At 60.3% G+C, this 55,529-nt stretch carries 56 protein-coding genes and 1 other RNA gene (2 of these 57 running past the window's edge); 25 read left to right on the top strand and 32 right to left on the bottom strand.

All coding sequences use genetic code 11. The annotated features are described in order from the left end of the window. The 5 genes in view from L8H52_RS15365 to L8H52_RS15345 are tightly spaced (at most 27 nt apart) and all read right to left on the bottom strand, a layout consistent with a single transcriptional unit that may run on beyond the window. Positions 1 to 887, bottom strand: partial view of a 2-octaprenyl-3-methyl-6-methoxy-1,4-benzoquinol hydroxylase gene (locus L8H52_RS15365; protein ID WP_242207810.1) — the 5' portion only. 331 nt of this gene lie to the left of the window's left edge; the window shows 887 of its 1,218 coding nt (coding positions 1–887); its start codon is at positions 885 to 887; its stop codon lies off the left edge, out of view. Positions 888 to 896: 9 nt separating this feature from the next. Then, the gene (locus L8H52_RS15360; protein WP_242207727.1) at positions 897 to 1,382 is read right to left on the bottom strand and encodes a DUF4442 domain-containing protein; all 486 of its coding nucleotides are present in this window, start codon (positions 1,380 to 1,382) and stop codon (positions 897 to 899) included. Next, complete coding sequence (gene ubiH / locus L8H52_RS15355; protein WP_242207726.1) at positions 1,375 to 2,562, bottom strand: 2-octaprenyl-6-methoxyphenyl hydroxylase; 1,188 nt, start codon at positions 2,560 to 2,562, stop codon at positions 1,375 to 1,377. The genes L8H52_RS15360 and ubiH overlap by 8 nt, the downstream gene beginning before the upstream one ends. Continuing rightward, positions 2,559 to 3,893 (bottom strand): Xaa-Pro aminopeptidase, encoded by a 1,335-nt coding sequence (gene pepP, locus L8H52_RS15350; protein ID WP_242207725.1) that lies wholly within the window; start codon positions 3,891 to 3,893, stop codon positions 2,559 to 2,561. Before pepP ends, ubiH begins: the two co-directional genes overlap by 4 nt. Positions 3,894 to 3,920: 27 nt before the next feature. Further along, positions 3,921 to 4,481 (bottom strand): YecA family protein, encoded by a 561-nt coding sequence (locus tag L8H52_RS15345; RefSeq protein ID WP_123532641.1) that lies wholly within the window; start codon positions 4,479 to 4,481, stop codon positions 3,921 to 3,923. Between the two features lie 125 nt (positions 4,482 to 4,606). Here L8H52_RS15345 and L8H52_RS15340 point away from each other — a divergent pair, with 125 nt between their 5' ends. From L8H52_RS15340 to L8H52_RS15325, 4 genes are all read left to right on the top strand, one after another. Beyond that, positions 4,607 to 4,816 carry a TIGR02449 family protein gene (locus L8H52_RS15340; protein ID WP_007911197.1) on the top strand — a complete coding sequence of 70 codons (210 nt, stop codon included), beginning with the start codon at positions 4,607 to 4,609 and terminating at the stop codon, positions 4,814 to 4,816. Beyond that, positions 4,813 to 5,130: a cell division protein ZapA gene (locus L8H52_RS15335; RefSeq protein WP_034151990.1), complete on the top strand. Its 318-nt coding sequence runs from the start codon at positions 4,813 to 4,815 to the stop codon at positions 5,128 to 5,130. Before L8H52_RS15340 ends, L8H52_RS15335 begins: the two co-directional genes overlap by 4 nt. A gap of 30 nt (positions 5,131 to 5,160) precedes the next feature. Then, positions 5,161 to 5,339: non-coding RNA, 6S RNA (gene ssrS / locus L8H52_RS15330), on the top strand. 79 nt (positions 5,340 to 5,418) lie between these two features. Further along, a complete protein-coding gene (locus L8H52_RS15325) occupies positions 5,419 to 6,024 on the top strand; it encodes a 5-formyltetrahydrofolate cyclo-ligase (protein WP_242207724.1) in 606 nt (201 codons plus the stop codon). Between the two features lie 36 nt (positions 6,025 to 6,060). On the opposite strand, the gene L8H52_RS15320 is transcribed toward L8H52_RS15325, so the two are convergent. Continuing rightward, complete coding sequence (locus L8H52_RS15320) at positions 6,061 to 6,216, bottom strand: hypothetical protein (protein WP_095186895.1); 156 nt, start codon at positions 6,214 to 6,216, stop codon at positions 6,061 to 6,063. 198 nt (positions 6,217 to 6,414) lie between these two features. Here L8H52_RS15320 and L8H52_RS15315 point away from each other — a divergent pair, with 198 nt between their 5' ends. After that, a complete protein-coding gene (locus tag L8H52_RS15315) occupies positions 6,415 to 6,867 on the top strand; it encodes an EVE domain-containing protein (protein WP_242207723.1) in 453 nt (150 codons plus the stop codon). Positions 6,868 to 7,009: 142 nt separating this feature from the next. Here the strand turns inward: L8H52_RS15315 and L8H52_RS15310 are convergent, their stop codons facing one another. Next, complete coding sequence (locus L8H52_RS15310) at positions 7,010 to 7,417, bottom strand: flagellar basal body-associated protein FliL (RefSeq protein ID WP_242207722.1); 408 nt, start codon at positions 7,415 to 7,417, stop codon at positions 7,010 to 7,012. A gap of 150 nt (positions 7,418 to 7,567) precedes the next feature. Here L8H52_RS15310 and L8H52_RS15305 point away from each other — a divergent pair, with 150 nt between their 5' ends. After that, the gene (locus tag L8H52_RS15305; RefSeq protein ID WP_242207721.1) at positions 7,568 to 8,545 is read left to right on the top strand and encodes an NADPH:quinone oxidoreductase family protein; all 978 of its coding nucleotides are present in this window, start codon (positions 7,568 to 7,570) and stop codon (positions 8,543 to 8,545) included. A gap of 6 nt (positions 8,546 to 8,551) precedes the next feature. Here the strand turns inward: L8H52_RS15305 and L8H52_RS15300 are convergent, their stop codons facing one another. Then, positions 8,552 to 9,181 (bottom strand): flagellar basal body-associated protein FliL, encoded by a 630-nt coding sequence (locus tag L8H52_RS15300; RefSeq protein ID WP_242207720.1) that lies wholly within the window; start codon positions 9,179 to 9,181, stop codon positions 8,552 to 8,554. A gap of 223 nt (positions 9,182 to 9,404) precedes the next feature. Here L8H52_RS15300 and glpT point away from each other — a divergent pair, with 223 nt between their 5' ends. After that, positions 9,405 to 10,754 (top strand): glycerol-3-phosphate transporter, encoded by a 1,350-nt coding sequence (gene glpT, locus L8H52_RS15295; protein ID WP_007911178.1) that lies wholly within the window; start codon positions 9,405 to 9,407, stop codon positions 10,752 to 10,754. On the opposite strand, the gene L8H52_RS15290 is transcribed toward glpT, so the two are convergent. The 7 genes from L8H52_RS15290 to L8H52_RS15260 form a co-directional block, all read right to left on the bottom strand. Then, positions 10,730 to 11,398 carry a gamma-glutamylcyclotransferase gene (locus tag L8H52_RS15290; RefSeq protein ID WP_242207719.1) on the bottom strand — a complete coding sequence of 223 codons (669 nt, stop codon included), beginning with the start codon at positions 11,396 to 11,398 and terminating at the stop codon, positions 10,730 to 10,732. The two genes, glpT and L8H52_RS15290, sit on opposite strands and share 25 nt — an antisense overlap. 196 nt (positions 11,399 to 11,594) lie before the next feature. Beyond that, a complete protein-coding gene (locus tag L8H52_RS15285) occupies positions 11,595 to 12,563 on the bottom strand; it encodes a CDP-6-deoxy-delta-3,4-glucoseen reductase (RefSeq protein ID WP_016985911.1) in 969 nt (322 codons plus the stop codon). Next, positions 12,563 to 14,029: a 4-hydroxy-3-polyprenylbenzoate decarboxylase gene (gene ubiD, locus L8H52_RS15280; protein WP_034151998.1), complete on the bottom strand. Its 1,467-nt coding sequence runs from the start codon at positions 14,027 to 14,029 to the stop codon at positions 12,563 to 12,565. The genes L8H52_RS15285 and ubiD overlap by 1 nt, the downstream gene beginning before the upstream one ends. 80 nt (positions 14,030 to 14,109) lie before the next feature. Next, positions 14,110 to 16,071 carry an acyltransferase family protein gene (locus tag L8H52_RS15275; RefSeq protein WP_242207718.1) on the bottom strand — a complete coding sequence of 654 codons (1,962 nt, stop codon included), beginning with the start codon at positions 16,069 to 16,071 and terminating at the stop codon, positions 14,110 to 14,112. A 127-nt stretch (positions 16,072 to 16,198) separates the two neighbouring features. Further along, positions 16,199 to 17,458: a transcription termination factor Rho gene (gene rho / locus L8H52_RS15270; RefSeq protein WP_003229334.1), complete on the bottom strand. Its 1,260-nt coding sequence runs from the start codon at positions 17,456 to 17,458 to the stop codon at positions 16,199 to 16,201. 249 nt (positions 17,459 to 17,707) lie between these two features. After that, on the bottom strand, positions 17,708 to 18,037 hold the full coding sequence (gene trxA, locus L8H52_RS15265) for a thioredoxin TrxA (protein ID WP_003206727.1): 330 nt from the start codon (positions 18,035 to 18,037) through the stop codon (positions 17,708 to 17,710). Positions 18,038 to 18,157: 120 nt separating this feature from the next. Next, positions 18,158 to 18,865, bottom strand: a complete 708-nt coding sequence (locus tag L8H52_RS15260) for a FadR/GntR family transcriptional regulator (RefSeq protein WP_242207717.1) — start codon at positions 18,863 to 18,865, stop codon at positions 18,158 to 18,160. A gap of 256 nt (positions 18,866 to 19,121) precedes the next feature. On the opposite strand from L8H52_RS15260, the gene L8H52_RS15255 reads away from it, so the two are divergent. From L8H52_RS15255 to ppx, 5 genes are all read left to right on the top strand, one after another. Then, a complete protein-coding gene (locus L8H52_RS15255) occupies positions 19,122 to 19,907 on the top strand; it encodes a transporter substrate-binding domain-containing protein (RefSeq protein ID WP_242207716.1) in 786 nt (261 codons plus the stop codon). 21 nt (positions 19,908 to 19,928) lie between these two features. Further along, positions 19,929 to 20,597 carry an amino acid ABC transporter permease gene (locus tag L8H52_RS15250; RefSeq protein ID WP_242207715.1) on the top strand — a complete coding sequence of 223 codons (669 nt, stop codon included), beginning with the start codon at positions 19,929 to 19,931 and terminating at the stop codon, positions 20,595 to 20,597. After that, complete coding sequence (locus L8H52_RS15245; protein WP_242207714.1) at positions 20,594 to 21,244, top strand: amino acid ABC transporter permease; 651 nt, start codon at positions 20,594 to 20,596, stop codon at positions 21,242 to 21,244. The genes L8H52_RS15250 and L8H52_RS15245 overlap by 4 nt, the downstream gene beginning before the upstream one ends. Beyond that, positions 21,231 to 21,968 (top strand): amino acid ABC transporter ATP-binding protein, encoded by a 738-nt coding sequence (locus L8H52_RS15240; RefSeq protein WP_007911148.1) that lies wholly within the window; start codon positions 21,231 to 21,233, stop codon positions 21,966 to 21,968. The genes L8H52_RS15245 and L8H52_RS15240 overlap by 14 nt, the downstream gene beginning before the upstream one ends. 207 nt (positions 21,969 to 22,175) lie before the next feature. Further along, entirely contained in the window at positions 22,176 to 23,678 is a 1,503-nt protein-coding gene (gene ppx, locus L8H52_RS15235; protein ID WP_242207713.1) for an exopolyphosphatase, read from the top strand. Positions 23,679 to 23,928: 250 nt separating this feature from the next. On the opposite strand, the gene ppk1 is transcribed toward ppx, so the two are convergent. Together ppk1 and hemB are read right to left on the bottom strand one after the other, a co-directional pair. Beyond that, entirely contained in the window at positions 23,929 to 26,154 is a 2,226-nt protein-coding gene (gene ppk1, locus L8H52_RS15230) for a polyphosphate kinase 1 (RefSeq protein WP_242207712.1), read from the bottom strand. Positions 26,155 to 26,172: 18 nt separating this feature from the next. Beyond that, positions 26,173 to 27,186 (bottom strand): porphobilinogen synthase, encoded by a 1,014-nt coding sequence (gene hemB, locus L8H52_RS15225; protein WP_242207711.1) that lies wholly within the window; start codon positions 27,184 to 27,186, stop codon positions 26,173 to 26,175. Positions 27,187 to 27,393: 207 nt separating this feature from the next. Here hemB and L8H52_RS15220 point away from each other — a divergent pair, with 207 nt between their 5' ends. Together L8H52_RS15220 and elbB are read left to right on the top strand one after the other, a co-directional pair. Continuing rightward, positions 27,394 to 28,044 carry a DedA family protein gene (locus L8H52_RS15220; protein ID WP_242207710.1) on the top strand — a complete coding sequence of 217 codons (651 nt, stop codon included), beginning with the start codon at positions 27,394 to 27,396 and terminating at the stop codon, positions 28,042 to 28,044. 291 nt (positions 28,045 to 28,335) lie between these two features. Continuing rightward, the gene (gene elbB, locus L8H52_RS15215; protein ID WP_242207709.1) at positions 28,336 to 29,004 is read left to right on the top strand and encodes an isoprenoid biosynthesis glyoxalase ElbB; all 669 of its coding nucleotides are present in this window, start codon (positions 28,336 to 28,338) and stop codon (positions 29,002 to 29,004) included. Between the two features lie 117 nt (positions 29,005 to 29,121). On the opposite strand, the gene L8H52_RS15210 is transcribed toward elbB, so the two are convergent. The 3 genes from L8H52_RS15210 to L8H52_RS15200 form a co-directional block, all read right to left on the bottom strand. Then, positions 29,122 to 29,577, bottom strand: a complete 456-nt coding sequence (locus L8H52_RS15210; RefSeq protein WP_007911138.1) for a YaiI/YqxD family protein — start codon at positions 29,575 to 29,577, stop codon at positions 29,122 to 29,124. Between the two features lie 120 nt (positions 29,578 to 29,697). Beyond that, positions 29,698 to 31,593, bottom strand: coding sequence for an FTR1 family protein (locus L8H52_RS15205; RefSeq protein ID WP_242207708.1), 1,896 nt, complete (start codon positions 31,591 to 31,593; stop codon positions 29,698 to 29,700). A gap of 75 nt (positions 31,594 to 31,668) precedes the next feature. After that, positions 31,669 to 32,568: a LysR family transcriptional regulator gene (locus L8H52_RS15200; protein WP_242207707.1), complete on the bottom strand. Its 900-nt coding sequence runs from the start codon at positions 32,566 to 32,568 to the stop codon at positions 31,669 to 31,671. Between the two features lie 129 nt (positions 32,569 to 32,697). On the opposite strand from L8H52_RS15200, the gene L8H52_RS15195 reads away from it, so the two are divergent. The 5 genes from L8H52_RS15195 to L8H52_RS15175 all read left to right on the top strand — a co-directional run bounded on the left by L8H52_RS15195 (position 32,698) and on the right by L8H52_RS15175 (position 37,467). Further along, on the top strand, positions 32,698 to 34,122 hold the full coding sequence (locus L8H52_RS15195) for a hypothetical protein (RefSeq protein WP_242207706.1): 1,425 nt from the start codon (positions 32,698 to 32,700) through the stop codon (positions 34,120 to 34,122). Between the two features lie 189 nt (positions 34,123 to 34,311). Then, positions 34,312 to 35,706 (top strand): hypothetical protein, encoded by a 1,395-nt coding sequence (locus tag L8H52_RS15190; RefSeq protein WP_141125890.1) that lies wholly within the window; start codon positions 34,312 to 34,314, stop codon positions 35,704 to 35,706. A gap of 15 nt (positions 35,707 to 35,721) precedes the next feature. Further along, positions 35,722 to 36,096, top strand: a complete 375-nt coding sequence (locus tag L8H52_RS15185; protein ID WP_242207705.1) for a YcfL family protein — start codon at positions 35,722 to 35,724, stop codon at positions 36,094 to 36,096. Between the two features lie 36 nt (positions 36,097 to 36,132). Further along, positions 36,133 to 36,720: a penicillin-binding protein activator LpoB gene (gene lpoB / locus L8H52_RS15180; protein WP_016772610.1), complete on the top strand. Its 588-nt coding sequence runs from the start codon at positions 36,133 to 36,135 to the stop codon at positions 36,718 to 36,720. A 3-nt stretch (positions 36,721 to 36,723) separates the two neighbouring features. Further along, positions 36,724 to 37,467, top strand: a complete 744-nt coding sequence (locus L8H52_RS15175; protein WP_242207704.1) for a penicillin-binding protein activator LpoB — start codon at positions 36,724 to 36,726, stop codon at positions 37,465 to 37,467. A 73-nt stretch (positions 37,468 to 37,540) separates the two neighbouring features. Here L8H52_RS15175 and rhtB read toward each other — a convergent pair whose 3' ends face one another. The 3 genes from rhtB to L8H52_RS15160 form a co-directional block, all read right to left on the bottom strand. Further along, positions 37,541 to 38,173, bottom strand: a complete 633-nt coding sequence (gene rhtB / locus L8H52_RS15170; RefSeq protein ID WP_034152015.1) for a homoserine/homoserine lactone efflux protein — start codon at positions 38,171 to 38,173, stop codon at positions 37,541 to 37,543. Positions 38,174 to 38,365: 192 nt separating this feature from the next. Further along, positions 38,366 to 38,947 carry a mechanosensitive ion channel family protein gene (locus tag L8H52_RS15165; protein ID WP_242207703.1) on the bottom strand — a complete coding sequence of 194 codons (582 nt, stop codon included), beginning with the start codon at positions 38,945 to 38,947 and terminating at the stop codon, positions 38,366 to 38,368. Next, entirely contained in the window at positions 38,947 to 40,857 is a 1,911-nt protein-coding gene (locus L8H52_RS15160; RefSeq protein WP_242207702.1) for an ATP-binding cassette domain-containing protein, read from the bottom strand. The genes L8H52_RS15165 and L8H52_RS15160 overlap by 1 nt, the downstream gene beginning before the upstream one ends. Before the next feature lie 50 nt (positions 40,858 to 40,907). Here L8H52_RS15160 and L8H52_RS15155 point away from each other — a divergent pair, with 50 nt between their 5' ends. Next, positions 40,908 to 41,369 carry a TIGR02444 family protein gene (locus tag L8H52_RS15155; RefSeq protein WP_242207701.1) on the top strand — a complete coding sequence of 154 codons (462 nt, stop codon included), beginning with the start codon at positions 40,908 to 40,910 and terminating at the stop codon, positions 41,367 to 41,369. Here L8H52_RS15155 and L8H52_RS15150 read toward each other — a convergent pair. Next, entirely contained in the window at positions 41,366 to 42,574 is a 1,209-nt protein-coding gene (locus L8H52_RS15150) for an AlgP family protein (protein WP_242207700.1), read from the bottom strand. The two genes, L8H52_RS15155 and L8H52_RS15150, sit on opposite strands and share 4 nt — an antisense overlap. A gap of 192 nt (positions 42,575 to 42,766) precedes the next feature. Here L8H52_RS15150 and L8H52_RS15145 point away from each other — a divergent pair, with 192 nt between their 5' ends. After that, the gene (locus L8H52_RS15145) at positions 42,767 to 43,432 is read left to right on the top strand and encodes an FKBP-type peptidyl-prolyl cis-trans isomerase (RefSeq protein ID WP_242207699.1); all 666 of its coding nucleotides are present in this window, start codon (positions 42,767 to 42,769) and stop codon (positions 43,430 to 43,432) included. Between the two features lie 60 nt (positions 43,433 to 43,492). On the opposite strand, the gene L8H52_RS15140 is transcribed toward L8H52_RS15145, so the two are convergent. The 7 genes from L8H52_RS15140 to L8H52_RS15110 form a co-directional block, all read right to left on the bottom strand. Then, positions 43,493 to 43,951, bottom strand: coding sequence for an Rsd/AlgQ family anti-sigma factor (locus tag L8H52_RS15140; protein WP_064116385.1), 459 nt, complete (start codon positions 43,949 to 43,951; stop codon positions 43,493 to 43,495). 183 nt (positions 43,952 to 44,134) lie between these two features. Continuing rightward, a complete protein-coding gene (locus L8H52_RS15135) occupies positions 44,135 to 44,686 on the bottom strand; it encodes a disulfide bond formation protein B (RefSeq protein WP_242207698.1) in 552 nt (183 codons plus the stop codon). Positions 44,687 to 44,904: 218 nt separating this feature from the next. Next, complete coding sequence (locus L8H52_RS15130; RefSeq protein WP_127930199.1) at positions 44,905 to 46,143, bottom strand: heme biosynthesis protein HemY; 1,239 nt, start codon at positions 46,141 to 46,143, stop codon at positions 44,905 to 44,907. Next, on the bottom strand, positions 46,140 to 47,282 hold the full coding sequence (locus L8H52_RS15125; protein WP_242207697.1) for a uroporphyrinogen-III C-methyltransferase: 1,143 nt from the start codon (positions 47,280 to 47,282) through the stop codon (positions 46,140 to 46,142). The genes L8H52_RS15130 and L8H52_RS15125 overlap by 4 nt, the downstream gene beginning before the upstream one ends. 16 nt (positions 47,283 to 47,298) lie before the next feature. Next, complete coding sequence (locus tag L8H52_RS15120) at positions 47,299 to 48,060, bottom strand: uroporphyrinogen-III synthase (protein WP_242207696.1); 762 nt, start codon at positions 48,058 to 48,060, stop codon at positions 47,299 to 47,301. After that, positions 48,057 to 48,998 carry a hydroxymethylbilane synthase gene (hemC, locus tag L8H52_RS15115; RefSeq protein ID WP_242207695.1) on the bottom strand — a complete coding sequence of 314 codons (942 nt, stop codon included), beginning with the start codon at positions 48,996 to 48,998 and terminating at the stop codon, positions 48,057 to 48,059. Before hemC ends, L8H52_RS15120 begins: the two co-directional genes overlap by 4 nt. 137 nt (positions 48,999 to 49,135) lie before the next feature. Then, a complete protein-coding gene (locus L8H52_RS15110; protein WP_242207694.1) occupies positions 49,136 to 49,882 on the bottom strand; it encodes a LytTR family DNA-binding domain-containing protein in 747 nt (248 codons plus the stop codon). 473 nt (positions 49,883 to 50,355) lie between these two features. Between L8H52_RS15110 and argH the strand changes: the two genes are divergently transcribed. Beyond that, positions 50,356 to 51,750 carry an argininosuccinate lyase gene (argH, locus tag L8H52_RS15105; protein WP_007911110.1) on the top strand — a complete coding sequence of 465 codons (1,395 nt, stop codon included), beginning with the start codon at positions 50,356 to 50,358 and terminating at the stop codon, positions 51,748 to 51,750. A 163-nt stretch (positions 51,751 to 51,913) separates the two neighbouring features. Here the strand turns inward: argH and L8H52_RS15100 are convergent, their stop codons facing one another. Continuing rightward, positions 51,914 to 52,573 (bottom strand): glutathione S-transferase, encoded by a 660-nt coding sequence (locus L8H52_RS15100; protein WP_242207693.1) that lies wholly within the window; start codon positions 52,571 to 52,573, stop codon positions 51,914 to 51,916. A 124-nt stretch (positions 52,574 to 52,697) separates the two neighbouring features. Between L8H52_RS15100 and L8H52_RS15095 the strand changes: the two genes are divergently transcribed. The 3 genes from L8H52_RS15095 to L8H52_RS15085 form a co-directional block, all read left to right on the top strand. Beyond that, a complete protein-coding gene (locus L8H52_RS15095; protein ID WP_242207692.1) occupies positions 52,698 to 52,988 on the top strand; it encodes a hypothetical protein in 291 nt (96 codons plus the stop codon). Positions 52,989 to 53,262: 274 nt separating this feature from the next. Next, positions 53,263 to 53,508 carry a TIGR02647 family protein gene (locus tag L8H52_RS15090; protein ID WP_008084565.1) on the top strand — a complete coding sequence of 82 codons (246 nt, stop codon included), beginning with the start codon at positions 53,263 to 53,265 and terminating at the stop codon, positions 53,506 to 53,508. A gap of 183 nt (positions 53,509 to 53,691) precedes the next feature. Then, positions 53,692 to 55,529: the 5' portion of a class I adenylate cyclase gene (locus tag L8H52_RS15085; protein ID WP_242207691.1), read on the top strand. It continues 1,006 nt past the right edge of the window; only the first 1,838 of its 2,844 coding nucleotides appear in the window; the start codon lies at positions 53,692 to 53,694; the stop codon falls past the right edge of the window.

The raw sequence follows: 55,529 nt of genomic DNA, 5'->3' as shown, positions 1-55,529 counted from the left end.
GTGTGCGCCGCATCGCCAATCAGCGCCAGACCTTCAGCCACATAACGCTTGGCGTGGCGCTGCCGCAGTGGCACACACAGTCGCGGATCAGCACTGATGACTTCGCCGAGACGCCCTTCAAAGGCACGTTCCAGCTCCCGGCAGAAATCCGCCTCATCCAGCGCCATCAAGCGTTCGGCCTCACTCGGCGTGGTCGACCAGACAATCGAGCACCAATCCTGCTGACCATGACGCTCCAACGGCAGAAATGCCAACGGCCCGTGATCGGTAAATCGCTGCCACGCGGTCATCTGGTGCGGCTTGCTGCTGCGCACACTGGTGACGATGGCGTGGTGCAGATAATCCCACTCGCGCGTCGCCACGCCGGTCAGGCGCCGCACTGCCGAGTTGGCACCGTCAGCGGCAATCACCAGCGGCGCACGCAACTGACGACCATCGGCCAGCGTCAGCAGCCAGTCATCGCCCGAACGACGCATCTGCTCCAGCCGCGCATTGGCGAGCATGCCCAGATCGCAATCGTGCAACCGGTCAAGCAAGGCGTCCTGCACCACGCGGTTTTCGACAATATGACCCAGCACTTCGGCATGCACGCTGCTCGCCGAAAAATGAATCTGCCCGGTGCCGCTGCCGTCCCAGACGTGCATGTCGGTGTACGGGCTGCTGCGCCGTGCGGCGATGCCGTCCCACACGCCGAGGCGTTCAAGGATTCGCTGGCTAGCCGCCGACAAGGCACTCACGCGCGGTTCAAACGCGGCTTCGGCGTCGAACGGTTTGACGCTCAGTGGGCTGCCGTCGAGCAGCAGGACTTCCAGCCCGCTGTCCTGCAACGCCAACGCCAGGGCGCTGCCGACCATTCCGGCTCCGACAATCAGCAGATCTGCGCGCATGTCCATGCTTTAAGCCTGTCTCGCTTGCGGCTTGAGCCGCACGTAAAGGGTTTTACCGACCCGCGCCACCAGATTGCCGGCGCCGTCATGAATGTCGACCTGCAACTGCGGCAGGTATTTCTCGCCATTGGCGGTTTGCCGGCGGATCTCGGCGAGCAAAGTCTCGTCGATCGTAAACCGGGCGAACACCGGGCCTTTGCCCGGCGCAATGAAATCGATGTCCGCAGCCTTGTCCCAGACGATGTACTTCGAGCCGAGGTTTTCCATGAGCATCAGCATGAAAAACGGGTCGACCATCGAATACAGGCTGCCGCCAAACTGGGTGCCGACGTAGTTGCGGTTGTACCAGCCAAGGCCCATCGATACCTGAACGTCGCGGAAGTCATCGCTGATGTGCCGAACTCGTACACCGGCGCCAAGATAAGGCGGGTAGAACGTCATCACCCAGCGCATCAACCGCGCCTTGCCGAATTTAGCGGTCAGCCACTTAAGCATCCGGACGCGTTCCCAAACCCATGGCCTGACGCGCAAACCAGCGCTTGGCCGGCGGCAGCAGATCGAGACCGAGCAAACCGATATTGCGACCCAGCGACACCAATGGCTGCGTGCTGCCGAACAGCCGCGTGACCTGATCGGAGAACCCGACGGTAAGGTCCTGATCCAGACGCTGACGCTCGCGATACGCCTGCAACGTGGCGAAGTCGCCCAGCGGCTTATCGCTGGCCAGCAACGCAGCGGCCAAGGCATCGGCGTCACGCAGCGACAGGTTGAAACCCTGCCCGGCTATCGGGTGCAGGCTATGCGCGGCATTCCCGAGCACGGCCAGATGCGAACGCACTTGTTCTTCGGCTTCGACCAGCGTCAACGGATACAAATGCCGCGCGCCAACCTGCTTCAGCGTGCCGAGGCGGTACCCGAACACGCCCTGCAACTCGCTGAGAAAATCACGCTCGCTCAAATCGGCCAGGCGCTGCGCGTCCATGCCCAGACGGGTCCAGACCAAAGCGCAGCGGTTTTCCGGCAGCGGCAGCAGCGCCATCGGCCCTTCGTCGGTGAAGCGCTCGAAAGCCATGCCGTTGTGCGCTTCGCTCGGGGTGATGTTGGCGATCAGCGCGCTCTGGTTGTATGGACGCTTGCGCACGTTGATGCCCAGTTGTTCGCGCAGCCCGGAGCGCCCGCCATCGGCAAGTACCGCGAGATCGCATTCCAGCGTGGTTTCATCGTTGAGGGTGAGGCGATAGCCGTCGGGCAACGGCTCCATGCGCGTGACTTCCGCCGGGCAGCGCCAGCTGATGACGTCTTTGTCGACGTGCTGCCACAGGCACTGGCCGAGCCAGGCGTTTTCCACAACATAACCGAGCGCTGGCACGCCCTCTTCCATCGCCGACAAACGCGCGGTGGAGAAACGACCACGATCAGAGACGTGAATCTGTTTGATCGGCTCGGCGCGGCGGGAGATTTCCCGCCATACACCGAGCCGTTGATAAATCTGCCGCGAGCCAAAGGACAGCGCCGACGAACGCGCGTCGTAGCTCGGCTGCCAGCTGTCGCCCGGAGCGAACGGCTCGATCAGGACGATCTTCCAGCCACGCGCCTTGGCCCCGGCCTGCAAGGCCAACGCCAGACTGGCGCCGACCAGACCACCACCGATGATTGCCAGATTGACTCGACTCATGCCGCGTGGGTCCTTGCTTGTGCCATCAGCGCTTCGATGTCGGCGACGGTTTTCGGCACGCCGCTGGTGAGGATTTCACAGCCCGTTTTAGTCACGACCACGTCGTCCTCGATGCGCACGCCAATGCCGCGCCATTTCTTCGCGACGGTCTGATTGTCCGGGGCGATGTAGATGCCCGGCTCGACGGTCAGCGCCATGCCGACTTCCAGCACGCGCCATTCGCCGCCGACCTTGTACTCGCCGACGTCATGTACATCCATGCCCAGCCAGTGACCGGCGCGGTGCATGTAAAAGGCTTTATAGGCTTCGCTGGCGATCAATTCGTCGACTTCGCCTTGCAACAATCCGAGCTTCACCAGCCCGCTGGTGATCACGCGCACCGTGGCTTCGTGCGCCTGATTCCAATGCTTGTTCGGCGCGATTTCAGCGAATGCGGCTTCCTGCGAGGCCAAGACCAATTCGTAAATCGCTTTCTGCTCGGGCGAAAACTTGCCGCTGACCGGCCAGGTGCGAGTGATGTCGCTGGCGTAGCAATCGATCTCGCAACCGGCGTCGATCAACACCAGATCGCCGTCCTTGAGCACCGCGTCATTCTGCTGGTAATGCAGGATGCAGCTGTTGCGCCCGGCGGCGACGATCGACCCGTAGGCCGGCATCTTCGCCCCGCCCTTGCGGAATTCGTAATCGAGCTCGGCTTCGAGACTGTATTCGTGGAGCCCGGCCCGACTGGCCTGCATCGCGCGGATGTGGGCTTGCGCCGAGATTCGTGCGGCTTCGCGCATCACCTTCACTTCTGCCGCTGATTTATACAGGCGCATGTCGTGCAGCAGATGATCCAGGGCAACGAATTCGTTCGGTGGCTGGGCGCCGAGGTGCGCCTTGGAGCGGATCACGTTGATCCAGTCCATCAGGTGACGATCAAATTCGGGGTTGCTGCCCATCGCCGAATACACCCGGTCGCGACCTTCGATCAGGCCCGGGAGGATGTCGTCGATGTCGGTAATCGGGAAGGCGTCGTCGGCACCGAAGTCGCGGATCGCGCCCTCCTGTCCTGCACGCAAGCCGTCCCACAATTCGCGTTCGGCGTTGCGTTCACGGCAGAACAACAGGTACTCGCCGTGCTCGCGGCCGGGCATCAGAACGATGACGGCTTGCGGCTCGGGAAAGCCGCTGAGGTACTGGAAATCGCTGTCCTGACGGTAGACATGCTCGACGTCGCGGTTGCGGATGGCCACTGCGGCGGCGGGCAGGATCGCGATGCTGTTGGGTTCCATCTGCGCCATCAGGGCCTTGCGGCGACGGCTGTATTCCGCTTTGGGGATATGGATCATGGGCAGATGGCTTTCCCTGGCACGCGATTAATGCAGCGACGGCTTGGCGGCTGGCGGTACGTCGGCTTTTTTGGTTTCCGAGAACAGCAGCAGCGGCGCGACGCGCAGGTACTCCATGACTTCCATGTAGTCGGTCTCGCCGTCTTCAGACTCTTCCAGCGCATCCTGCACCTGGGAAATGGCGGCCAGATCCTGCAGCACTTCGGTGGCTTCAGTGCTGAGCATGCTGCTGTCGCGGCAGTTCAGGCCGAACCCGCTGAGGAAGCCCTGGCACCACTCGCCCAGTGCAGCGGCGCGCTCGGCCAGCGGTGCGTCATCGGTCGGCAGCAGCAGGACGACAGTGACGTCGTCGCCGGTCAGCTCGCCTTTGACCATCTCTTGCAGGCCGATCAGGGCGTTGCGGACGTTGTCCTGAATGTCGCCTTCGAGCAGTTCGGCGGCATCGATCAGCCAGCCTTCGTTATCGAAGCCGGCACCGGCGCAACTGCGCCCGAGCAGCACACCGTGCAGTTCGGCAGGCGAGACGTTGTGGCCGCTGGAGGTCAGCAGGGTGGCAAAGGCTTGGTACGGGGAATTCGCAATGGTCATGGGCAGCTAGGCGCCAGACGGCGCTATGTCTAGAATGAAGGCCTTGTATCCTACATCGACAGACTCGCCAAGACTATTAAAGGCTGTCCGCCAGCTACCACCCATCAGACGAACACGTGGACACAATGGAAGACACCGACCTGCAAGCGCTGATGGCCAGACTCGAACTGCTGATTGGCCGAGTCGAGCAACTAAAGAGTCAAAATGCACTCTTACTAGCTCAGGAAAAGACCTGGCGCGAGGAACGCGCTCACCTCATTGAAAAAAACGAAATCGCCCGGCGTAAGGTCGAATCGATGATTTCGCGCCTCAAGGCCCTGGAGCAAGACTCATGAGTTCAAGCAATAGCGTTACCGTGCAGATCCTCGATAAAGAATATTCGATCATCTGCCCGCAGGAAGAACGCAGCAATCTGGTCAGTGCCGCCCGCTACCTCGATGGCAAGATGCGCGAAATCCGCAGCAGCGGCAAAGTCATTGGTGCCGACCGTATCGCCGTGATGGCCGCGCTGAACATCACCCACGACCTCTTGCACAAAGAAGAGCGTCCGGACATCCAGGCCAGCGGTTCGACCCGTGAACAGGTACGTGACTTGCTCGATCGTGTCGATCTGGTGCTCGCCGACGATCAGAACACCACCAAGGGCTGATTCGACTGGCCGCTTGCGGTATACTCGCGGCACTCCCTGGGGTGCTTGCCAGTTGACGATGTCCCTGAGCCGATTCGCACTACCCTGGAAGTTGCACGTTGGGCTGGTGTGCATGTCCGCTAGACGGAAAGCCTTAAAGTCTACTGCATCTTCCACCTTGAACTTTCGGGTTCAAGGGCTAAGTTGACAGCGGTTCATCCGGGGAGCCTGATTCGAATCCGATGTCGGTGAAAACCGCCATCGGATTTTTTATGCGTACGTTTTCGTCCAACCTGCCGAAGCCGAACCATGACCGAACCCGCGCTGCTGCCCCGCCCGCAACTCCGCCGCCTGCTGCGCAAGGCGCGCCGTTCGCTGAGCAAAAGCGAACAACGGCAAGCCGCCAAAGGCCTGTACCGGCAACTGGCACAAGACCCGCATTTTCGCCGGGCGAAACACATCTCTCTATATTTACCCACCGACGGTGAAATCGATCCGCGCCTGCTGCTGCGTGAAGCACAACGTCGGGGCAAATCGACCTACTTGCCGGTGCTCAGCGCCTGGCCGCGAACCAAGATGGTGTTTCAGCGCATCCGCCCCGGCGAGAAACTCAAACCCAACCGCTTCCGCATTCTCGAGCCACGGGCCAATCTGGCACAGCAACGCAAAGTCTGGGCGCTGGATCTGGTGTTGTTGCCTTTAGTCGGGTTTGACGATGTCGGTGGGCGGCTGGGGATGGGTGGCGGCTTTTATGATCGCAGCCTGGCGTATCTGGCCCGGCGCAAAAGCTGGCGCAAGCCGACGCTGCTGGGGCTGGCCCATGAATGTCAGAAGGTCGAACGTTTGGCGCAGGCAAGCTGGGATGTACCGTTACAAGGCACGGTCAGCGACAAGGCATGGTATTTCGCGGGATAGGACGCCGCGCAGAACAGCGGCGTCGAAGAAGCAGTTTCAGCGTTTGAAGGCTGTCGACTGTTGTACTTGTTGCGCGACTTCAATCGGCGCATCGGTCTTGTTCGACCACAGACTCTGCGCGTAACCGGTGGTCACGACGCCCAGGCCAAACAAAATTACCAAAGTCCATAGCAAATCCGGTTTGCGTTTCATCGATTGCCCCCCTCAAGGCACATCATCACGATGACAGCAGCGGTTTCCGTTCGTAGGCCGTGCAGCAGCGTCAAGCTTTAAAGGCCGGCATTTTGCGACAACGTGAACCTGCGCGCAAACGCTGACGTCAACCGACTGTCGGTTTGTCATAAAATTGCCCGACAACCTGCCCAATGACCGTTTCAGGAGCAAAAAACCATGGCCTATTGGCTGATGAAGTCCGAGCCCGACGAACTCTCGATCAAAGGTCTGGAAAAGCTCGGCAAAGCGCGCTGGGACGGGGTTCGCAACTATCAGGCGCGCAATTTCCTGCGGGCGATGGCGGTGGGCGATGAGTTCTTTTTCTACCATTCCAGTTGCCCGGAGCCGGGAATTGCCGGAATTGGCAGGATTATCGAGGCGGCGTACCCGGATCCCACCGCACTGGAGCCGGAGAGTCATTACTTCGATCCCAAGGCTACCCCGGAGAAAAATGCCTGGAGTGCGATCGATGTCGAACACGTCGAGACGTTTGCCCGGGTGTTGAAGCTGGACTATCTGAAGCAGCAGACCGAGTTGGCCGAGATGCCGTTGGTGCAGAAGGGATCGCGGTTGTCGGTGATGCCGGTGACGGCGGAGCAATGGGCGGCGGTGATTGCGCTCAAACCCTGAATTATCCTTCGCCTGACAAAATGCCTTCGCGAGCAGGCTCGCTCCCACAGGGATCTTCGCTGAACGCAAAAATGCGCATCATCACAAGTCCAGTATGGGAGCGAGCCTGCTCGCGAAGAGGCCCGCCCGGACAAAGAATGTCTTACTGAATGATCAGGTTGTTGAACAACAGATCTTCAACCACCGGCTTGCCGGTCTCGTCATTCATCACTTGCTGAGTCTGCTTCAACGCTTCCTGACGCAGCTTCTCTTTACCTTCGATGCTGCCCATCGCCTCGGTCGTCTGCTGAGTAAACAACGCTACCAGTTGATTGCGGATCAACGGTTCGTTGGCCTTGACCAGTTTCGCCGATTCCTCGCCGGTCACACGCAGCGCCACGTCGGCTTTGAAGACTTTCAGCTTCGGCGTGCCATCCAGGCCATAGTTGCCCACGAACGGCGGGCTCAGGGTGATGTAGCTTACCTTCGGCGCCTCGCCTTCTTTGGCTTCTTCGGCCAGCGCTGCCACAGGCAGAGACAGGGCCAGCAACAACATGATCCACGCTTTCACAATTCGCTCCTTATCCGGTTTGCGGCCTAGCATAACGACCCGCCGCGCAAGCACAAGCTTATGGCTGACTATCAGGGCCGGGCATGCTCGTTGACCCGTTGACTGACACACCTACACTTATCGGCCATCACTCCCAAAGGAATAGCCCTGATGAAAGCCGTGCTGTGCAAAGCCTTCGGCCCTGCCGAATCGCTGGTGCTGGAAGACGTCGCCAGTCCCGTCGCGAAGAAGAATGAAATCCTCCTGGACGTGCACGCCGCCGGGGTCAATTTCCCGGACACGCTGATCATCGAGGGCAAGTACCAGTTCAAGCCGCCCTTCCCGTTCTCGCCGGGTGGTGAAGCGGCGGGTGTGGTTCGCGAAGTCGGGGAAAAGGTCAGCCACCTCAAGGTCGGCGACCGGGTCATGGCCCTGACCGGTTGGGGCAGCTTCGCCGAACAGGTCGCGGTGCCGGGCTACAACGTGCTGCCGATCCCGCCGTCACTGGACTTCAACATCGCCGCCGCTTTCAGCATGACCTACGGCACCTCGATGCACGCCCTCAAGCAACGCGCCAACCTGCAACCGGGCGAAACCCTGCTGGTACTCGGTGCTTCCGGCGGGGTCGGTCTGGCCGCCGTGGAAATCGGTAAAGCCATGGGCGCTCGCGTCATCGCCGCCGCCAGCAGCGCCGAGAAACTCGCCGTGGCCAAGGCTGCCGGCGCCGACGAGCTGATCAACTACAGCGAAACCAGCCTCAAGGACGAAATAAAACGCCTCACTGATGGTCAGGGCGCTGACGTGATCTATGACCCGGTCGGTGGCGATCTGTTCGACCAGGCCATCCGCGCCATCGCCTGGAACGGCCGCCTGCTGGTAGTCGGCTTCGCCAGCGGTCGGATTCCGGAATTGCCGGTCAACCTTGCCCTGCTCAAGGGCGCGGCGGTGCTCGGCGTGTTCTGGGGCTCCTTCGCCCAGCGCCAGCCGCAGGACAACGCGGCGAACTTCCAGCAGTTATTCGGCTGGTTTGCCGAGGGCAAGTTGAAACCGCTGGTGTCGCAGGTGTATCCGCTGAGCAATGCGGCGCAGGCGATCAATGATCTTGGCCAGCGCAAGGCTGTCGGGAAGGTGGTGGTGAAGGTTCGCTGAGACTCTTCAACGACCGGGCGACGCCGCAATGTCGCCCGGCATCAGATGTTCCTGAACCTTTTCGCTCTGTGACCCAACCAGCTTTCCCTTGTCATCGAAGCGCAGAACGATCAGCCAGTCGTAAACATCCACCGGCCATTTCGGCTGGCCGATCAGTGCCGGACCATCGCCGCCGAAAGCGGCAATCAGTTTATTGATGTGGCCGTGATGCCAAGCGATCAACACGGTTTTCGCCTGATTGTTCTTGCGCAGCAGGCTGACCAGTTTGTCGACGTCGTTATTGGCGTAGGGCTGTTCGATGGGCAACTGCAGGCGCTGGGACAGTGGAATCAGTGTCTGACGCGGTCGGATGCTTTCCGGGCTGTCGGCGGTAGCGATCAGACGCTGGGGCGTGAGTGTCTGGTCGTCCAGCTGCAACGAGGTGAAATAGTCCGCGTAGGCAGCGGCGCGCTGTTCGCCCCGGGCATTGAGTTCACGGCCGACATCAGGCTTTTCCGCATGACGGACGATCAATACGGTGACATTGCGCAAGCCGGGCGCTGCAGAACCCTGTGCGAAGCTCAACACCAGTACTGAAGCAGTCACCGCAGCAACCATCAACAGTCTGGGCAATAGCCTGCGAACTTTCGGGGTCATCGTTTATCTCGCGAAATCAGTCGATCTGTAAATCGCGAGTCTAAGTCACAACGTCCCGAGCGCGACGAAAACGCCCTGTTCTTACAGCTGAGCGACAGGTTCATAAAGGAACGTGCGATTTCCAACATTTCCGCTGTTTTGCCAATGCGAACCGGTGCTATTTTCGGTAACGAAACTGTAACATTCGCATCCGCAGTCAAAACAAGAAATCTGGAGCTCTTGAATGTTTGCTTTCTTTCGTCCTGCCGCACATCAGGCTCCATTGCCTGAAGAAAAAATAGACAGCACGTACCGACGCCTGCGCTGGCAGATCTTCGCCGGTATTTTCTTTGGCTACGCCGGTTATTACCTGCTGCGCAAAAACTTTTCGCTGGCCATGCCGTACCTGATTGACGAGGGCTACAGCCGTGGTGATCTGGGTCTGGCGATGTCGGCGATCGCCATTGCCTATGGCTTGTCGAAATTCCTCATGGGCCTGGTGTCCGACCGTTCCAATCCGCGCTACTTCCTGCCGTTCGGCCTGCTGGTGTCGGCCGGGGTGATGTTCATTTTCGGTTTCGCGCCTTGGGCAACGTCCAGCGTGACCATGATGTTCATCCTGCTGTTCATCAACGGTTGGGCCCAGGGCATGGGCTGGCCGCCGAGTGGCCGGACCATGGTGCACTGGTGGTCGCAGAAGGAACGTGGCGGTGTGGTGTCCGTATGGAACGTGGCGCATAACGTCGGTGGCGGCCTGATCGGCCCGCTGTTCCTGCTCGGCATGGGTTTGTTCAACGACTGGCACGCGGCGTTTTACGTACCGGCAGCGGTGGCTCTGGGCGTGGCGGTGTTTGCCTTCATCACCATGCGCGACACCCCACAATCGGTCGGCCTGCCGCCGATCGAGAAGTACAAGAACGATTACCCGGAAGGCTACGACGCCAGCCATGAAGACGAATTCAGCGCGAAAGAGATCTTCGTCAAATACGTTCTGCGCAACAAAATGCTCTGGTACATCGCCATGGCCAACGTCTTCGTTTACTTGCTGCGCTACGGCGTGCTGGACTGGGCACCGACCTATCTGAAGGAAGCCAAGGGTTTCACCGTGGATAAAACCTCGTGGGCTTACTTTTTCTACGAGTGGGCAGGTATTCCGGGCACGCTGCTGTGCGGCTGGATGTCGGACAAGATCTTCCGTGGCAACCGTGGCCTGACCGGCATGGTGTTCATGGCATTGGTGACTGTGGCAACGCTGGTTTACTGGCTGAACCCGGCCGGCAACCCGACCGTCGACATGATCGCGCTGTTCTCGATCGGCTTCCTGATCTACGGCCCGGTGATGTTGATCGGCTTGCAGGCACTGGAACTGGCACCGAAGAAAGCCGCCGGCACGGCTGCAGGCTTCACCGGTCTGTTCGGTTATCTCGGTGGTTCGGTCGCGGCCAGTGCGGCGATGGGCTACACCGTGGACCATTTCGGCTGGGACGGTGGTTTTGTGCTGCTGGTGGGCGCTTGCCTGCTGTCGATGGCCTTCCTGGCCCCGACGCTGTGGCACAAGCAAGTCGCCAGTCAGAGCCGTGAAGCGGTCGCTTGATCGGCCTGTGATTGACAGCGTTTGAGCCGCGCCTCCAGATTGCGGTCTGGCATGGCGTGGCTGCGCAGGGCGTGGGCGGTCTGCTCGACATAATCGCGAGTGGTGCCGTAACGCCCGCTGGCGCTCTCGAACACCTGGCTCAGCACATGATCCGGCAAGTTGCCGGCATAGCTGGGCAGGTGTCGCTCCAACACGAATCCCAAGGCCTGCACCTGGCTACCGTCGGCGAGACGGCAATTGAGCCAGTGTGGCCGATAAGACGGCACCGGCATCTCGCGTTTCCACAGCGCATAGAGCGCCGCGTCAAGATTGTCCTCCGGCAAGCGATAAGCAAAGCCGCTGCAAGAACCGCCACGATCCAGACCAAACACCAGCCCCGGCATTTCCGGCGTACCACGGTGCTCGTGCGACCACAGGTACAAACCGCGATGGTAGCCATGCACGCGTCCGCGAACCCGCTCTACCGCCGAACACTCCGGGCGCCAGATCAGCGAACCGTAGGCGAACAGCCACACCGGCCCGCCCCTGTGGCGCGCCATGGTCGATTGCATGGAAGCGAGAAGTTGTTCGTGCGTCAGCTGCGGCCCAAGATCGAGCCGCGGAGGGTAATTCAAATTCAGAAAAGCGTTTTCAATGGCGCTCATGGCGAATAGCGTTCAGCTCCCCGCGGGTGAAGAATTACTTAATAGAACGCACCGTTGTAACAATAAGGCACATATGTTTTAAGGCAATTTGAGTGCCATGGCACAGTTCTTAATTGAATGCCTGATTGGTATATAACCTAGCGGTATTTATGCAATTACATAAATACCGATCGGCTATATAGCGAGTTATAAAAAATCAGGAGCGGGGGGCGTAAGCGAATACGTCCGCACGCATTTGATGGGCGTCCATCCCGGCTTCGACCAATGCGTCGAGCGTGCCGTAGACCATGGCCGGCGAGCCGCTGGCGTAGACGTGCAGCGGTTTCAGATCCGGGAAGTCTTCACAGACAGCCTCATGCAACATGCCGCAGCGCCCTTCCCAACCGCATTGATCGCTGACGACTTTGTGCAGGAACAGATTGGGTAATTTCAGCCATTCGTCCCAATGTTCGATCTCATAGAAATCTTCCGGACGGCGCACGCCCCAATACAGATGCACGGGGTGTTTGAAGCCGTTAGCGCGGCAGTGTTCGATCAGCGCGTGAATCTGGCCCATGCCGGTGCCGGCGGCGACCAACACCAGCGGCCCGTCCGGCAGCTCGGCCAGATGCGTATCACCGAATGGCAGCTCGACACGCACCATCGCGTTGCGTTGCAGCTGTTCGATCAGGCTCAGTGCACTGGCTTCGCGCGCCAGCACATGGATTTCCAGATCACGCCCGCCGTGCGGCGCCGAGGCCATGGAGAACGCTGATTTCTCACCATTCTCGCGCTCGATCATCAAATACTGCCCGGCGTGATAGCGCGGAGGCTTGCCGGCCGGCGCACGCAGGCGCACACGCCAAGTGTCGCCGCCGACGTCCCGGCATTCGATGACCTGACACGACAGGCTGCGCACCGGCAGTTCTCCCAGCGCGAGCACGCCATCCCACAGCAGGATGCAGTCTTCCAGCGGCTCGGCTATGCAAGTGTAGAACTCGCCATGGTCGTGCACTTTGCCATCCTGCGCGACGCGGCCTTCAACCAGCAACGCCGCACACACATGACAATTACCGTTGCGGCAGCTTTGCGGGCATTCGTAGCCCAAACGCCGAGCGCCGTCGAGAATCCGCTCACCGGGCTGTATCTCAAGCACTGCTCCGGAGGGCTGCAGGGTTACACGCATCAATCTATTCCTAACTGATTCCAGATGGCATCGATCCGTTGGGTGACGGCGTCGTCCTTGACGATCACGCGGCCCCACTCGCGAGTGGTTTCGCCCGGCCACTTGTGGGTGGCATCGAGGCCCATTTTCGAACCTAACCCTGAGATCGGCGAGGCGAAGTCGAGGTAGTCGATCGGCGTGTTATCGATCATCACCGTGTCGCGCTTGGGGTCCATGCGCGTAGTGATGGCCCAGATCACGTCGTTCCAGTCTCGGGCGTTGATATCGTCGTCAGTGACGATAACGAACTTGGTGTACATGAACTGTCGCAAAAACGACCAGACACCGAGCATCACGCGCTTGGCATGCCCCGGATACGACTTCTTCATGGTCACGATGGCCATGCGGTACGAGCAGCCTTCCGGCGGCAGGTAGAAGTCGGTGATTTCCGGGAACTGCTTCTGCAGGATCGGCACGAACACTTCGTTGAGCGCCACGCCGAGGATCGCCGGCTCATCCGGCGGACGGCCGGTGTAGGTGCTGTGATAGATCGGTTTGATCCGGTGGGTGATGCGCTCGACGGTGAACACCGGGAAGCTGTCGACTTCGTTGTAGTAACCGGTGTGGTCGCCGTACGGGCCTTCGTCGGCCATTTCGCCCGGATGGATCACGCCTTCGAGGATGATTTCGGCAGTGGCCGGCACTTGCAGGTCGTTGCCACGGCACTTGACCAGTTCGGTGCGATTACCGCGCAAGAGCCCGGCGAAAGCGTATTCGGAGAGGCTGTCCGGCACTGGCGTCACCGCGCCGAGGATGGTCGCCGGATCTGCGCCCAGCGCCACGGACACCGGGAACGGCTGACCGGGATGCTTCTCGCACCATTCGCGGTAGTCGAGCGCGCCGCCACGGTGGCTGAGCCAGCGCATGATCACCTTGTTGCGGCCGATCACTTGCTGACGGTAGATACCGAGGTTCTGGCGTTCCTTGTTCGGGCCTTTGGTGACGGTCAGGCCCCAGGTGATCAGCGGGCCGACGTCGCCGGGCCAGCAGGTCTGTACCGGCAGCATCGCGAGGTCGACGTCGTCGCCTTCGATGACCACTTCCTGGCACACCGCGTCTTTGACGACTTTCGGCGCCATCGAGATGATCTTGCGGAAAATCGGCAGCTTGGACCATGCGTCTTTCAAGCCCTTCGGCGGCTCGGGTTCCTTGAGGAACGCCAGCAGCTTGCCGATTTCGCGCAGCTCGCTGACCGACTCGGCGCCCATGCCCATCGCCACCCGCTCAGGGGTGCCGAACAGGTTGCCGAGCACCGGGATGTCGTAGCCGGTGGGCTTTTCGAACAGCAGCGCCGGGCCCTTGGCCCGCAGCGTGCGGTCGCATACCTCGGTCATTTCCAGCACCGGCGAGACGGGAATCTGGATGCGTTTCAACTCTCCGCGCTGCTCAAGCTGCTGCACGAAATCCCGAAGATCCTTGAATTTCATTGACGATGGCACCCTCAAAATAGGCGTACATCCTACCTGCTCTGACGGGCAAACAGCAGCCCGTCAGAGCCTGGCATCAATCAATTGTCGCTGGTACCCAGCATCAATGGCGCAAACAACGGGCTCAGTCTGGCGCTGCCAACGTCCGAAAGATGATCCGCATCCTTGTACTGCGAGTGGCCGTCGACATCGATGGCGCACAAGCCGTCCTTGCACATCAGCGGCGTCGGATCAATGACATGAATGCCGGAATCAGCGGCGCTCATCGAGCCGAACAATGAAGTGAAAAACTGCTGGCGAGCCAGGTGCTCGTTGAGCGGGCGACCGAGACCCTCTGCCGAACGGCCGATGCGTGCCAGACTGGTCAGACGGTCGATGAAGCTCTTGTGTTGCAGCGGCACTTCCTTGAACAGCCAGACTTGCACACCCGCTTCACGCAGTTCGGCCACTTGCGCCTTGAGCGCGGCAGCCATGCGCTGCTCTGCCTGGCGAGGGTTGTCCTTGCGATCAAGCAGGAACTGCAGATCGCCATCGCCGTCTTCACGACCATAAACGTACAGGCTCCAGTTCGCCGCCAACACCACGTCCTTGATCCCCAGACTCGTGACGCGATCCATGTTGCGCTGGTTGAAGTCTTTGCACTGAGGGCGCAGGTGGTCATCGATGATCGGCGGGCACCCGGTCAAACTGTACAACCACACCGGCTGCACGTTGCGCCCGGCATTGCCTTCGATGGCCGGCAACAATGCAGCGGCGTGACTGTCGCCCCAGAACATTTTTGTCGCCTTGATATTTTGATCACCGCCCACAAGGCAGGATTTGGTCAAAGCCTTGTCCGTGCTCAAGTGCATGCAGTTCGATTGCCCGGCGTTCCACTCGCGCGATTGCGCATATTCCAGTGCCTTACCGGTCAGACGCTGTGGAACACCGTCTGCCGAGCGAATCGCCGAGCCGGTAATCGCCAGAACCGTGATCGACACCAGACCGCCGACCAACACCGAATTACGACTGGCGAACACGCGTTTCTCACGAAACGGCAGTTCGATGTATCGAAGGCTCAGCCAGGCCAGCGCCAATGCCAGAGCCATCCACCCGACCGCCTCCAGCGGCTGAATGCCGTCGATGGAAATCGCGTTGGCATACACGTAAACCGGCCAATGCCACAGGTACAGCGAATAGGAGAGCAAGCCAATCCACACCAGAACGCGGACACTCAACAACCGGCCCGCCCACGTTGGGCCATGTGCGCCCGACCAGATCAGCGCCGTCGTGCCCAATACCGGCAGCAGTGCAGCCCAGCCCGGGAACACCGTGGTCCTTTCGAAAGTGAACACCGCCACCAGCACTGCCGCCAGCCCGGCCAGGCCAACGGACTGACGCAGCCATGGCCGCGCGACATGCTTGGGCACAGGGATTACTGCCAGCATCGCCCCGCAGAGCAACTCCCAGGCACGGGTCGGTAGCGCGAAAAAGGCAAATTCAGGTCTGCGCTCGATGTAGATGATGTTCAAGCCGAACGACACCAGCAGCACGGCAAACAACATCCAGCGCCAATGACGGACGTAGCGCATCAGCAACACCATCAGCAGCGGGAAGAAAATGTAGTACTGCTCTTCCACCGCCAGCGACCAGGTGTGCAGCAACGGCTTGAGTTCCGAAGCGGGCTCGAAGTAGCCGTCCTCGCGCATGAACAGAATGTTGGAAATGAACAGGGACTGGTAACGAATCGTGCGTCCCAGCTCAGCCAGGTCTTTGGCCGTCAGCAACAGCCAGCCTAATGCCAGCGTCACCACCACAACCACAGTCAATGCCGGCAGGATGCGCCGGGCGCGACGCCCCCAGAAATCGAGGAAACTGAAGCGCTGGGCACTGATTTCGCGGAAAAGGATCGAGGTGATCAGGAAACCGGAAATGACAAAAAAAACATCGACGCCGACAAAGCCGCCGCTGAATGTATTGAAGCCGAAATGAAACAGCACGACGGGAATAACCGCCAGCGCCCTTAATCCGTCGATATCACGGCGATTGCCAAACGTGTGCATAACCTTTCTTATCCTTGTAGGTACAAACCGCTCCAGACAAGGACAGTAGCGCGTTACGAAAGTTATGCGGCGCGTACGCAAAAAAAAACGCCCCCTTTCGGGAGCGTTCTTTTTTACAGCGTGTGTATTACTTGCGCTTCATCGACAAGAAGAACTCGTCGTTGGTCTTGGTCGTCTTCAGCTTGTCGACCAGGAACTCGATGGCAGCCACTTCGTCCATCGGGTGCAGCAGCTTGCGCAGAATCCACATACGCTGCAATTCGTCATCGGCGGTCAGCAACTCTTCGCGGCGGGTGCCGGAACGGTTGATGTTGATCGCAGGGAACACGCGCTTCTCGGCGATCTTGCGATCCAGAGGCAGTTCCATGTTGCCGGTACCCTTGAACTCTTCGTAGATCACTTCGTCCATCTTCGAACCGGTTTCAACCAGCGCGGTGGCGATAATGGTCAGCGAGCCGCCTTCTTCGATGTTACGCGCAGCACCGAAGAAACGCTTTGGCTTCTCCAGGGCGTGAGCATCGACACCACCGGTCAATACCTTGCCGGAGCTCGGGATCACGGTGTTGTAGGCACGGGCCAGACGGGTGATGGAGTCGAGCAGGATCACCACGTCTTTCTTGTGCTCGACCAGGCGCTTGGCCTTCTCGATCACCATTTCGGCAACCTGCACGTGACGGGTCGGCGGCTCGTCGAAGGTCGAGGCAACCACTTCGCCGCGCACGGTGCGCTGCATTTCGGTCACTTCTTCCGGACGTTCGTCGATCAGCAGCACGATCAGATGAACTTCAGGATTGTTACGGGCTATGTTCGCTGCGATGTTCTGCAGCATGATCGTTTTACCGGCTTTCGGCGGTGCCACGATCAGACCACGCTGGCCTTTGCCGATCGGGGCGCACAGGTCGATCACACGACCGGTCAAGTCTTCGGTGGAACCGTTGCCGGCTTCCATCTTCATGCGCACGGTCGGGAACAGCGGGGTCAGGTTCTCGAAGAGAATCTTGTTTTTCGCGTTCTCGGGACGATCGAAGTTGATCGTGTCGACCTTGAGCAGGGCGAAGTACCGCTCGCCTTCCTTCGGAGGGCGGATCTTGCCAACGATGGTGTCACCGGTGCGCAAGTTGAAGCGGCGGATCTGGCTTGGCGAGACGTAGATATCGTCCGGGCCGGCCAGGTAGGAAGCGTCAGCGGAGCGCAGGAAGCCGAAGCCGTCCTGGAGAATCTCCAGCACGCCATCACCGGAGATTTCCTCGCCGCTTTTCGCGTGCTTTTTCAGCAGGGAGAAAATCACGTCCTGCTTGCGCGAACGGGCCATATTTTCTATGCCCATCTGTTCGGCCAATTCGAGCAGTTCGGTAATCGGCTTTTGCTTGAGTTCAGTCAGATTCATATAGGAATGACGTAATCATTTATGGAGGGGGGGAAATTAAGCTTTTGGCTTAATGAGGCCGCGCCGCGGAGAAGGCGACAGGATCGCGAACTAATTCGAAAAGGAGTGCGTCGGCGACGGCTAGCAGGGGGCAGTGGAGAAACCAGTGCGGGGCCGAATGTACCACCTGAGTTTCGGAGCGTCTAGCCCTGAATACGCAAAAAGCCCCGCTAATTGCGGGGCTTTTTTTCAGGCACTTTACAGCGACGCTTAGATGTTGGCGTCGAGGAAAGCAGCCAGTTGCGACTTCGACAGGGCGCCGACCTTGGTCGCCTCAACGTTGCCGTTCTTGAACAGCATCAGTGTCGGGATACCACGCACGCCGTGCTTGGCCGGGGTTTCCTGGTTCTCGTCGATGTTCAGTTTGGCAACGGTCAGCTTGCCTTTGTAAGTCTCGGCAATCTCGTCCAGAACCGGAGCGATCATTTTGCAAGGACCGCACCATTCAGCCCAGTAATCGACCAGGACAGCGCCTTCGGCCTTGAGTACGTCGGCTTCGAAGCTAGCGTCGCTAACGTGTTTGATAAGATCGCTGCTCATGGAATTCTCCAGGTTGTAAGCAAAAAAACGTGGCCCATCATAGCCGCCCTTCCCCTGTTCAGGAAGCCGCAGTTGATTGAGTCTTGCTATGGCACTCGATGAGTTTGGGTATAGCTCAAGTCACGCCGTGGCGGGGGCAATGAAGGAAATTCCAGTGCGCAGGGCGGCGTTGCGCACGTGTTCCTGCATGGCTTTTTGTGCCGCGCCCGACGCCCGGCGTGCGAGGGCCCGGAGGATCTTGCGGTGTTCCTGCCAGGTTTCCATCGCACGTTCGGCGCGGATGAACGGTAGTTTCTGGCTCTCCAGGAACATCTCGGCGCTGGCGGTGAGGATGTTCAGCATCGCTTGATTGCCGCTGGCCAGCAGGATCCGTCGGTGGAATTCAAAGTCGAGTTTCGCCGCTGCTTCAAAGTCACCGGCCTTCAATTGCTCGCGCATGGCTGCGACATTGTCTTCCAGCGCATCCAGATCGAATGTGCTTAACGTCACCGCCGCCAGCCCCGCCGCAAAACCTTCGAGCGCATAGCGCAACTGAAAGATATCCAGCGGCGACGCCTGCGCCGCAAACGACCAGCCCGGCGCGCTGTCGCCGCGCGACAATTCCACTGGCGCCTGCACGAAAACGCCTTTGCCTGGCTGAATACTGACCACACCCAACGCACTCAGCGACGACAGCGCCTCACGCAACGATGCCCGACTGACACCCAGTTGCAGCGCCAGATCTCGCTGCGACGGCAAGGCATCGCCCGCGCCGAAACCTTGTTCGGTGATCAGTTTGCGGATCGCTTGCAGCGCCACTTCGGGTACCGCACGGGAAATCGAGTTCATGGTTTTTCAGACGCGCCAGGCCAATGTGCGGCTAGTTGTAAAGCTATTTGTCGAGTCCGGCAAGTCGTGCCCCAGCGGGGTTCGGTGCTGCGGAGCAATGCGCGATAGCGGTGCGAAAAACAACCTTACTGTTCAGACCAGTAAGACCGAACAAAGCCGCTGGAACTGCGGTCTGCGGGGGCGAAAACCACGTCTTGGCACGGCGCATGCTCTGTCCGATCGCAGAAATCACTTCTCGCCGATCCGGAGATTGTCCATGACCAAGCGTTACAGCGCCCTCCTCGCCGCTCTGTTTTCCTCTCTGTTGCTCAGCCAGGTCCCGGCTCACGCCGACGGTCTCGACGATGTGGTCAAACGCGGCACACTGAAAGTCGCCGTGCCGCAAGACTTCCCGCCGTTTGGCTCGGTCGGCCCGGACATGAAACCGCGCGGCCTCGATATCGACACGGCAAAACTGCTGGCTGATCAACTCAAGGTCAAACTCGAGCTGACCCCGGTCAACAGCACCAACCGCATCCCGTTCCTCACTACCGGCAAGGTCGACCTGGTGATCTCCAGCCTCGGCAAAAACCCCGAGCGCGAGAAAGTCATCGACTTCTCCCGCGCCTATGCACCGTTCTACCTCGCCGTGTTCGGCCCGCCAGACGCTGCGATCGCCAGCCTCGATGACCTCAAGGGCAAGACCATCAGCGTCACCCGTGGCGCCATCGAAGACATCGAGCTGAGCAAAGTCGCCCCCGAAGGCGTGACCATAAAACGCTTCGAAGACAACAACTCGACCATTGCCGCCTACCTCGCCGGGCAAGTCGACCTGATCGCCAGCGGCAACGTGGTGATGGTCGCGATCAGCGAGAAGAACCCGAAACGCGTGCCGGCGCTGAAAGTGAAGCTCAAGGATTCGCCGGTCTACGTCGGCGTGAACAAGAACGAAGCAGCGCTGCTGGCCAAGGTCAACGACATCCTGACCACCGCCAAGGCTGACGGCGCACTGGAAAAGAATTCGCAGACCTGGCTGAAAGAGCCGCTGCCGGCCGATCTCTGATCGACTGCGCGGGAGACCTTCATGGCTTATCAGTTCGATTTCATGCCGGTGGTGGAAAACACCGACCTGTTGCTGCGCGGCGCGCTGTTCACTCTTGAGCTGACGGCCATCGGCGCACTGCTTGGGGTTGGCGTGGGCATTGTCGGGGCGTTGGTGCGGGCGTGGAACATCCGCCCGTTCTCGGCGATCTTCGGCGTCTACGTCGAGTTGATCCGCAACACGCCGTTTCTGGTGCAGTTGTTCTTCATCTTCTTCGGCCTGCCGTCGCTGGGTGTGCAGATTTCCGAGTGGCAAGCGGCGGTGCTGGCGATGGTGATCAACCTTGGCGCCTATTCGACCGAGATCATCCGCGCCGGCATTCAGGCGATCCCGCGCGGGCAACTGGAAGCCTCGGCGGCATTGGCGATGACGCGCTTCGAGGCGTTCCGTCACGTAGTCCTGCTGCCGGCGCTGGGCAAGGTCTGGCCGGCCCTGAGCAGCCAGATCATCATCGTCATGCTCGGCTCGGCGGTGTGTTCGCAAATCGCCACCGAAGAGCTGAGCTTCGCCGCCAACTTCATTCAGTCGCGCAACTTCCGCGCCTTTGAAACCTACGCACTGACCACGCTGATCTACCTGTGCATGGCGCTGCTGATTCGCCAGTTGCTCAATTGGATCGGTCGCCGCTACATCAGCAGGAGCCGCGCATGAGTGACTTCACCTTCTGGGACATCCTGCGCAACCTGCTCGTCGGCCTGCAATGGACATTGGCGCTATCGCTGGTGGCGTTTATCGGCGGCGGCCTGGTCGGGCTGCTGATCCTGATCATGCGCATCACGAAAAACTCTGTGTCGAGCAGCATCGCCCGCACCTGGATCGAGCTGTTCCAGGGCACGCCGCTGCTGATGCAGCTGTTTCTGGTGTTCTTCGGCGTTGCGTTGGCCGGGATCGAAATCTCGCCATGGATGGCCGCAGCGATTGCCCTGACCTTGTTCACCAGCGCTTATCTGGCGGAGATCTGGCGCGGTTGCGTCGAGTCGATTTCCAATGGCCAGTGGGAGGCCTCGGCGAGTCTGGCGCTCAATCCGCTGGAGCAACTGCGCTACGTGATCCTGCCGCAAGCGCTGCGCATTGCCGTAGCGCCGACCGTGGGTTTCTCGGTGCAAGTTGTCAAAGGCACCGCCGTGACCTCGATCATCGGCTTCACCGAGCTGACCAAGACTGGCGGCATGCTCGCCAACGCCACGTTTGAACCATTCATGGTCTACGGCCTCGTCGCCCTCGGCTACTTCCTGCTCTGCTACCCCTTGTCCCTCAGTGCGCGCTACCTGGAAAGGAGACTGCATGCCTCTGCTTAGAATTTCCGCCCTGCATAAATACTACGGCGATCACCACGTGCTCAAAGGCATCGACCTCAGCGTCGAGGAAGGCCAGGTGGTGGCGATCATCGGCCGCAGCGGCTCGGGCAAATCCACCTTGCTGCGCACCCTCAATGGCCTGGAGTCGATCAACGACGGCGTGATCGAAGTCGACGGCGAATACCTCGACGCCGCCCGCGCCGATCTGCGCAGCCTGCGGCAGAAGGTCGGCATGGTCTTTCAGCAGTTCAATCTGTTCCCGCACCTGACCGTGGGCGAAAACGTGATGCTCGCGCCGCAAGTGGTGCAGAAAGTGCCGAAAGCCAAAGCGGCGGAGCTGGCGCGCGAGATGCTCGAGCGCGTGGGGCTTGGGGAAAAGTTTGATGCGTTCCCCGATCGGTTGTCCGGCGGCCAGCAACAGCGCGTGGCGATTGCTCGGGCACTGGCGATGTCGCCGAAGGTTCTGCTCTGCGACGAGATCACCTCGGCGCTCGACCCGGAACTGGTCAATGAAGTGCTCAGCGTGGTGCGGCAACTGGCCAAGGAAGGCATGACATTGATCATGGTCACCCATGAAATGCGCTTTGCCCGCGAGGTCGGGGACAAACTGGTGTTCATGCACCATGGCAAGGTGCATGAGGTGGGGGATCCGAAGGTGCTGTTTGCCAATCCGCAGACGGCGGAGCTGGCGAACTTTATTGGCACGGTGGAAGCGACAGCCTGAAGATCTTCTGAGGCAGTGATGCCCTCTTCGCGAGCAAGCTCGCTCCCACATTGGAATGCGGTCACCTGTGGGAGCGAGCTTGCTCGCGAATGGCCGCGCCGCGATCTCCAGACTTTCTGCGTTGAATCAACGGTTTGAACCATGCGCGTTGGCGCCAGCGTTTGATCGTGGCACGATGTCGAGGTTATCGACCGAGACCCCCTGACCATGCCGCAATCCCAAGCCAAGAATCTGTCCCTGATCGCCGCAATCGACCTGGGCTCCAACAGCTTTCACATGGTCGTGGCCAAGGCCCAGAATGGCGAAATCCGCATTCTCGAACGGCTCGGCGAGAAGGTTCAACTGGCTGCCGGCATCGACGATGAGCGCAAGCTCAACGAAGAATCGATGCAACGCGGCCTCGATTGCCTCAAGCGCTTCGCTCAACTGATCAACGGTATGCCGCTGGGCGCCGTGCGTATCGTTGGTACCAACGCTTTGCGAGAAGCGCGCAACCGCCTCGAATTCATCCACCGCGCCGAAGAAATCCTCGGCCATCCGGTGGAAGTCATCTCCGGCCGTGAAGAAGCGCGCCTGATTTATCTGGGCGTGTCGCACACCCTCGCCGACACCCCCGGCAAACGCCTGGTCGCCGACATCGGCGGCGGCAGTACCGAATTCATCATCGGCCAGCGCTTCGAGCCGCTGCTGCGTGAAAGCCTGCAAATGGGCTGCGTCAGCTTCACCCAGCGCTATTTCAAGGACGGCAAGATCACCCCGGCCCGCTACGCCCAGGCGTACACGGCGGCGCGGCTGGAGATCATGAGCATCGAACACGCTCTGCATCGGCTGACCTGGGATGAGGCCATCGGCTCTTCAGGCACCATCCGCGCCATTGGCCTGGCGCTTAAGGCCGGCGGACACGGCACTGGCGAAGTGAACGCCGAAGGTCTGGCGTGGCTCAAGCGTCGCCTGTTCAAACTTGGCGACGTCGACAAGATCGATTTTGAAGGCATCAAACCGGATCGCCGAACCATTTTCCCGGCGGGTCTGGCGATTCTCGAAGCGATCTTCGATGCTCTCGAACTGCAACGCATGGACCACTGCGACGGCGCGCTGCGTGAAGGCGTGCTGTACGACCTGCTCGGCCGCCATCATCACGAAGACGTGCGCGAACGCACCCTGACCTCGCTGATGGAGCGTTACCACGTCGATCTGGAACAGGCGGCGCGGGTTGAGCGCAAAGCCTTGCACGCGTTCGATCAAGTGGCGGCGGACTGGGAGCTGGACGACGGCATCTGGCGCGAACTCCTCGGTTGGGCGGCGAAAGTGCACGAAGTCGGCCTCGATATCGCCCACTATCACTACCACAAGCACGGTGCCTACCTGATCGAACACTCGGACCTCGCCGGCTTCTCCCGCGAAGACCAACACATGCTCGCGCTATTGGTGCGCGGCCATCGCCGTAATATTCCCAAGGACAAGTTTGCTGACTTTGGCGACGACGGCGACAAGCTGATTCGCCTGTGCGTGCTGCTGCGCTTTGCGATTCTGTTCCACCACATTCGTGGAACTCAGGCGATGCCGCAGGTGGTGTTGCATGCGAAGGGTGACAACCTGGATGTGGAGTTTCCGGAGAACTGGCTGGATGAGAATCAGCTGACTCAAGCGGATTTCGGGCTTGAGGCGGATTGGCTGACGCGGGTGGGGATTGTGCTTACTGTTCACTGAGTTAAATCTCAGGCGCAAAAAAAGGCGATCCTTCTGGATCGCCTTTTTTATTGGGTGTTCGGCCGGGATTTAGTGGTGTGCGTGAGATCGATGCCCCTCACCCCAGCCCTCTCCCGAGGGAGAGGGAGCCGATCTGGGCGCAGTTCAAACCTGAGTTCGACTCGATTTCTCAGGTCGGCGTATAGCGTAAGACACCTCGGTCTGTCCCCTCTCCCTCCGGGAGAGGGTTAGGGGGCTCTTGCTCTTGGCTTTAGCTGCTCACCGGCAGGATGGGGCTGCCCAACCGCTCCAGCAACGTCGCCTGCGCACTCCTCGGGTTCTGATTGCCAGTCGGCGTATTGCGGATGTAACGACCATCCGACTGCAAGCTCCAGCTGTGGGTGTTATCGGTCAGGTACAACTCCAGCTCTTTCTTCACCCGGGTCAGCAGCTTTTTACCTTCGACCGGGAAGCAAGTCTCGACGCGCTTGTCGAGGTTGCGTTCCATCCAGTCAGCACTGGAGAGGAACATCTGCTCGTCGCCGCCATTGAGGAAGTAGAACACCCGTGTGTGTTCAAGGAAGCGACCGATGATCGAACGCACATGGATGTTGTGCGAAACCCCGGCAATCCCCGGACGCAGGCAGCACATGCCGCGCACCACCAGATCGATGCGCACGCCGGACTGGCTGGCCTTGTACAGCGCGCGGATGATCTTCGGATCGGTCAGCGAGTTGAACTTGGCGATGATGTGCGCCGGTTTGCCGTCGAGCGCAAATTGCGTCTCGCGGGTGATCATATCGAGCATGCCCTTCTTCAGGGTGAACGGCGCATGCAGCAGCTTCTTCATGCGCAGGGTTTTACCCATGCCGATCAACTGGCTGAACAGTTTGCCGACGTCTTCGCACAAGGCATCGTCGGAGGTCAGCAGGCTGTAGTCGGTGTAAAGCTTGGCGTTGCCGGCGTGGTAGTTACCGGTGCCGAGGTGCGCGTAACGCACAATCTCGCCGGCCTCGCGACGCAGGATCAGCATCATCTTGGCGTGGGTCTTGAAGCCGACCACGCCGTAAATCACCACCGCACCGGCTGCTTGCAGGCGGCTGGCCAGTTGCAGGTTGGACTCTTCGTCGAACCGCGCACGCAGCTCGATGACCGCCGTGACTTCCTTGCCGTTACGCGCGGCATCGACCAGCGCATCGACGATCTCGGAGTTGGCGCCCGAGCGGTACAGGGTCTGGCGCACAGCGAGTACGTGCGGGTCTTTCGCGGCTTGACGCAGCAGGTCGACCACCGGGGTGAACGACTCGAACGGGTGCAGCAGCAGGATGTCCTGCTTGCTGACCACGCTGAAAATGTTTTCGCTGTTCTGCAGCAGTTTCGGGATCTGCGGGGTGAACGGCGTGTATTGCAGCTCCGGATGACTGTCCAGGCCGGTGATGCTGAACAGCCGCGTCAGGTTGACCGGGCCGTTGACCTGATACAACTCGCTCTCGCTCAGGTTGAACTGCTTGAGCAGGTAGTCCGAGAGGTGTTTCGGGCAAGTGTCAGCGACTTCCAGACGCACCGCATCACCGTAACGACGCGAGAACAACTCGCCACGCAGCGCGCGGGCCAGGTCTTCTACATCTTCGGAGTCGAGCGCCAGGTCGGCGTTTCGGGTCAGACGGAACTGGTAGCAGCCCTTCACCTTCATGCCCTGGAACAGGTCATCGGCGTGGGCGTGGATCATCGACGACAGGAACACATAGTTGTCGCCCGGGCCGCCGACTTCTTCCGGCACCTTGATGATCCGTGGCAGCAGACGCGGTGCCGGGATAATTGCCAGACCGGAGTCGCGACCGAAGGCGTCGATACCTTCCAGCTCGACGATGAAGTTCAGGCTCTTGTTCACCAGCAGCGGGAACGGGTGCGTCGGGTCGAGGCCGATCGGGGTGATGATCGGCGCGATCTCGTCGCGGAAGTAGCGGCGCACCCAAGTCTTGAGCTTGACCGTCCAGTTGCGGCGACGGATGAAACGCACCTGATGCTTTTCCAGCTCCGGCAACAGGATGTCGTTGAGGATCGCATACTGACGGTCAACGTGACCGTGGACCAGCTCGCTGATCCGCGCCAGCGCCTGATGCGGTTGCAGACCATCGGCACCGGCCTGTTCACGGGCGAAGGTGATCTGCTTCTTCAGGCCGGCGACGCGGATTTCAAAGAATTCGTCGAGGTTGCTGGAGAAGATCAGCAGGAACTTCAAGCGTTCCAGCAACGGATAGGACTCGTCCAGCGCCTGCTCCAGCACGCGGATGTTGAATTGCAGTTGCGAAAGCTCGCGGTGGATGTACAGGCTGCTGTCATCCAGGCCCGGAATGGCGATCGCCGGCACCACCGCCGCAGGTTCGGCCGCCGGCGCGGGTGGCGCTGGCTCCAGCTCCGGCGGGGTTTCGGTGATTTGCTCGACCACCGGTTGAGCTTCTTTTACTGCAACTTCCGTGAGTCCTTCGGTATTCATTGAATGTTCCTGGGAGGGCTATTTCTGCTCTCGTAACAATTGAGCGGCGCGGACAGCAAAGTAAGTCAGGATGCCATCAGCGCCGGCACGTTTAAAGGCGGTCAGTGATTCGAGAATCACCGCCTCGCTCAACCAGCCATTCTGGATCGCCGCCATGTGCATGGCGTATTCGCCGCTAACCTGATAGACGAAGGTCGGCACTTTGAAGGCATCTTTTACCCGGAAAAGAATGTCCAGGTAGGGCATGCCCGGTTTGACCATGACCATGTCCGCGCCTTCAGACAAGTCTGCACCGACTTCGTGCAGCGCTTCGTCGCTGTTGGCCGGGTCCATCTGATAAGAAGCCTTGTTGGCCTTGCCGAGGTTCGACGCCGAGCCGACTGCATCACGGAACGGGCCGTAATAGGCGCTGGCGTACTTGGCCGAATAAGCCATGATCCGCACGTTGACGTGTCCGGCGATTTCCAGCGCTTCGCGGATCGCCTGAATACGACCGTCCATCATGTCCGAAGGCGCGACAACCTGAGCGCCGGCTTCGGCATGGGACAGGGCTTGGCGGACCAGTGCGTCGACGGTGACGTCGTTCTGCACGTAGCCTTCTTCGTCGAGGATGCCGTCCTGGCCGTGGGTGGTGAACGGATCAAGCGCGACGTCGGTAATTACCCCCAGCTCCGGGAAACGCTCACGCAGCGCACGGGTGGCGCGCTGGGCGATGCCTTCGGGGTTCCAGGCTTCAGCGGCGTCGAGGGATTTCAGTTCAGGAGGGGTGACCGGGAACAGCGCCAACGCTGGAATCCCCAGCTCGACCCACTTCGCCGCTTCTTCGAGCAGCAGATCGATAGTCAACCGCTCTACCCCGGGCATCGAGGCCACGGCTTCGCGGCGGTTTTCACCGTCGAGCACGAACACCGGCAGGATCAGGTCATCGACCGTCAGCACATTTTCCCGCACCAGCCGCCGCGAAAAATCATCACGACGATTGCGACGCAGGCGTGTGGCTGGGAACAGACGATTGGCAGGGGTAAAGCTCACGGCAGACTCCTGAGCCCGCGCAAACGGGCGAGCGTGACAGTTATAGACGGCCATTATGACGAACAGATGACAGTTGTGTGAGACCCGCGACATGTAGCCGCATTCCATTCTCTGTGTAGGAATTGTTCACGTCGAGACACATTTGGACACTTTCATGAATGTGTCCGAAGGGTTAGGCTGCGCGTTCATTTCGCCAGCACCCAGACAATGCTCCAACAATTTCTGCATGACTTTGGCTACTTTGCCTTGTTCCTCGGCACGTTTTTCGAAGGCGAAACCATTCTGGTGCTCGCGGGCTTCCTCGCGTTCCGTGGATACATGGACATCAATATGGTGGTGGTCGTGGCGTTCTTCGGTAGCTATGCCGGCGATCAGCTGTGGTACTTCCTCGGCCGCAAGCACGGGCGCAAATTACTCGCGCGCAAACCGCGCTGGCAGATGATGGGTGACCGCGCGCTGGAGCACATTCGCAAGCATCCGGACATCTGGGTGCTGAGCTTCCGCTTCGTCTATGGCTTGCGCACGGTGATGCCGGTGGCGATCGGTCTGTCGGGTTATCCGCCGGGGCGTTATCTGCTGCTCAACGGCATTGGCGCCGCGATCTGGGCGACAGCGCTGGCTGCGGCCGCCTACCACTTCGGCGCGGTGCTGGAAGGCATGCTCGGCAGCATCAAGAAGTACGAGCTGTGGGTACTGGGTGCGCTGCTGATTCTTGGCGTTGGCCTGTGGCTACGCCGCCGCTTCAAGAATGCGCGCCTGGCCAAGCAGGTTTACGCCGACGAGCAAGCCGCAAAAGCTGCACTGCTGAATCAAGCCGAAGCGTCCAAGCCTGCCGAACCGAAGACGCCAGCCGAGTAACGCGCTGGCGACCTGCTACAGCCCGCCGGCACTGAGCGGGCTGGCTGACTCTTTCAGTCAGATACGTCACTTTTCATCCTCGCTGCTCTGGCGCATTCAAGTTCGCCAGCGGCGTCTTCGCGCCAAAAATCTCCCGCTCGTTACGCAGCAGGCAACCCCAAATAATGAACACCCCGCCGTTGTTGCGATCCATGTAGAAAGCGCTCCATGCAGGTGCAGCCACCCCTTGAGCCTATGGCAACGCGCGACAATTTAGTGGACATTTAGCGCCATGAATCTGGAGAGAAACCCATGAGCAAAAAAGTTGCAGTGATCCTGTCCGGCAGTGGCGTGTACGACGGCGCCGAGATCCATGAAAGTGTCATCACCCTGCTGCGCCTCGACCAACGCGGCGCCCAGGTGCAGTGCTTTGCTCCGAACATCGCGCAACTGCACGTGATCAACCACCTGACCGGCGAAGAAATGCCCGAGTCGCGCAACGTTCTGGTGGAATCGGCGCGCATCGCTCGTGGCAACATCAAGGACATCCGCGAGGCTGATGTCGACGACTTCGATGCGCTGATCGTGCCCGGCGGTTTTGGTGCGGCGAAGAATCTGTCCAATTTCGCCGTCGAAGGCGCTGGCTGCAGCGTGCAGCCTGAAGTGCTGGCACTGGCCGAGGCGTTTGCCGAAGCGGGCAAACCGGTGGGCCTGATGTGCATCTCGCCGGCACTCGCGGCAAAGATCTACGGCCCGGGCGTGATCTGCACCATCGGCAACGACACCGACACCGCCACGGCGATGAACAAGATGGGCGCCACCCACGAAGACTGCGCGGTGACCGACATCATCGAAGACAAGGCGCGCAAACTGGTGACCACCCCGGCTTACATGCTGGCGCAGAACATCAGTGAGGCGGCGTCGGGGATCAACAAACTGGTCGACCGCGTGCTCGAGCTGACCCACGAAAACGACGCCTGACACGGTCTACTGTAGGAGTGAGCCTGCTCGCGATGGCGGTGTATCAGGCAACATATCTGTTGAATGTCCGACCGCTATCGCGAGCAGGCTCGCTCCCACAGGGGATTTGTGTAGGGCTTAAGGTTTGCGGGTCAGGCGCGTGAGGATCCGGTCCAGCGCATTGGCGAACGCTTGCTTCTCGCGATCGCCAAACGGCGCCGGTCCGCCACTCATCTGGCCCTGCTCACGCAGATCGGTGAACAGGTTGCGTACGGCCAAGCGCTCGCCCATGTTCTGCGCATCGAACTCCTTGCCGCGCGGGTCGAGCGCCGCGACGCCCTTCTTCACCAGCCGATCAGCCAGCGGGATATCACTGCATATCACCAGCTCACCGGGTACCGCGTGCTCGACCAGATAATCGTCCGCCGCATCCGGCCCACTCGGCACCACGATCAACTTGACGATGGCCAGCCCCGGCTTGATCTGCGGCTGCCCGGCCACCAGCACCACTTCAAACTGACGCTTGAGCGCAAATTTCACCACCAGATCCTTTGCCGCCCGTGGGCAGGCGTCGGCATCGATCCATACACGCATTTTTCTAACCTCCAAAAACAATTCGCGAGCAAGCTCACTCCCACAAGGGTAACGCTAAACCTGTGGGAGCGACGGTGCGACGATTCGACCTGCTCGCGAATGTGAGCGCAGCGAATGTTGTTAAGCGACTACCCGCCGCTTCTCCGCCACCCAACTACGCCCATACAACACAACGATCGCCAGAATCGCCACCGCCTGCGCCGTCAGCGAATACGCATCGGCATGAATCCCCAGCCAGTCGAATTCAAAGAACGCCACCGGCCGCGTGCCGAAGATCCCGGCTTCCTGCAAGGCCTTCACGCCATGCCCGGCAAACACCACCGACAGCGCACACAGCAGCGCCGCGTTGATACTGAAGAACAGCGTCAGCGGCAGTTTCGCCGAACCGCGCAGAATCACCCACGCCAGACCAACCAGCAGCACCAGTGCCGTCGCGCCACCTGCAAGCACCGCGTCATGCCCGGCCGGGCCGGCCTGCAACCACAGGGTTTCATAGAACAGGATCACTTCGAACAACTCGCGATACACCGAGAAGAACGCCAGAATCGCGAAGCCGAAACGTCCGCCACCACCGACCAGACTGCTCTTGATGTAATCCTGCCAGGCCGCTGCGTGGCGACGGTCATGCATCCACACGCCGAGCCACAGGACCATGACGCTGGCGAACAGCGCCGTCGCGCCTTCCAGCAGCTCACGCTGCGAACCGCTGACATCGATGACATACGCCGCCAACGCCCAGGTACCAAGGCCGGCCAGCAGCGCCAGCCCCCAACCGACGTTGACGCTGCGCACCGCCGATTGCTGGCCGGTGTTGCGCAGGAACGCGAGGATCGCCGCCAGCACCAGAATCGCTTCCAGGCCTTCGCGCAGCAGAATCAGCAGACCGGAGATGTAGCTCAGCGACCAGCTCAGACCATCGCTGCCAAGCAACCCGGCGGACTCTTTCAACTTAGCCTTGGCCGCTTCCAGACGCTGCTCGGCCTGCTCGACCGGCAAGCCGTCCTGCAACGATTGCCGATACGCCATCAGCGATTTTTCAGTGTCTTTGCGCACGTTGGCGTCGACGTTATCCAGCGAACTCTCGACCAGTTCGAAGCCTTCCAGATACGCCGCGACCGACAGATCGTAGGCCTGATCGTGTTCGCCAGCGCGATACGCGGCGAGGCTCTTGTCCAGGGTTGCAGCGGTGTAGTCGAGCAACTGTGCCGGGCCACGCTTGACCTGCGGCGGCTGCGCGCGTTGCGCACGGAACGTCGCCGCCGCTTGCGGGCCTTCGGCGGCCTGCACTTCGGCCGGGGTCTGGCGCGCCAGATCGGCGATGTTGTAGGTCTTCTCGGACTTGGCTGCCGCCGGATCAGCGCTGAAACCGGCGATGTAAGTCGCCAGATCCCAGCGCTGCCGATCATCGAGCTGATCGGCAAACGCCGGCATGTCGGTGCCTTCAACGCCCTGACCCAGGGTGTTGTAGATCGCATACAGACTCAGGTGATCCAGCCGCGCCGCCTCACGCAGATTGGCCGGTGCCGGGCTCATGCCGAGGCCCGCCGGGCCATCACCGGCGCCGCTGTCGCCGTGGCACACCGAGCAATTCTGCGCATAGAGCGGCGCTCCCCGGGTAGGATCGGGGGTGATGATCGGCGCCTGGCTGACTTCATACGCCACGGCCAGTTGTGCGCCCAGTTGCCGTGCCTGACGGGCCACTTCGGCGCCGTCCTGTTTCGCACTGATCGCCGCCTGCAAAGCGCTGACACCTTGCTCCAGCGCAACCTTTTCAGGCTTGGCCGGCATGCCGGCGATCAAGCCTTGCAGCGCCCGAGTGAACTCCAGTTGCTCGCGGTATTCGGCGTCATCGACAACCTTGCCCGCCGCTACCGTCGGCGGGTAGTCGGCGCTGATGTAATCGAGCAGGTGCAGCGCTTGCGGTGCGCCTTCCACGGTATCGGCCAGCAGATTGAAGCTGCTCAGCGCAAACAACGGGAACACCAGCCAGGCCAGGAAACGGGACGAGGCAGTCATGAAGAATTCTCAAATGGAAATGCGAAGTTACATATTGTTCACTTCGAACGCGTTTCCCTCAAGCTTTGTCGGCATTCAACGCAACACCGGACTGATGCCGCGGTAGTGCTCGGTCATGAACTCAACGAACACTTTGACCTTGAGCGCCATATGCCGGGCGTGGGGATACAGCGCGTAATAGTGCCGCTGACCGAGGGTGTAATTGGGCAGGATCTGCACCAGCCGACCGCTCAACAAGTCATCCTGCACCGTCGCCCGGGTGAATGCGGCGATACCGACACCGGCCAGTGCGGCGGCGTGCAGTGAGCTGATCGAATCGGCCTTGAAGCGCCCATTCGCGCGGATTTGCGTGGTCACTCCGCGCGCATCGGTCAGCGCCCAGTCGCTGCCACCGGCGAACGCCAGCAACTGATGCTCGGCCAATTCCCGCACCTGTCGCACCAGACCATGCCGAGCGACATAAGCGGGTGAAGCGACCAACAACATGTCCGACACCGTGAGCAATCGCGCTACCAGTGATGAGTCGTCAAGCGGCCCACAGATGCGCAACGCCAGATCAAACCCTTCGGCGATCAAATCGACAAAACGGTCATCGCAGGACAGATCGACTTCGATCTCGGGATAACGCTGTTGAAAAGCCGGCAGCCAATTCGCCAGTTCCAGCGTGCCGATCACCACCGGTGCGCTGACGCGTAATACCCCACTGGGTGTTTCATGGGCCTGACCGACTGCCACGGCAGCCTGATCAAGGCGATCGAGGATATCCACACACGCGACGTAATACTGCTGCCCCGCAGTGGTCAGGCTGAAGCGCCGGGTGTTGCGATTGATCAGGCGGGTGCCGAGCTCGGCTTCCAGTTGCTGCAACTGCCGGGAGATCGTCGAGTGCGTAGTGTCGAGTCGTTCAGCAGCAGCACTGAAACCACGACACTCGACGATGCAACGGAACGCACGCATAGCCAGCAGTTGATTCATTGAAAGGCCGCAACTCAATTGATCGGTGAGCGGGCAAGCCTAGCGCAATCCATAACGCCCGGCAGCTGCAAACCAGCCCTATAATGCGCCACTCCCCGCCGTTGCCGTTCAAGGAAGAACCCGCCTCCCATGCGCCCTTGCCTGCTGCTATTTCTGCTGTTCAGCACTATCGTGCACCTGAGCGGTTGCGCCGCGCTGCGCAATTACGATCTGGAGATGCAACAGACCACCGATCAGATGACCCAGGGCAATCTCGACGGTGCGCTGGTGTTGATGGAAAGGCATAACCCATGGGAAGACAAGGATCTGCTGTATTACCTGGAAAGAGGCGCCATTCTCAGCGCCGGCAGTGCGTTGCCGGAAAGCCAGGCAGACTGGCGCACCGCCGACCGCATGATCTTTCAGCGCGAAGAGGCCAACCCTGCCGGCGCCATGAAGCTGCTGACCCGGTTCGGTAATGAAATGGGCACCATGCTCGTCAACGACAAACTGCTGCGCTACGAAGGCTATGACTATGAAAAAGTCATGCTGACCACGCAGATGGCCCTCAACCAGTTATCCGTCAACGATTTCGATGGCGCCCGCGCCGATATCAAGAAGACCCATGAACGCGAAGCCCTGATTGCCCGCCAGCGCGAAGTGCAATACGAAGAGGCGCAGGCACAGGCCAAGACCCAAGGCATCACCCTGCGTTACAAAGATCTGCAAGGTTATCCGGTGGCGATTCTCGATGCGCCACACGTGCTCGAACTGAAGAACGGCTATCAAAGTGCGTTCAGCCACTATCTGGCCGGGTTCACTTACGAAGCCTTGGGTGAGCGCGACCTCGCGGCGCCCGGTTATCGCCAAGCCATCGAACTGCGCCCGGACATGCCGTTTCTGCAGAACGCTTTGCGTAACCTCGACAAGCCTGCAGCCAAGGCCGATGAAAGCGACGTGCTGATTATTGTGCAAAGCGGGCTGGCACCGGCTCGCAGCTCGGTGCAAGTGCCGATTCCGGTGCGCCTGAACGAAAACCTGGTCATCGTCGCGCCGATATCCTTTCCGGTGATGATTCCGGACGCCGTCACCCCGACCTTCAATCACCTGAAGGTTGATGGCCGTAAGCAGCCGTTGACGGTCGTCAACAGCGTGACCGACATGGCCATGCGAACACTGCGTGACGACATGCCGCAGATCATCTCGCGCGCCATGTTCCGCGCCAATATGGCCGCCATCGGCCAGACACATGAAAACGAGCGCAACCCGGCCAAGGCTTCATTGGTGGTGACAACGCAGGATCCTTTCGAGGAGGCTGACACACGCACCTGGCGCGCCCTGCCCGACAAGACACTGGTCACCCGTCTGCGCCTGAAAAAGGGCCTGCACAAGATCGACGTCCCCTTCTACCCCCCGGGTCATCCCCTGACCTTACGCGTCGATCAGGATCACCAAATACTCAATCTGCGCGTGTTCCGGGATCAGACCTATTACGTGGGGTCGGCCTATGTTGCTCCTGCGACGCCTTTGCCGGAGAACGCAACCCACTCGAAGCAAGTAATGGCACCTAACTAACCAGTGCAATTAAAAAGCTATTACATAGCCATCACCACCCGCTTATAATGCCGCGCCCTCGCTATCGCGAAACGGCATTAAAGCTCCTCTGATTATGAGGAATTGGCAGGAGGCCAGCGCCACCGCCGATGGGTCACACCAGCCCGACCAGCATCCGCGGCTGTATTACTCCAGGGAAGAAGTACCCCCATGGCATTCCGCGCCCCCACTCTGATCGCGCTCAGCGCCGTCACTCTGCTGTCCGGCTGTTCGGCGTTTCGCAACTACGATTCCGAACTGGCACAGACCAACCAGCAACTGGCCACCGGCAACGTTGACGCCGCACTGACTTTGCTGGAAAAGAACAACACCGGCCCGGACAAAGACCTGCTCTATTACTTCGAGAAAGGTGAGCTGCTGCGCGCCAAGGGCGACCTCTCCGGCAGCCAGAACGCCTGGACCAGCGCCGATGTAGTGGTGGGTCAGTGGGAAGATTCGGTCAAGCTCGACACCGGTAAGTACCTGGCCCAGTTCGGCAGCTTCATCGTCAACGACAAAGTGCGTCGCTACGAAGGCTACGACTACGAAAAAGTCATGCTGACCACGCAGATGGCCCTGAACCTGCTGGCGGTCAATGACTTCGACGGTGCACGCACTGCGATCAAGAAAACTCACGAACGTGAAGCGGTGATCGCCGACCTGCGCGACAAGGAATACCTCAAGAGCGAGGAAGAGGCCGAGAAAGAAGGGATCAAGACGCAGTACAAAGATCTGCAGGGTTATCCGGTCGCCAGTCTCGACGCGCCGGAAGTGGTTGGCCTGAAAAACAGCTACCAGAGTGCGTTCAGCCATTATCTGTCCGGTTTCGTCTATGAAGCGTTGGGCGAGAAAGGCCTGGCTGCACCGGGCTACCGCAAGGCTGCCGAACTGCGCCCGAACACGCCGCTGCTGGAACAGGCGCTGGTCAATCTCGACAAGCCAAGCAAGTCCGACGACAGCGACATCCTGATCGTGGTGCAAAGCGGTCTGGCGCCGGCCCGCGACTCGATCCGCGTACCGTTGCCATTGCCGATCTCCAACAACGTGGTGATCACGCCGCTGTCGTTTCCGATCATCAAACCGGACACCTCCACCGCGCCGTTCGCACAGATCGGTGTCGATGGTCAGCAGGTCGATCTGACCGCGCTCAACAGCACCACCGCCATGTCCCGCCGCGCCCTGCGTGACGACATGCCGGGGATCATTCTGCGCACCACCGTGCGTGCAATCACCAAAGGTGTAGCGCAGAAGAAGATCAACGAAACCAACCCGCTGGCCGGCCTCGCCGTCGGTATCTCTTCAGCTGTGCTCGAAGGTGCCGATACCCGTACGTGGCGTACCCTGCCGGACAATACCCAAGTGGTGCGTCTGCGTCTGAAAAAGGGTGAGCACCAGGTCAGTCTGCCGAGCGCCGTCGGCGGTTCGGTAGTCAAGGTCACCGTCGACCAGCGTTATCAGGTGATCACCCTGCGCGCCGTCGGCAACCAGGTGTTCGCCGGTGGCCTCGCCGCCCACGTCATCCCGAGCGCCAGCGCGACCAACGTCGCCAGCCTCAAACAACCTTAAGAACGGAGTCTTTGCATGCGCTTCAAACTCATCGCCGTCGCCGCCCTCGCCTTGCTGGCGAGCGGCTGCGCCACCCCGCCACCGCCAGAGCCGGGCAGCGCCGCGAGCAAAGTCGTGGCCATGGGTCCGCAGAAACACATCGTCGTCGGCGCCATGCGCGTCGCCCGCGAAAACGGCTTCATGACGGTCAATGTGCAGTTGAGCAACACCCTCAACAGCAACAAGATTTTCTACTACCGCTTCGCCTGGCTCGGCGCGGAAGGCTTCCCGATTGCCGAAGAAGAAGTGTGGAAAAGCCAAATGATGTACGGCGCCCAGACCAGCTTTATTCAAGGCATCGCCCCGACCACGAAAGCCGTGGACTTCCGTCTGGAAATCAAGACGCCGTAAGCCTGCCACCCTATTCCTGATTTAGAGAGCATTCCCATGTTTGCACGCTTTTCCTGCATCGCCGTCATCGCCCTGCTGGCCTCCGGTTGCGCCAACACTTCGCCGACCCTGGGCAGCAAGAACATCAGCTACGGCGACACCAAAGCGGTTGAAACCGTGACCAATGAATTCGGTTCGACCGACCTGCAAATGATCGCCGAGTCGATGACCCGCTCGCTGGCCCAGTCCGGCATTCTGCAGGGCCGTCCGGTGGTTCAGGTCTACGACGTGAAGAACAAGACCAGCGAGTACATCGACACTCGCGAAATCACCACCAGCATCAAGACTCAGCTGATGAAGACCGGTGTTGCGCGTTTCGCCAGCGACAACAACGCGATGCAGAGCCAGGTTGACCAGCTCAAGCTGCAAAACCAGAGCGGCCTGTACAAGAAGAGCACCGTGGCCAAGACCGGTAACATGGTTGCCGCCAAGTACCGCATCGAAGGCTCGATCAGCTCGATCGTCAAGCGCAGCAGCGACTACAAGGACGTCTTCTACAAATTCAGCCTGCAACTGATCGACGTTGAAAGCGGTCTGGCCGAGTGGATGGACGAAAAAGAGATCCGCAAAACCACGGAGCGTTAATCAATGCGCGCATGGATTGGCATGATGGCCCTGGCTTGCGCGTTCAGCGTGCAGGCGGCCCCGAAAGTCGCGGTGACGGATCTGGCCTATCAGGAACGTGTGGAGCAATACATCCACATCGTTTCGGCCCAGAGCAATCACCGCGAGGGTTACTACAGCTCCAGCGGCTCGTCGAGCTACAACGAGATCGAAGCGAGCACCAGCTACATCGAGCAAGGCGAGCTGCGTAAATTCACCGGCGACATCAAGGGTGAAATTCTGCGCACCGGTATGTTCCAATTGGTGCAGGGCACGCCGTACACCGCGTCGTCCAAGGGTGACGTCTACGATGTGATCAAGCGCATCAAGGCCGGTAACTTCAAAGGCGCCGACTACGTGCTGTTCGGTACCGTGTCGGATATCGACTTCACCCAAGACATCAACGAGCTGGCGAACACCGACAGCTATTCGGCGGTGCTGGGCCTGACGCTGGTGGCGGACTTCAGTCTGATCAACACCAAGACCTTCGAGATCACCTCGGCCTTCACGGCGATGGGCGAAGCGCAGGACACCAAACTGGTGAACCATCGCGACATCAAGATCTCGCTGAACCGTCCACGGGTGGTGCGTGACGTGTCGAAGGCGCTGGGTGAGGACGTGGCCGGGCAACTGAGCATGCAGCTCGGTGGTGGCGGTTACGAGCAGCCGCGTGAGCCGGCGCAACGCAACAACTTGCCGCGTGATACTGCGCCGGTAATCTTGCGCTGACCCCTGGCCGCTCTGCGTCCCAGGCACAAAAAAGGCGACCCGCAAAGGTCGCCTTTTTTTGTGGCTACACGCTTTAAGCCGCCGCTTTACGCAACGTCGCCATAAACGCCGCCGCACCGATGAACAGCCCGGCAAATGTACGGTTCATGCGCTTCTGCTGCTGCGGGGTGCGCAACAGACGCAACACCTTCGACGCCAGACCGGTGTAGCCGGCCATGACAATCAGGTCGACACAAACCATGGTCACGCCGATCACCACGTACTGAATCAACAGCGGCGCATGCGGATTGATGAACTGCGGCAGCACCGCGAGCATGAAGACCAAGGCCTTGGGGTTGCTGATGTTTACCAGAAAGCCACGGAACACCAGCGCCAGCGGTTTGCCGATCGGCCGCACTGCTGCGTCATCGCTCATGTCCATGGGCAGTGCACGCCACTGCTTGATGGCCAGATACACAAGATAAGCGACACCGAACCATTTGATCGCGTGGAAGGCCGTGGCCGAAGCGGTGAGGATCGCGCCAACACCGGCGCCGACAATCGCAATCTGCACCGCCAGACCGATTTGCAAGCCGAGGGCGTTCCAGTAACCGCGCCAGAACCCGTATTGCAGACCGCTGGACATCGACGCAATGGCGCCAGCACCCGGAGAAAGGCTGATCACCCAGCAGGCGGCAAAAAACGCCAGCCATGTTTGAAGCTCCATCGCACACCTCGATTCATGCTCGTGACAAATGCCTAAGCTAATGCGGGTTTGAATGGATGACTACCAATTTTTGCTGAATGTTGCAGGTGCTGCTGAGGGCCCCTTCGCGAGCAAGCTCGCTCCCACAGTAGACCGCGATCAAATGTGGGAGCGAGCTTGCTCGCGAAGGCGTCAGAATAGACGCCGCAGAATCTACTTCTCGAAACCGCTCGACGGAAACACATCCGTCCCACGCCAACGCCGCACCGAGCGCTGGAAGAACAGACTATTGGGCACTTGCACCATCGCGCTGCCAGTCCCCAGCTCTTCAGCCTCGATCAACGTGGTGTAAAGCAGATTGATCGCCACCACCCGGCCTTTGACGCCTGGCTTGTCCGTGGTGTCCACCAGCTCAACGATATCGCCCAGCCGAAACGGCCCGACGGTAAAAATCAAAATCGCGCAAAGCAGGTTCGACAGCACACTCCACATCGCGAAGAACGCGACCGCCGCCACCGCGACGAAACCCGACAGCGCCGTCCACAACACCGTGGCCGAAACGCCGAGGCGTTCCAGCACGAAGATCAGCGCGCTGCCCATGATCAGCCAGCGCAATACGCCGCGCAGCGGCATCAACAGCTGCGGCGGAAACGGATAGCGCTCACCCAACCGGGTCAGGCCTTTGGCGACGAAGCGCTGAGTGAGGTAACCAGCCAGCAGGATCAGCAGAATCTGCACGGCAAACCAGACTGGCTCGACCCACTCCGCCGGCAGCGGCAGCTTGAACGCATCCATCAGGACAGCGCCTCCAGCTCCGCCTGCATGCTTTCCAGCACCTCGAGGGCTTCCATCCACGCCTCTTCCAGCTCGCCTTCACGAACCTTCAGCTTGGCTTGTTCGGCGAGCAGATCACGCAATTCGTTCTTGCGTGCCGGCTCGTAGATGTCGCTGTCACCGAGGCTGGCGTCGACCTTGGCGAGCTTCTCGTGAAGCTTGCCCAACTCGGCTTCGAGCTTGTCGGCTTCACGCTTGTGCGGGGCCAATTGCTGACGCAACGCAGCCGCCGCCTGACGCTGAGCCTTCTTGTCGGTCTTGTCCGGGTTGACCGGGGTGTTGTTGACCGGCGCATTGCGCTGACGGTATTCCACCAGCCAGCGTGCGTAGTCTTCGAGGTCGCCATCGAACTCTTCGACCTTGCCGTCAGCGACCAGGTAGAAGTTATCGGTGGTGCTCTTGAGCAAATGCCGATCGTGAGACACCACCAGCACCGCGCCGCTGAATTCCTGCAGCGCCATGGTCAGCGCCAGGCGCATTTCCAGATCGAGGTGGTTGGTCGGTTCGTCGAGCAGCAACAGGTTCGGGCGTTCCCAGGCGATCAGGGCCAGAGCCAGACGCGCCTTTTCACCACCGGAGAAATTCAGCACTGGCTCGTCGATGCGCGCGCCACGGAAGTCGAAGCCGCCGAGAAAGTCGCGCAGGGTCTGCTCGCGTTCGCTCGGCGCCAGACGCTGCATGTGCAGCAACGGGCTGGCCTTGGAATCCAGCGAGTCGAGCTGATGCTGAGCGAAGTAGCCGACCACGGTGTTCTCGCCACGGGTCAGGCGCCCGGCGATCGGTGACAGCTCGCCGGCGAGGTTCTTGATCAGGGTCGATTTACCCGCGCCGTTCGGCCCGAGCAGGCCAATCCGCGCCCCCGGGGTCAGTTGCAGCTTGACCTTCTCGAGGATGGTTTTGTCGCCATAACCCAGGCTCGCATCAGACAGGTCGATCAGCGGGCTGGAGATCTTGCTCGACTCGCGGAAAACGAAATCGAACGGCGAATCGACGTGGGCTGCCGACAGCTCTTCCATCCGCTCCAGGGCCTTGATCCGGCTCTGCGCCTGACGGGCCTTGGTCGCCTGCGCCTTGAAGCGGGCGATGTAGCTTTCCATGTGCGCACGTTGCGCCTGCTGCTTCTCGTAGGCCTGTTGCTGCTGGGCCAGACGCTCGGCACGGGCGCGCTCGAAGGCGCTGTAGCCACCGCGATACAAGGTGATCTTGCGCTGATCGACATGCGCGACGTGATCGACGACTTCGTCGAGGAAATCACGGTCGTGGGAAATCAGCAGCAAAGTGCCCGGATAGTTTTTCAGCCACTCTTCGAGCCAGATGATGGCGTCGAGATCCAAGTGGTTGGTCGGTTCGTCGAGCAACAACAAATCCGACGGGCACATCAACGCTTGCGCCAGATTCAGACGCATCCGCCAGCCACCGGAGAAATCCCCGACCTGACGATCCATCTGCTCGTTGGTGAAACCCAGACCGGCGAGCAACTTGCGCGCTCGCGCATCGGCGGTGTAACCGTCGGCGCTGTCGAGTTCCGAGTGCAGGCGGGCCTGAGCGGCACCGTCATGCGCGGCTTCGGCAGCAGCGAGGTCACGTTGCACCTCGCGTAGACGCAGGTCGCCATCGAGCACATAGTCGACGGCAAGCCGCTCGAGCGTCTCGATTTCCTGGCGCATGTGGGCGATGCGCCAGTCGGCCGGCAAGAAGCAATCACCTGAGTCGGGGTGCAGTTCACCCCGAATCAAGGCGAACAGGCTCGATTTGCCGGCGCCGTTGGCACCGATGAGACCGGCTTTGTGGCCGGCGTGCAGGGTCAGCTCGGCGTCTTCTAGCAGACGTTGCGGGCCACGCTGTAAAGTCAGGTTCTGAAGTCGGATCATAATGGCGGCGGAGTCTACCAGCTTCGCTCACAACTGGCGCGAGTAGCACGATGTCCTCTGACCTGTGGAGCTTTTCCCTTGCCGTCTACGCCCGTCCGGGTGTGGAAGACGCCTGCCTGCAACTGCAAACGGCGGGCGCGAACGTGTGCCTGCTGTTGTGCGGTTTATGGCTGGAACAGCGCGGGGTGACGTGCGATGAACAACGTATCAACGCGCTTCAGGCGCTGACCACACCGTGGGATACCGAGGTGGTGCAGCCGCTGCGAACACTGCGCATGCGATGGAAAACGCAGGCAGTGGATGACGCGGTGTTGAAAGGTATGCGCGAGCAGATCAAATCACTCGAGCTGGAAGCTGAGCGAGCGTTGCTGTCACGGCTGGAAGGTGTGGCACAGGAATGGACACGAAACGACACAGGTGCGATGACCTGGCTTGAAGGTTTGGCTGGCACGGCGGCCAACCCGAACCGCGACGCGCTGCAAGTGCTGCGCGTCGCGGCTACCGGCGTTTAGGAAGCGCTGGTTGGGTTGTTGCTGACACTCGACACAGCGGCTGGCGTTGGCGCAGTCGAAGGCGTCGAGGTAGTAGCGGCAGGTGCCGGTGCAGCTGGCGCAGTCGAAGTTGCCGGTGCGGCAGGCTTGGCAGCTGGAGCAGTAGCCGGTTTGGCGGCAGCTGGTTTGGCAGCGGCTGGCTTTTTAACGGCTGGTTTTGCAGCAGCAGGCTTGGCGGCAGCAGTCGCTGGTTTAGCAGCAGCGGCCGGTTTCGCGGCTGGCTTGGCTGCCGGTTTGGCGGCGGCTTTCACGGCTGGTTTTGCAGCCGGTTTGGCAGCAGCTTTGGCTGGCGCTTTTGCCGCAGGTTTGGCTGCAACCGGTTTGGCGGCAGTCTTGGCAGCGGGTTTAGCAGCGGCAGTACGAGCAGCAGGTTTTGCCGCTGGTTTTGCGACAGCTTTGGCAGCAGGTTTAGCGGCCGGTTTGGCGGCTGCGGTTTTCACCGGAGCAGCTTTGGCAGCAGCCGGTTTGGCAGCGGCGGCACGGCTAGCTGGTTTAGCAGCGGCAGTACGGGCAGCTGGTTTTGCCGCCGTGGTTTTAGCCGCTGGTTTTGCAGCGCTCGCTGCAGCCGGTTTTTTCACTGCAGGTTTTGCCGCAGCTTTGGCAGCTGGTTTTGCAGCGGCTTTCACCGGTGCTTTTGCAGCAGGCTTGGCGGTAGTTTTAGCAGCAGCTTTTGCCGCAGGCTTGGCTGCCGCAGTTTTCGCTGGAGCCTTGGCTGCAGCAGGTTTGGCAGCGGCTTTTTTCGCCGGTGCCGCCGCTGGCTTGGCCGCGCGGGTCGACAACACTTTGCCCACGGCTTCTTGAACGCGACCCACACCCTGGGCCAGCTTCAGGCTTTCCTGAGCATCGCGCTTGAGTTGCAGAATGTAGCTGCGGGTGTCGGACTGACGATCCTTCAGCGCATCGAGCAGGTCTTCCAGTTCTTTCACTGCGCCTTTGGCTTTGGTCTGCGCCTTGGCTTTGCCGGCGGCAGCTGCGTCCTGCAATTTGGTGCGGGATTTGTGCAGTTTTTCTTGCGCCTTGCCGCGTTGCTTTTCCAGTTTGGCGAGCAGTTTTTCAGCATCAGCCAAGGCTTGGGAGCAAGCGTTTTCCAGATGCTCGAGCAAGCTGCCCGAGAGTTGTTGGAGTAAGTGCAACGGAGTATTTACAGGCTTCTTGGTGGCCGACATGGTTTACCTCCTGGCTGACGTGAGTGCGGCTCATACTAGACCTCTGCAGTTACCGCCGCTAGGGCATCTTGACAGTATCGATTGCGTTGCGTTGCACCGAAGCGAAAATGTTCTGCGCGAAGACAAAAGCAGTTCACCGTTGCAGACGTTCGCGCTGGCATAATCCACCGCATCTCAGGACGGAGTGTGCCCATGTCGCGCTACTTTTTTTTATCCCTCTGCATGCTTGTTTCGGCCGCTCACGCTGACGAAAAAACCACCGCGAACGATGCTCACGATCTGGCCTACAGCCTCGGTGCCAGCCTCGGTGAACGCCTGCGTCAGGAAGTCCCGCAGTTGCAGATCCAGGCACTGGTCGATGGCTTGCAACAAGCCTATCAAGGCAAGCCGCTGGCATTGAGCGAAGCACGTATCGAACAGATTCTCGCCGATCATGAAGCGCAGAATGCCGAGCACTCGGCACAGCCATCCAGCGATGCAGCGATGGAAAACGAGCAACGTTTTCTTACCGCTGAAAAAGCCAAACCGGGCGTGAAGGAACTGGCCGACGGCATCCTGCTCACCGAACTGACTCCCGGCACAGGAGCCAAGGCCGGCCCCGATGGAAAAGTGCAGGTGCTGTATGTCGGGCGCCTACCCGACGGCACCGTGTTCGATCAGAACACTCAGCCGCAATGGTTCAATCTCGACAGCGTGATTGCCGGTTGGCGCACCGCGTTGCAGAACATGCCGGTGGGGGCGAAATGGCGATTGGTGATTCCATCCGATCAGGCCTATGGCGCCGACGGTGCCGGCGACCTGATCGCACCGTTCACGCCGCTGGTGTTTGAAGTGGAATTGCGTGGCGCGACGAGTTGAGCAGGCAATAAAAAACGGTGCGCTTTCGGGCGCACCGTTTTTTTTGATCAGGGTTCGGGATCAGGCCTGAACCGGATCTTCTTCCTTGTGTGCTGTGTGCAGCACTTCAATCAGGCAGTCTTCAAGTTCGAAGCGCTCGTGCAGCAGGCCTCCGAGCTCTTTGAACTTCTCGGCTACGCATTTGCCTTCATCGCACAGGTCGTTGAAAGCGAGCAGCTTCTCGGTGATGACATCGATGCGCGGATAGATCGTTTCGGCGAGTTCGAGGCCGCGCTTGTCGTTGAACGCCTTGGCTTCGCCAGTCAGCTGTTCGTAGATTTCGAAGTGCCCTGCCGAGACGTAATCGACCAGCACGCCGCAGAACTCCTGCAAGGGCTTGCGACTCTCGGACAGTGACTCAGGCTGCGCGCCGAGTTTGTCGTAGGCGCCGATCAGATCTTCACGCTCCTGCAACCAGCGGTCGATCAGCAGATGAACTCCACCCCAGCGTTCCTGAGCATTCTGACAACTTTCGAGCATGGCGATCTCTCTTCCCTTGTGGGTCATGCTGCTCTACACCCGCGCCCCTCTTTTGATTTTGACCAGGGGGTCGGCCGGGCAGCGCGTCATCGAGCAACATAAATCCAATGACACGTGCGGGCCAGATTATGCCCGCACGCCTATGGCTTCAAGGTACGCAGGAGATAAAGTTCATACAAGTGTTTAATCCCGCAGCAGCACCGGGTGCGACGCTTCGCCGCTGAGCGGTCGTTGCAGAGCACTCCAGACCAGCCGCAACAATTGATAAATCGCCAGAATCGATACCGCGACAAAGAACAGAAGGCTCCATTCCGGGATGCTCAGATCGAACAGTGTCCAGGAAATTTCCGCACAATCGGCACCGCCGCTAAACATCCTCTGCAACGCACAGATCCACGGCAGACCACTGAACAACATCTCCGGGGCAGGCGTGCAATTGAGCAGTTGCAGCAGCGGATCACTCTGGATCAGTACCTGTCGCCAGGCAGCCGTGGTGCCCCCCAGACTCGCACCCAGCGTCAACAGCCAGTAGAGCCACAAACCGACGCGCTTGGGGCCATGCACTGCCGCCAGACCACTGGATACGCACAGCAGCGTGAGGAACAGGCGCTGCACCAGGCACAGGCTGCACGGCGTCAGACCCACAGCATATTCAAGATAATAGGAAGCTCCCAGAGCAAAGGCCCCCGCAGTGAAAGCCATGAAGAACAAGGAGCGTGAGCAGGCCAACGACATGGCTTTTCCGTAACAGTAGAGACAGACGGTTACGGTAGAGGAAAGCGTGTCAGCCTTTCAAGGCGAGGCCCTGCCGACAGTTCACCAGAGGTGTAGGGAAAACCCGACAGGTTTGAGAGGAATCGGTGTAGACCGCTGTAGGAATTTGCTTCGGGCGCTCAACGAAGTTGAATTTTCAGCCACAAAAGGTAAGCGAGGGAGCTGCCTCCCCCGCCACTTCAGACGTGCGCCGGTACCGGCAATGGCGCGGCCAGCAGGCGCTCATCCAGCAGCCCCAGGCCCTCCTGGAACAACTGATTGCTGCGCTCGGTATCGCCCAGCTGTGCGAGCAGACGCGCCAGTTCCGCACAGGCTTCAGGATTGCGCTGCACACGCAGGCTGCTTTCCAGATAATCCCGCGCCTTGCCCCACAGGCTGGTTTGCAGACACAGACGGCCAAGTGTCAGCAGCAAGCTCGGATCGTTCGGGTGATCCTTCAGCCAGCCTTCGGCCGTTTGCAACTGACGGGCCGGATCACTACCGCGCACCAGACCGTAGAGACGGGCCAGATGGCTGTCGTACTTGCGCTTGAGGGCGGTGCGCAAGACTTCTTCCGCTTCGACCTGAGCACCCAGCTGACGCAGCTGTTCGGCGTATGCCAGTACCAGCGGTGGCTCTTGCCGTTGCGCCGAGGTGAGTTGCTGCCAGGCACGCGTGAGCGACTGCAAGCCAACGCTGCCGTCCTCTTCGCGCTGGGCTGCCAGCGACAGGTTTTCACCCCAGGCACGGCGCTCAAGTTCTGCCAGTTCGGCGGGCGGCAGGACTTTGTCCTTGCGCAACTCCGGCAACAAACGGATCACCGCCGACCATTCGCCACGCTGCTGATACAAACGCTGCAACTGACGCAGCGTCTGCGCATTGTGCGGATGACGATCATGCATCGCTTGCAAGGTCACCAAGGCACCGTCGGTATCGCCACGGTCGGTCTGCAACTGCGCATGACTCAGAGCGATCGCCAGTTCCGCCTGCGGCTGACGCTCCAGTGCGCGCTCCAGCAAACGATCACACTCTTCGTAATTGCCTTGCTCATTGGCTGCGCGGGCAGCACCGAGGTAGTACAGCAATGGCTGACGCTCGGCTTCAGCCGCTCGATACAGATGACGCTGCGCACTGGCCCAGCGACCTTCGGCCAGATCCAGTTGGCCGTGCTCAATGGCAACCTGCACACGTCGACTGCGGTTACGCCGCGACCATGGATTGACCACACCGCTCGACGTCATGACCAACTCGACCAGCGCCTTGATGCCCCAGATCAATAGCCACAACACCGCGATGACCGCCAGTGTCGCCCACAGGCTCGATTCGTAGCGAAAACTCTTGTAGGCCACCAGCACGTAACCGGAATGCTCGGCAATCGCCAGACCCAGCGCCGCCGTCGCAGCGATCACCAGAAACACGATCACATACAAGCGCTTCATGGCGTGGTCTCCTGCGCGGTGTTGGCGGCAGGTTTGACGAAGGGTTTCACCGACTCTTCGGCATTGACGTTGCGTCGTTCAAGGTAGGCTTGCACCGCACTCAGCGTACTGGCCAGATCCGGCGTCGTGACCGTAACCGGCTCCTTGCTCAGCTCGGCGACCTGTTCGAGCATCACTTTGCTTTGCGCATTGTCCGGATTGAAATTTCCTTTGAGCACATCGCGAGCCTCGGCCATGGCCTGGGTGTAGACCGGCGCCTGGCCGTTGAGGGCCGCCCACTGCGCCTGCTCCAGCGCCAGGCTCAAGGCCAGACGCACTTGGCTCAGGCTCTGCCCGGCCAGCAGCGGCCGCACGTTTTTGTCAGCGTTGAAATCGATGCGGATGTAGCGCGAAACCTGATCCCACCACTGCGCCCAGCGACTGGCACCGTCACCGTCGGCGGTCAGGCCCAGCAGCGATTCGCCGCGATCCTTGTATTCCGGCGCCAGCTCGGTGAGGTCGATGACCTGATCGCGCAATGCGCCGAGGCGCAGAAACAGCCCGGTGCGATCCGGTTGCGCCGTGCTGCGCAGCGCCACCAGGGTTTTCGCCACTTGCTCGCGAGCGGCAAAAGAGCCGGGATCGTTTTGTTCACGAAGGATTTCGTCAGCGCCCTGTACCAGCGCCTGAGCACTGCTGATGTCCTGCAGCGCAGAAAGGCGCAGGCTGGCCAGGCGCAACAGATGCTCGGCCTCGGCCAGACGCCAGTCCTTGCGGCTGGCACCCAGCACGGTTTCCAGACGTTGATTGAGGCGCTGTTGATCGCCCTGGAGTTGCGTCACCAGACGCTGGCGCTCGGCAAGTTCGTCGGCCCCCGGCAACTGCGCGAGGCGCTCGGTCAGCCGCTGTTCATTGAGCTTCAGGCTCTGCGCCTGATCGTTCAACGCCTGGACTTCACCGGACTGCTGCTGAGTGTTGGTCTGCAGGTGACGCACCTGCCAGACACCCCAGCCACCGATCGCGACGCCGGCAGCGCCGAGCAACAGGGCGACGATGGCCAATCCATTGCCTCGGCGCGGCTCTGTGGCCGGCGGTGGAGTTTCAACCCGGGTTTCAATCACAGGCTGGACGTCATCTTTTGGCAAGGCTGTTTCGCTCACGTATCCATCCTTTGCATTAGTAAACGGGTACGGGATGCTCCCGCAACGCCGTCAGCAAAGCCGCGGCACTCGCGCCGCGGCAATCCACAACTGTTTGAGCCCCGGCGGCATGTGCCAGCTCGGCGACTCTTGGGCTTGGAACAAACAACGGCAACTGCGCGATTGTCGGCCAGGCATCGCCGGCCATTTGGCGCAGGTGCTCGAAACCCTGTCCACTGCTGACCACCAGCCCGTTCAAGCGTTCCGCTTCGATCCGAAGCGACAGTTCGTTCGGGGGATAGGCCGGCAGGTCACGTCGATACAATTCCAGATACTCGACACTAGCACCTCGCTCACGCAGGCGCTCGGCGAGCAGCTCTCGGCCGCCCTCCCCGCGCAGGATCAACACCTGTGCCCCGGGCTGGCTGACCGCCTCACGCAGACGCGGTAATTGCAGCAAGGCTTCGCTGTCATCGCCGTCAGCCGGATAGCTGACGTCAAGACCATGATCGCGAAGAATCTGTGCCGTCGCCGCGCCGACGCTGAACCAAGGCATCGTCAGCGACGACGAGCCGTCTAGCAGATCCAGCGCAATACGTGCCGCCGGTTTGCTGACCACAATCACCGCGTTGCAACGCGGCAACCGCGCAATCGCCTGACGAATTTTGTCAGAGACTGGCAGCGCGACAATGTCCAGAAGCGGCAGACAGTGACTGAAAACCCCCTGCGCCGCCAACGTCTGCGCCAGCGCCGCACAGTCTTCTGCAGGGCGCGTCAGCAGCAGGCGCCAGCCGGTCACTCGTGACCTGCCTCGCCGTAGACCGCTTTGAGAATGTCATCAGCACCCTGGCTGAGCAGGTCTTCGGCAACTTTTACGCCCAGCGCTTCGGCATCGGCACGCGGTGCCCGGGCTTCGGCGCTGAGCAGCTTGCCACCGCTCGGCTCACCCACCAGACCACGCAACCACAACTGCTCGCCTTCAAGCACGGCGTAGCAGGCGATCGGCACTTGGCAGCCGCCGTTCAGATGTTTGTTGAGGGCACGTTCGGCGGTTACGCGCGACGAGGTATCGGCGTGATGCAACGGTGCGAGCAAGGCGTGGATTTGCGTATCGGCGCTGCGACATTCGATACCGACCGCGCCCTGGCCACCGGCTGGCAGACTGTCGTCGACGCTGATGGCCGAAGTGATGCGGTCTTCGAAACCGAGACGGATCAGACCGGCTGCCGCAAGAATGATCGCGTCGTACTCGCCAGCATCAAGCTTGGCCAGGCGGGTATTGACGTTGCCGCGCAGGAAGCGGATTTGCAGGTCCGGGCGACGGGTCAGCAGCTGCGCCTGACGACGCAGACTCGAAGTACCGACGATGCTGCCAGCCGGCAACGCCTCCAGACTTGCATACGTATTGGAAACGAAGGCATCACGCGGATCTTCACGTTCGCAGATGCAGAACAGACCGAGGCCTTCAGGGAAATCCATCGGCACGTCTTTCATCGAATGCACGGCAATATCGGCTTCGTTCTCCAGCAACGCGGTTTCCAGTTCTTTGACGAACAGGCCCTTGCCACCGATCTTCGACAGCGGCGAATCGAGCAGCTTGTCGCCGCGACTGACCATGGGCACCAGCGTCACCAGCAAGCCCGGGTGGGCCGCTTCCAGACGGGCTTTGACGTATTCGGCCTGCCAGAGGGCCAGCGCACTTTTACGGGTGGCGATGCGGATTTCGCGAGAGGACATGGATCAATCCGTACTGAATAGATACGGCGGATAATAACAGCTCAGCCAAATCCACTTTGACTTGAATCAGAAACGGCGTGGCCTCCCTGGCCGGCAATGCCTGGTAAAAGAACTAGGAGACGCCCGGAATGACCGGGCTACAGCCCCTGCATCATCTTGCGCACACCGGCCACATGACGACGACTGACGATCAGCGCGTCACCATTAAGACCTTTGAGGAACAGCTGGAAATGCCCCAGCGGCGTGCGTTGCAATCGTTCGATGCGGTCGCGGGCGACCAGTGCGTTGCGGTGGATACGCACGAAGCGTTCGCCGAACTCGTCTTCAAGGGCTTTGAGCGGTTCGTCCAGCAGCACCTCACCGGCTTCGTGACGCAGGGTCACGTATTTGTGGTCGGCAATGAAATAGACCACCTGATCCAGCGGGATCAGTTCGATGCCTTTGCGGGTGCGGGCGCTGATGTGGCTGCGCGGCCCGGTGCCACTTTCGGCAGCGGGACGGGTCAGGGCCGAGAGTTGCGCCCGATTGGGACGTTCAGCCCGTTTCAGGGCGTCATGCAGATGTTCGGTTCGCACGGGTTTCACCACATAGCCCACGGCGCTGGCCTGCAGGGCTTCCACGGCAAATTCATCGGGGCTGGTGCAAAACACCACGGCCGGCGGCGTTTCACGTTCGCACAGACGGGCAGCAACCTGCAAGCCATCGAGGCCCGGCATGCGGATATCGAGTAGCACGATATCCGGCTTGTGGCTGTCGATCAGTGCCAACGCCTCCTCGCCATTCGTAGCGCTGGGCTCCAGAACTGTATAACCCTCAAGCTCACTCACCATTCGGCTGAGGCGCTCGCGAGCCATGGGTTCGTCATCAACGATCAGGACATTCATATTGCGCTGGATTCCTGCGTGAGTCTCGCACAAGGATAGCGTAGACAGGTGAAGTGACGTCCGTCACCGCGATCCACGCTAAGACTAGCCCGAGCGCCAAAAAGTGCCGTACGTCGGCCAGCAATATTTGCCAGTGTCCGGGTCGTACTGCTCGAAGCCCGCTGTTTCCTGCGTTTCTCACGGGGATTGCCGAAGGACAATTACACCCACCCCCCTCTTCTTATAGTCGGCGGCCAGACCTTTGCGCGGTCCGCAGCTGCGTCGACCCTTATGTCCAACTGTAGACGTTCGTCGGGCCGATATTGCTCAATCGAAAAATATCCTTGCGCAAAACCGCCGCGGTCAGCGCCGACTATGGCGCAGACAATGAGAAAAAAACGTATCGACCAGTGTCAACGACAGGATTGGCAACCCTGTTATTATCCGCGCCAGCGTTTCACGCCTTTTTTCTTCAAGCCGATACGAGCGAATTCATGAGCACTGACAAGACCAATCAGTCCTGGGGCGGCCGCTTCAGTGAACCCGTCGACGCCTTCGTCGCCCGCTTCACCGCCTCCGTCACTTTCGACCAGCGCCTGTATCGCCACGACATCATGGGCTCGATTGCCCACGCCACCATGCTGGCCAAGGTTGGCGTGCTGACCGATGCCGAGCGCGACAGCATCATCGATGGCCTGAAGACCATTCAGGGCGAAATCGAGGCCGGCCAGTTCGACTGGCGCATCGACCTCGAAGACGTGCACATGAACATCGAAGCACGCCTGACCGACCGCATCGGCGTCACCGGTAAAAAGCTGCACACCGGGCGTAGCCGTAACGACCAGGTCGCCACCGACATCCGCCTGTGGCTGCGTGACGAAATCGACTTGATCCTCGCTGAAATCACCCGTCTGCAGAAAGGCTTGCTCGAGCAAGCCGAGCGCGAAGCCGCGAGCATCATGCCGGGCTTCACTCACCTGCAGACTGCACAGCCGGTAACCTTCGGGCACCACATGCTGGCCTGGTTCGAAATGCTCAGCCGCGACTACGAGCGTCTGGTCGACTGCCGCAAGCGCACCAACCGCATGCCGCTGGGCAGCGCCGCGCTGGCCGGCACCACCTACCCGATCGACCGCGAATACACCGCACAACTGCTGGGTTTTGACGCGGTTGGCGGCAACTCGCTGGACAACGTTTCCGATCGCGATTTCGCCATCGAATTCTGCTCGGCCGCGAGCATCGCGATGATGCACCTGTCGCGCTTCTCCGAAGAGCTGGTGCTGTGGACCAGCGCGCAGTTCCAGTTCATCGATCTGCCGGACCGCTTCTGCACCGGCAGCTCGATCATGCCGCAAAAGAAAAACCCAGACGTGCCAGAACTGGTGCGTGGCAAGACCGGCCGTGTGTTCGGCGCACTGATGGGCCTGCTGACCCTGATGAAAGGCCAGCCACTGGCCTACAACAAGGACAATCAGGAAGACAAAGAGCCGCTGTTCGACGCCGCTGACACCCTGCGCGACTCGCTGCGGGCCTTTGCCGACATGATCCCGGCGATCAAACCCAAGCACGCGATCATGCGTGAAGCGGCGCTGCGTGGTTTCTCCACCGCAACCGATCTGGCGGATTATCTCGTGCGCCGTGGCCTGCCGTTCCGTGATTGCCACGAAATCGTTGGCCATGCCGTTAAGTACGGCGTGGACACGGGCAAGGATCTGGCCGAGATGAGCCTGGAAGAACTGCGCCAGTTCAGCGACCAGATCGAGCAGGATGTGTTTGCCGTGCTGACACTGGAAGGCTCGGTTAATGCTCGCGACCATATCGGCGGCACTGCGCCGGCGCAGGTCAAGGCTGCTGTGGTTCGCGGTCAGGCCCTCATCGCCAGCCGCTAAAAGCCAAAAGCCAAAAGCCAAAAGCCAAAAGCCAAAAGCCAAAAGCTTCGCGAGCAGGCTCGCTCCCACAGGGATTAAGGGTGTTCACAAAATTTGTGTTCACCACCGATTCAGTGTGGGAGCGAGCCTGCTCGCGAAGGCTTCCTTCAGAGCGCTATAAAACTCACTTCTTGGCAGCGATCATCGCCAAAAACGCCGGCATCGCAGCTTCTTTGTCCGCCGCAATCTTCTGCACATGCGGATTCTGCTCCAGCCGCTCCAGCAGCGCCTTCGCCTGCGGCATCTCCGCCAGCAAATCAATCCCGAACAGCTTCTGCCCGACCGCACAGGCCAGCGGCACGCTGTAGAGGAAGTACAAATCGGCAATGCTCAGACTGTCGCCAGCCACGTACGGGGCGAATTTGCCGTGCCGGCCCAGCGCAGCAAAGCCGAGCAACAGTTCGGTCTTGGTCTTTTCCTTGATCGCCTCCGGCAGGCTCATGCCGAAAAATGCCTCGCCATAGCAAGCACGGCCCGGCAACTCGATGTACAGCTCGATTTCCTTGGCAATCGCCAACACCTGCGCGCGCTCGAATGGATCGCTCGGCAACAGCGGCGCGCCTTTCTGAGTCTGTTCGAGGTATTCGAGGATGATCGCGGTTTCGTTGATGAAACCGGCGTCGACGCCCAGCACCGGTACTTTGCCCCGAGGGCTGATGGCCAGTGATTCCGGGGTCTGCGCCGGGTAGAACGTGACCTCTTCGAACGGCAGGCCTTTTTCCAGCAACGCCAGTTTGACCATGTTGTAGTAGTTGCTGACTGAGAATCCGTAGAGCTTGAACATCACATAGCCTCCAGGCCGTGCGGGGTGGGCAGTGCCTGTTTATAGATCGCCATGACGATTCCCGCCAGCAGCATCACGCCGCTGAATGCGGGTAAACTGGGCGCCTTTCCTTGAGGAGCCTGCCATGAGCGAGCCGACAGACATCAACAATGACAACGACGAAGAAGAGTTCACCGAGGCTACTTTGATCGAAGCCATCGAGAACCAGATCGAAAGCGACAACCCGCCGGCTGCCAAAGCGACATTCAACAAGTTGACCCTGGTGGGCGTCGAGCGCGAAGAGATCCTCAATCTGATGGCGCACGTGCTGGCCTACGAGATTGACGCCATGCTCGATGAAGATCGCGCGTTCAACACCGAATGGTACGAAGCGGCCCTGCGTGCATTGCCAGAGTTGCCACCCGAAAAGCAGTAACAACAAATCCCCCCTGTGGGAGCGACGGTGCGACGATTCGACTTGCTCGCGAAGGCGTTTTATCAGTCAACTTATTTGGTGAGTGACACATCGCTTTCGCGAGCAAGCTCGCTCCCACACAATTTGTCACCCATCTATCCGCCCTGCGCCTGAGCCCCGACTACACTGGAATCCGCCTCAAGACAAAATCCCTGATCTGAGCACTGGACATGCCGCAAAAGCGGGTTCACCTTAGGGACGCTGTCGTCCAATTCCTAGAAAGTCTGGAGTCCTTATGTCGCTTACCCCTGAGTTGGTTGCCGAACTGGAAGTCCTCGCACTCTTTCCCCTGGACAGTTCCCAGGAAGGTTTGAAAATTCATCAGACCGCTGCCCCGAAACATATTTCTGCCGCCAAACGCCTCTTTGAAAAAGACCTGACCGATCAGCCCGATGGCGGGTATCTGACCAGTCTCGGTCGCGACGCCGCACAAAATGTGCAAACCGTGCTGACCATTCTGAGAGAGCAGGAAACCGCCTGATTCTTCCCGACTTCGCCCACGGGAACTCCTGCCACGGGATTTCCGCGGGCCTGCCCGGTCGCCCGCGATAGAAATCTGACGTCAAAAAACAAATTCAGCTTAAAAGTCCCGCCGCGCTAAGGCTAAACTGCCTGACATTCCGAGACCCTCTACGTCCGTGCCTGCGAGCCGGTTTGAGCTGACATGACGCGCACCCACGAAATCCGCCCCGACCTGGACGAAGGCATCGACCGCAAGGTACTCAGCCAACTGCGTGCGCGTTTTCTCAAACTCAATGAAGGCCGACTCGGCCGCGCCCTCGAAGGGTTGTCGCCACGCCAACAGAGCGTGCTGACGCTGTTGCCACTGTTCTTCCACGTCAATCATCCGCTGCTGCCGGGTTATGTCTCCGGCAGCACGCCGGCCGGCCTGTCGAATTACGAGCCGGACGCCAACACCCTCGCCGAAGCCCAGCGCCTGACCCGTTCGTTCTCCTACAAGCCGCGCCACGGCAGCAATCCACCGCGCCCGATCCACGGTCTGTTTCTGATGGGCAGCCTCGGCACGCTGGCGCAGGCCGATCAGAGCGACATGGACGTATGGGTCTGCCACGCGCCAGACTTGAGCGACAGCGAACTCGCCGAACTGAGCAAGAAATGCCAGTTACTGGAAGCCTGGGCCGCGAGTCAGGGCGCCGAGGCGCATTTCTTTCTGATTGATCCGGTGCGCTTCGTCAAAGGCGAACGCGACACCCAGCTCAGTTCGGAAAACTGCGGCACCACCCAGCATTACCTGCTGCTGGACGAGTTCTACCGCACGGCGATCTGGCTGGCCGGGCGCACACCCATCTGGTGGCTGGTGCCGGTCTACGAAGAAACCGCCTACGACCTTTACACCCATACCCTGCTGTCGAAGCGCTTTATTCGCGCCGACGAAACCCTGGATCTCGGTCATCTGGCGACAATTCCGCCGGGTGAGTTCATCGGTGCCGGTTTATGGCAACTGTTCAAAGGCATCGAATCGCCGTACAAATCGGTGCTGAAACTGCTGCTGACCGAGGTTTACGCCAGCGAACACCCACAGGTGCAGTGTCTGAGCCTGCGCTTCAAAAAAGCCGTATTCGCCAACCAGCTGGATCTGGACGAGCTGGATCCGTACATGGTCGTGTACCGGCGCATCGAGGAATACCTCACCGCGCGCAATGAGCCGGAACGCCTGGAACTGGTGCGCCGCGCGCTGTACCTGAAGGTCAACCGCAAGCTCACCGGCAACAGCCGCACCCAGAGCTGGCAACGCTCGCTGCTGGAGCGGTTGGCCAGCGAATGGCATTGGGATCAACGGCAACTGACACTGCTCGACAGCCGCAGCCAGTGGAAAGTCCGCCAGGTCAGTGCTGAGCGCCGCGCGCTGGTTAATGAACTCAATTACAGCTATCGCTTCCTCACCCAGTTCGCCCGCACCGAGCAGACCGTCAGCCTGATCAACAAGCGTGATCTCAATGTGCTCGGCCGGCGCCTCTACGCAGCCTTCGAACGCAAGGCCGACAAGGTCGAGTTCATCAATCCCGGCATCGCCCCTGACCTGGCCGAAGACACCCTGACGCTGGTGCAGTCGCGTAACAAAAAGGAACCGGGGCAGACCCAGTGGGGCCTGTATAACGGCAGCCTCACGGCACTTGAGTGGGAACACTTCGCGCCGATCAAGCGCAGCCGCGAGTTGCTTGAATTGCTGACCTGGTGTCACCGCAACGGCGTGATCGACAGCAGCACGCGCCTGGCGTTGCACCCCGGTACCAGTGATCTGAGCGAGTTCGAACTGTTCAACCTGCTCGGCAGCCTGCAGCAGTGCATCGCTCTGCCCTTGCCTACAGTGGCCGAAGAGCCGCTGCTACGCGCCGCCGTACCAAGCGAAGTGCTGATGCTGGTCAACGTCGGCGTCGATCCGCTCAAGCATCACCGCGACCTCAACATCCTGATGACCACCGAGCGCACCGACTCGCTGAGTTACGCCGGGGTGCGCGAAAACCTTGTGCTGACGCTGGA

Source organism: Pseudomonas sp. CROZ-RG-20F-R04-15 (assembly GCF_022662375.1).
Taxonomy (GTDB): domain Bacteria; phylum Pseudomonadota; class Gammaproteobacteria; order Pseudomonadales; family Pseudomonadaceae; genus Aquipseudomonas.
Note: the sequence above shows the minus strand (reverse complement) of the source record. Positions and strands in the feature narration are given on the sequence as shown.

Bases quoted from the DNA above. Each gene is read 5' to 3' on its own strand.
- L8H52_RS15290 (WP_242207719.1), bottom strand. From the start codon at position 11,398: ATGAGCGCCATTGAAAACGCTTTTCTGAATTTGAATTACCCTCCGCGG.
- L8H52_RS15250 (WP_242207715.1), top strand. From the start codon at position 19,929: ATGGCTTATCAGTTCGATTTCATGCCGGTGGTGGAAAACACCGACCTG.
- hemC (WP_242207695.1), bottom strand. From the start codon at position 48,998: ATGTCCTCTCGCGAAATCCGCATCGCCACCCGTAAAAGTGCGCTGGCC.
- L8H52_RS15090 (WP_008084565.1), top strand. From the start codon at position 53,263: ATGTCGCTTACCCCTGAGTTGGTTGCCGAACTGGAAGTCCTCGCACTC.
- L8H52_RS15360 (WP_242207727.1), bottom strand. From the start codon at position 1,382: ATGCTTAAGTGGCTGACCGCTAAATTCGGCAAGGCGCGGTTGATGCGC.
- L8H52_RS15340 (WP_007911197.1), top strand. From the start codon at position 4,607: ATGGAAGACACCGACCTGCAAGCGCTGATGGCCAGACTCGAACTGCTG.
- L8H52_RS15095 (WP_242207692.1), top strand. From the start codon at position 52,698: ATGAGCGAGCCGACAGACATCAACAATGACAACGACGAAGAAGAGTTC.
- L8H52_RS15140 (WP_064116385.1), bottom strand. From the start codon at position 43,951: ATGCTCGAAAGTTGTCAGAATGCTCAGGAACGCTGGGGTGGAGTTCAT.
- L8H52_RS15195 (WP_242207706.1), top strand. From the start codon at position 32,698: ATGCGCCCTTGCCTGCTGCTATTTCTGCTGTTCAGCACTATCGTGCAC.
- L8H52_RS15130 (WP_127930199.1), bottom strand. From the start codon at position 46,143: ATGAAGCGCTTGTATGTGATCGTGTTTCTGGTGATCGCTGCGACGGCG.
- L8H52_RS15145 (WP_242207699.1), top strand. From the start codon at position 42,767: ATGTCGCGCTACTTTTTTTTATCCCTCTGCATGCTTGTTTCGGCCGCT.
- L8H52_RS15135 (WP_242207698.1), bottom strand. From the start codon at position 44,686: ATGTCGTTGGCCTGCTCACGCTCCTTGTTCTTCATGGCTTTCACTGCG.
- L8H52_RS15150 (WP_242207700.1), bottom strand. From the start codon at position 42,574: ATGTCGGCCACCAAGAAGCCTGTAAATACTCCGTTGCACTTACTCCAA.
- L8H52_RS15325 (WP_242207724.1), top strand. From the start codon at position 5,419: ATGACCGAACCCGCGCTGCTGCCCCGCCCGCAACTCCGCCGCCTGCTG.
- L8H52_RS15320 (WP_095186895.1), bottom strand. From the start codon at position 6,216: ATGAAACGCAAACCGGATTTGCTATGGACTTTGGTAATTTTGTTTGGC.
- L8H52_RS15260 (WP_242207717.1), bottom strand. From the start codon at position 18,865: ATGAACTCGATTTCCCGTGCGGTACCCGAAGTGGCGCTGCAAGCGATC.
- L8H52_RS15305 (WP_242207721.1), top strand. From the start codon at position 7,568: ATGAAAGCCGTGCTGTGCAAAGCCTTCGGCCCTGCCGAATCGCTGGTG.
- ubiD (WP_034151998.1), bottom strand. From the start codon at position 14,029: ATGAAATTCAAGGATCTTCGGGATTTCGTGCAGCAGCTTGAGCAGCGC.
- L8H52_RS15200 (WP_242207707.1), bottom strand. From the start codon at position 32,568: ATGAATCAACTGCTGGCTATGCGTGCGTTCCGTTGCATCGTCGAGTGT.
- ppx (WP_242207713.1), top strand. From the start codon at position 22,176: ATGCCGCAATCCCAAGCCAAGAATCTGTCCCTGATCGCCGCAATCGAC.
- rhtB (WP_034152015.1), bottom strand. From the start codon at position 38,173: ATGGAGCTTCAAACATGGCTGGCGTTTTTTGCCGCCTGCTGGGTGATC.
- pepP (WP_242207725.1), bottom strand. From the start codon at position 3,893: ATGATCCATATCCCCAAAGCGGAATACAGCCGTCGCCGCAAGGCCCTG.
- L8H52_RS15335 (WP_034151990.1), top strand. From the start codon at position 4,813: ATGAGTTCAAGCAATAGCGTTACCGTGCAGATCCTCGATAAAGAATAT.
- L8H52_RS15165 (WP_242207703.1), bottom strand. From the start codon at position 38,947: ATGGATGCGTTCAAGCTGCCGCTGCCGGCGGAGTGGGTCGAGCCAGTC.
- L8H52_RS15110 (WP_242207694.1), bottom strand. From the start codon at position 49,882: ATGAATGTCCTGATCGTTGATGACGAACCCATGGCTCGCGAGCGCCTC.
- L8H52_RS15185 (WP_242207705.1), top strand. From the start codon at position 35,722: ATGCGCTTCAAACTCATCGCCGTCGCCGCCCTCGCCTTGCTGGCGAGC.
- L8H52_RS15175 (WP_242207704.1), top strand. From the start codon at position 36,724: ATGCGCGCATGGATTGGCATGATGGCCCTGGCTTGCGCGTTCAGCGTG.
- rho (WP_003229334.1), bottom strand. From the start codon at position 17,458: ATGAATCTGACTGAACTCAAGCAAAAGCCGATTACCGAACTGCTCGAA.
- L8H52_RS15160 (WP_242207702.1), bottom strand. From the start codon at position 40,857: ATGATCCGACTTCAGAACCTGACTTTACAGCGTGGCCCGCAACGTCTG.
- glpT (WP_007911178.1), top strand. From the start codon at position 9,405: ATGTTTGCTTTCTTTCGTCCTGCCGCACATCAGGCTCCATTGCCTGAA.
- L8H52_RS15300 (WP_242207720.1), bottom strand. From the start codon at position 9,181: ATGACCCCGAAAGTTCGCAGGCTATTGCCCAGACTGTTGATGGTTGCT.
- L8H52_RS15345 (WP_123532641.1), bottom strand. From the start codon at position 4,481: ATGACCATTGCGAATTCCCCGTACCAAGCCTTTGCCACCCTGCTGACC.
- L8H52_RS15245 (WP_242207714.1), top strand. From the start codon at position 20,594: ATGAGTGACTTCACCTTCTGGGACATCCTGCGCAACCTGCTCGTCGGC.
- L8H52_RS15100 (WP_242207693.1), bottom strand. From the start codon at position 52,573: ATGTTCAAGCTCTACGGATTCTCAGTCAGCAACTACTACAACATGGTC.
- L8H52_RS15155 (WP_242207701.1), top strand. From the start codon at position 40,908: ATGTCCTCTGACCTGTGGAGCTTTTCCCTTGCCGTCTACGCCCGTCCG.
- ubiH (WP_242207726.1), bottom strand. From the start codon at position 2,562: ATGAGTCGAGTCAATCTGGCAATCATCGGTGGTGGTCTGGTCGGCGCC.
- L8H52_RS15205 (WP_242207708.1), bottom strand. From the start codon at position 31,593: ATGACTGCCTCGTCCCGTTTCCTGGCCTGGCTGGTGTTCCCGTTGTTT.
- L8H52_RS15190 (WP_141125890.1), top strand. From the start codon at position 34,312: ATGGCATTCCGCGCCCCCACTCTGATCGCGCTCAGCGCCGTCACTCTG.
- L8H52_RS15210 (WP_007911138.1), bottom strand. From the start codon at position 29,577: ATGCGTGTATGGATCGATGCCGACGCCTGCCCACGGGCGGCAAAGGAT.
- L8H52_RS15255 (WP_242207716.1), top strand. From the start codon at position 19,122: ATGACCAAGCGTTACAGCGCCCTCCTCGCCGCTCTGTTTTCCTCTCTG.
- L8H52_RS15285 (WP_016985911.1), bottom strand. From the start codon at position 12,563: ATGCGTGTAACCCTGCAGCCCTCCGGAGCAGTGCTTGAGATACAGCCC.
- ppk1 (WP_242207712.1), bottom strand. From the start codon at position 26,154: ATGAATACCGAAGGACTCACGGAAGTTGCAGTAAAAGAAGCTCAACCG.
- L8H52_RS15275 (WP_242207718.1), bottom strand. From the start codon at position 16,071: ATGCACACGTTTGGCAATCGCCGTGATATCGACGGATTAAGGGCGCTG.
- L8H52_RS15240 (WP_007911148.1), top strand. From the start codon at position 21,231: ATGCCTCTGCTTAGAATTTCCGCCCTGCATAAATACTACGGCGATCAC.
- lpoB (WP_016772610.1), top strand. From the start codon at position 36,133: ATGTTTGCACGCTTTTCCTGCATCGCCGTCATCGCCCTGCTGGCCTCC.
- argH (WP_007911110.1), top strand. From the start codon at position 50,356: ATGAGCACTGACAAGACCAATCAGTCCTGGGGCGGCCGCTTCAGTGAA.
- elbB (WP_242207709.1), top strand. From the start codon at position 28,336: ATGAGCAAAAAAGTTGCAGTGATCCTGTCCGGCAGTGGCGTGTACGAC.
- trxA (WP_003206727.1), bottom strand. From the start codon at position 18,037: ATGAGCAGCGATCTTATCAAACACGTTAGCGACGCTAGCTTCGAAGCC.
- L8H52_RS15315 (WP_242207723.1), top strand. From the start codon at position 6,415: ATGGCCTATTGGCTGATGAAGTCCGAGCCCGACGAACTCTCGATCAAA.
- L8H52_RS15220 (WP_242207710.1), top strand. From the start codon at position 27,394: ATGCTCCAACAATTTCTGCATGACTTTGGCTACTTTGCCTTGTTCCTC.